The organism is Pelagimonas varians (assembly GCF_003208435.1).
Taxonomy (GTDB): domain Bacteria; phylum Pseudomonadota; class Alphaproteobacteria; order Rhodobacterales; family Rhodobacteraceae; genus Pelagimonas; species Pelagimonas varians.
In genome coordinates this window covers 280,965-336,723 of sequence record NZ_QKMF01000002.1, presented here as the reverse complement: position 1 = coordinate 336,723, position 55,759 = coordinate 280,965, and the positions used below count along the sequence as shown (strand labels likewise).

The following is a 55,759-nucleotide window of genomic DNA, read 5'->3' as shown; positions in this document are numbered from 1 at the left end:
CCTTGGAACACGCGGTCGCGGCAACCTTGGCCCGTTTGGATGGTGCAGATTTGTTGATCGTCAACAAGTTCGGCAAGCACGAAGCCGATGGCCGCGGATTTCGCGAGGTAATCGCGGCGGCAATCGACAAAGGTGTTCCGGTTCTGGTTGGCACAAACGGTTTGAACCTAGACGCGTTTTTGGAATTTACCGCCGGTGCGGCGGAGTGCCTGACACCAGATCTTGGCGATTTGGTGACTTGGGCCAAGGCGCTGAAACAAGCTGCCTAAAGCGACCTTAGGCCCGACCTTCGCCCTGGTCGATCAACCCCTGCACCCAATGCGCGGTTAGGTAGTTTGCCGGAATTCCAAGAGGGATCGCAAGAAATAACGCAGTCATGGGCGACATCGCAGTTACTCCAATCGCTTGGAACAACAAGAACAGCATAAACAGGTTAATCGCAACGGCCCCGGCAACAAAGGGATACAAGATGAGCTTGAGCTTCAAGCTTGTTTTGCGAATGCGCATCATGACACGGCCTCTTTTTGGCTGGCTTGCGTGGCCTTGAGGGCCGCAGCGATAATCTGTGCGGTTCCCGGCCAATCGATAAAGGACGCCAGCACGGGGCCAGCGAAATCTGCCTCCTCCAGCGCCTCGGGAACATCATCCAACATATGTCCGGCCACCAAGGCAAAAAACGGCAGGCAAATCGCCTGTCCCAAACCTTTTGCCGCCGGTTTCAGCCAGGGTTCTTGCTCGACGAACCCTGTTCTAATCTCTTTGAAACCAAACCGGTTTTGCAAAGTTTTGGCAAAATCACTTGCCGCATCCGCGCTGCGTTTCGACACAGCAGACCCATGGGCGGCAACCAATAACGACGTGTCTTCTGGCTGCCAGGATTGGCCTTGCAAACAGATGCGTAGCTGCGTTTCAACCAAATCCAGCAAGGCTGGATCAACCCCAAAGGGCCGCATCGGAGTCAAGCCATAAGGTTCTAGCCTTTTTGGTAAAATCCGACCCGTGAAATACCCTTGCGCCATAAAATAGGGATAAACCAATGGGCCATCCATTGCGTCCAACACCTGCTCCAGCTTTTCGGGGGCTGCCAAGGTTGCGCTGCGTACGTCCCAGCCCGGCAACAAAGTACCAACCTGCACTGCCAGCTCCGCCAGCGCGGCTTCCTGCGTTTCAGCATCAGACGGGCTGCCATGGGTCACGATCAGGGCTGATTGGGTCATTGCGGTTCTCGTCAGTAAGGGGTCTTGTGACGATATAGGCCCTCGGTCCGGCGCATCAACGCAATTTGCCGCCCCAAGGTTCCTTGAGGGCGGCATTTTTTGTTTTTTTGATACTGCACCGGTCATAGAAACTGATGTTTGGGATCGTGGCGCTTTCCGCGAAACGGCGTCACAACCACCCCGTCGCCAAAACCTTCTGCAATCCCGACCTCTTGGTTTGACATATAGCATGCGGGATCTTCGGCCCAAGGATCGCCGGTCACTTGCAGTGCGCGAATTCGGGTATTGCCCCCGCACACCTGTTTAAAGGCGCATTCTCCGCAGCGGCCTTTAAGCGGGCGTGGACGTTGGCGCAGCGTTGCCAGCATCGGATCGTCACCGGTCCACAGCTGGGTAAACGGTGTCGATTTGACATTGCCGATGGTATAATCCGACCAATAAGTATCAGGGTGTACACGGCCCAGAGGATCAATATTGGCGACGCCAAGACCCGAGGAATTGCCGCCCCATGCCTCAAGGTGGCTTTGAACATGCGCCGCCTCTGCTTCGCTGAAATTCTCTTGCACCCATTTTAGGAAATACACCGCATCGGCGTCATTGTTGCCGGTGACCAACTCAAGCGGCTTGCCGCTTTGAATCGCGTCCCATCCACGCTGGATCAGGGTGTCCATCGCCTTGCGGGTGCGCAGATGTTCGGTGTCGTCGCCGCGATGCTTGTCGCCACGGCCAGCATAGACAAGATGCGACAGATAGAATTTATCCACCCCTTCAGCGTCACACAGATCCAGCATATCGTCGAGCATATGTGCGCTGTCTTCGGTGATCGTGAAGCGCAAGCCCACCTTGATGCCGCGTTTTTTGCATTCGCGAATGCCGTTCAACGCTTCGGCATATGCGCCCTCTTGGCCGCGAAACCAATCGTTGAAATCCTGAACACCGTCGATGGAAATCCCGACGTAGTCAAAGTTGAGGTCAGCGACCTGCGCCACAGCATCCCCTGACAGTTTGGTGCCGTTCGTCGACAAGGCCAGATAGCGGAAATCCAGCTCGCGGGCGCGTTTGGCCAGATCAAAGAAATCAAAGCGCGACAGAGGCTCTCCGCCAGACATAATCAGGGCTGGAATTTTAAAGTCATTCAGATCATCCAGCACACCCATCGCCTGCTCATGGCTCAACTCACCGGGAAAGGCGACATCAGCGGATGTTGTATAGCAATGGCGGCACTTCAGATTACAGCGGCGGGTCATATTCCAGATCACCACCGGTTTGACCCCGCCAGCACCACGGCGCACACGCACCGGCGTCGGGGATTTCAGCTGATGCATATATTGAGAAAGGCGGAACATTGGTCAGCGTCCTTTGGTCAGGCGCATCCCGGTCTTCTTCAAGATGCGTGTGGAATATAGAATATCATTGGACCGGCAAGCATCGCCCAAAATGGCAACAACCTCAGCGCGGTGATCTTCGACCTCATCGCGGGTCGATCCATGCAGCATTGCAAACAGGTTATAGGGCCATTCAGGCAGCGCCCGCGGCCGTAAATAGCAATGGCTGACGAACTCAAGCGCACCAACCAGCGCGCCCAGTTCTTCGGAAACACCATCTTCGACGTCCCAGACCGACATGCCATTGGCCACCATGCCCAGCGCATAGTGGTTGGGGGCGACGGCGATCCGGCGGATCACCCCACGGTCCATCATCGCCTTGATACGGCCGACAACTTCGGCCTCGTCCAAGCCTAGCCAAACGGCGACCTCGGCATAGGGCTGCGCGGTCAGCGGCAGCCCGCCTTGCGTGGCGGTTAGGATTTTGCGGTCGATGCTGTCAATCGTCATGCCGAGACCTTAAAGCCGATGAAGAATTCTTTGAGCTTCGGAAAGCGCTTAACCTGTATGCCGGTTTCGGCCTCAATCCGGTCCGCCACTTCGTTTATGCCGCTCGGCTGGTCACAGGCCAGCACGAACCACATATTGAGGTGGTGAACACGTTCATAATTGTGCGCCACTTCTTTGTGGGCATTGACCAAAGTCATGACTTCTTCGAATCTTTCGGCCGGAACCGCCATCGCACACAGGCTAAAGGCCCCGCCCATGGCGGCAGCATCAATGAACGGTCCAAAACGGGTGATCGCACCGATTTCCCGCAAAGACGCCAGACGCTTTAAAACATCTGCCTCATCGGTTCCCAATGCTTCACCGACTTCTGCAAAGGGCCGGTTGGACAGCGGAAACCCGTCTTGCAGCAGGTTGATCAACTGGCGGTCAATGGCGTCAAGCGCATCATCGGCAAGTGGTTTACGGCGCATCAAGCAGCCCTTTCACGGTTGTTTTCAAGCACGGCACCGGTTTGTTTGAAACACCGCACCGAAAAGAGCGGTTCGTGCTCGATGCCTGCCATCTCGGGCAGCGCGGATGCAGCGTGCAAAATCTCTGCGGCTTCGCACCGCGACCGTGCATGGATCATTGAATACAGGTTGTAGTCCCAGACGCCGTCCACGGTGATCCGCTCATAGCAAAGCGTCACCCCCGGATGCTGCGCCAAGGCCTCTCCAGCGGCAAGGATTTGGTCCTGAGGAACCTTCCAAACCACCATTGCGTTGGATGACCACCCTACTGAGCGGTGCCGGACAATCACCCCGACACGGGTCAAGATACCGGCGGTAAACAGGGTCTGAATACGGTCAATAACTGTGGCCTCATCCAAACCCAGTCTTGTGCCCAGTGCCGCGTAAGGGCGGGCCACCAAGGGCATACCTTGTGACATCGCGTGCAGCAGGGGGCGATCAGCTTCGCCTAGTGCCGACAGATCAGGCTCTCCGCGCCGCGGCGTCCGTTTGCGGGCACCGGACAGGCGAAATCCAAGGTCGATGTTAAAGGGTCTGCGCAATCGTAGGTCCAGCACATCCAATCCGGTGTCGCGCCGAATATCATCCAAACTGGTCTCAAGCGCCTCCGTGTTCGGAGCCGTGGCTACAAACCAAAGGTTCCAATCGTGTTCTCGCAAATAGGAATGGTTGACCCCGCCCTCATGCCCGACACGGGCAGCAACTTCGGCAATGCGGTCCTCGGGGATCGCCATCGCCGCCAAAGTTGATGCACCCGCTGTATTTGGGCGCACCGTGGCCCCGACCCGCGAAATGCGGCCTTCGGCTTGTAAGGTTTCCAAGCGCGAAATCACGTCTGCTTCGGTCAGACGCAGCGCGTCAGCCAAAACGCAAAACGGTCGGGATACCAATGGGAAATCGCGTTGAAATTCATCCAGCAACCGCTGGTCGATCGGATCCAAGTGCGTGATCATGTCGAAACCCGCCATGCTGAAAGTGGAGAACAGGAAAAAGTGTCAGGCATAGGCCATCACCTTTTCGGTGGCTGCGGCCCCCAAGGCCGCTTCGGCGCCCAAAGACACGACATGGCCGATAACAAACAGCACCGGCGCGTCGGCCTCAAAACCCTGCGCTGATGTCGAAATCCGGCTCAGGTCGGAAAACACATGCCGTTGTCTGGGGGTTGTTGCCGCTGAAACCGCCATGACCGGCAGGGACGATGCCATGCCATGACGGATCAGCTGTGACGCGATTTTAGCGATATTCATCGCGCCCATGTAAATAACCAAGGTTGTGTCTTCATTGGCAAGGCTCGCCCAATCCAAGTCCAACGCAGCGTTTCCAGCGCGATGTCCGGTGACATAGCGCACACCAAAGGCGCATCCGCGATGGGTTAGCGGCACACCGGTCGCCGCTGCCGCCCCCTGCGCAGACGTAATGCCGGGGATATATTCAAACGAAACGCCAGCCTTGTGGAGCGCGCTGGCCTCTTCACTGCCGCGGCCAAAGATCATCGGCTCTCCGCCTTTCAGGCGGGCGACCGTCAACCCAAACCCGGCAAGCTCGACCAGCAACGTATTGATGTCTTCTTGTGGCAACTTGTGGTTGCCCGGTGCTTTACCGACATCAATGCAGCGCGTCGCCTGTGGTACCAATTCGATAATTTCCGGCGATACCAACCGATCAAAAACGACAACATCCGCAGTTTGGATGACCCGCATAGCTTTTCGCGTCAGAAATTCAGGATCCCCCGGACCGGCCCCGACCAGCAGGACTTTGCCCTTGTTCGCCGTTGCCTTCGTCAGCTGGATGTCATCTGTCATAGCTGGATCTTTCACAAACATAGCGTGGCTAAAGGGCTGCAAATGCCCGGTTGGATCAAAGGTGCTACGCTGCCAGATCAAAGGGCCGGTTGCGCAAAGGCAAATCCGGCACCGTGATCATGAATCTTGCGCATCCTCCAAGTGATTCAACTTTGCCGACATCGTGATCGCGGCTCCTTGACTTTGGTCAAAGAAAAATTCCGTCCAACAATCGAAGGTGAGGACACGCACCAAATTGCGAACACCAGATGGTGCCAACCGGCAGAGATCTTATGCAAAAACCTCACAATTCCAATAAATTAAACTCCTTCCTTTCGAAAACGCGGGCAACGTGGCGCGTTTTTGTGGATGCCACGACTGCCCAGCCAGTCCAGCAAAGACAGCTGGTTCCAGCGCGGGCACCAAGGCCACATTCAAACCGTTCTCTATGCCCTGTGAGAAGATCGAAAACATGGAAATAAGCGGTTTGAAACGGCTGCTGTCCGCCGGTTACCGAGTCTTCTTTTTGCTGGCGGGTGTCTTTGCAATGCTGGCAATTTTGGTCTGGGACATCTGGCAAGCCAGCAACGGCGGCTTTGATTTGCCAGTCGCCCAAGCCCCGCATCTTTGGCATGCACATGAGATGATATTTGGCTATGGGTCCGCAGCCGTTGCTGGATTTTTGCTGACTGCGGCCCCCAGCTGGTCCAAATCCGGCCCTGAACCTTGGACCTTTTTTGCCGCGAGCTCCGGTCTTTGGCTTGCTGGACGTCTGGTGATGTTCTGGTCAGGGGCCTTGCCCGTGGGATTGGTCGCGCTGATTGACCTGCTGTTCTTGCCCATTTTGGCCGGACGCATCTTGCAAACGTTGCTCAAGCGCCCGAAACCCCAGCAATTGATCTTATTGGTCGCGATCATGATCTTTTGGTCCGGCAATCTGTTGGTGCATCTGGAATGGACCGGTGTCACCCAAGACACGGCCAGCCAAGGTCTTCGCGGTGGATTGCTTGCCCTTTGCGGTTTGATTATGATTCTGGGTGGCCGCGTCACACCGGCGTTCACCACCAATGCCATGCGGCGAACGGGCCGCGATACTGACCTACCCCTTAACCCGCCCCTACTCGCTGCTCTCTCTATTGCTCCGGCGCTGGCAGTACCTGTCGGATTGCTGGCAGGTGCCCCGACATGGATGGTCGGGATCGCTGGCCTAGTTGCCGGGATCGCAGGTTTAGCCCGTGTCGCACAGTGGCGCGGCGGCTGGACGCTGAACCAGCCAATCTTGTGGGTCTTGCACTTGTCCTATGCGGTCAATGCTGTCGGGTTCATCTTGCTTGGCCTTGCAGGCTTCGACGTCTTTTCCGATGTTGCCGCTTTGCATGTCTTGGGAATTGGCGGCGTTGGCGGCATGACTTTGGCTGTGATGTCGCGGGCGGCTTTGGGTCACTCGGGCCGGGCGTTGATCGCCCCGAGACTGCTCGTGATTGCCTATACCATGGTGCCATTGGCGGCTTTGATCCGACTGGTCGCCACACTGGTTCCGCAGATATATGCAGTTGGCGTTTTGGCGTCGGGCGCACTTTGGGTACTGGCATTTGGGTTGTTCACCATAGCACTGTGGCCCGTTTTTTGGGGTGAACGTGTCCGAAAAACGCCAGTTGCACCGCCGCCCGCAGCGCCAAGCTAAATCGGGAAAAAATCGACGAAGGGCGGGTCCGGGATCCGCCTTTTCGCACGCCACATGGTGAATTTGATGTTTTTCAAGGGCAAATCCCGATTAACTGCAAATCCGATCAATCCGATTGACTATTGTTAAGGAACGACTCGCCCCTCCCGTCGATGGTGCAAAGACCAGAAAACTCAAGGGAAGGATAAGCGCGATGCGCGAAGTCATGACCAAGAGCATGGCCCGCAATATCTTCTACGGTGGGTCACTGTTCTTTATTCTCATATTCCTGGCCCTTTCGGCCCACTCTCATCGATATATCGTCACCACCTCCACCAATGAAGCGACGCTGACCGACAGCGTAAGGCTGGGCAAGCATGTTTGGGAAAAACACGCCTGCATCAACTGTCACACGCTTTTGGGTGAAGGAGCTTATTTCGCACCGGAATTGGTTAACGTGATGGATCGTTGGGGCGTGGAGGATGCCGAAGAAGGCTATGAAACACTACGCAACTGGATGGAGGCCATGCCCACGGGCATCGAAGGTCGCCGTCAAATGCCCAGCTTTGACCTAACCGAAGAAGAATACCGCGGTCTCGCGGATTTCTTGCTGTGGTCCCAGACAATCGACGCCCAAGACTGGCCGCCGAACGAAGCCGGGTAAGGAGACAGGGACATGAAATACAAAACTCAACGAATTGCCTTTGCCTATTTCGTCGTTGCCATGGCGTTGTTCGCCGTTCAGGTAACGATGGGTCTGGTGCTGGGCTGGATCTATGTAGACGGGAACTTCCTGTCTGAATTGATCCCATTCAACATTGGCCGCATGTTGCACACCAACTCGCTTGTCGTGTGGCTGCTGACCGGTTTCTTTGGTGCTGCTTACTTCCTTGTGCCAGAAGAATCCGAACAGGAAATCCACTCCGAAAAGCTGGCATACCTCCAGCTCGCGATCCTCGTTTTGGGAACCGCCGGCGTGGTTGTGACCTATCTGTTCAACCTCTTCGAAGGCAACTTTTTGCTGGGCAAAGAGGGCCGCGAATTCCTTGAACAGCCAAAGTGGGTCAAAGCCGGTATCGTCGTGGCTGCGCTGATCTTCCTCTACAACATCTCGATGACGGTGTTGAAAGGTAAGAAAACCGCGATCACCAACATCTTGCTATTGGGCCTGTGGGGCATTGCCTTGCTGTTCCTCTTCAGCTTCTACAACCCTGACAACCTCGCACTGGATAAAATGTACTGGTGGTATGTTGTACACCTGTGGGTCGAAGGCACTTGGGAACTTGTGATGGCGTCCATCCTTGCGTTCTTGATGTTGAAACTGACCGGTGTGGACCGTGAAGTTGTTGAAAAGTGGCTTTACGTTATCGCAGCTTTAGCCCTGTTCTCAGGTATCCTTGGCACCGGTCACCACTACTTCTGGATCGGCACCCCCGGGTATTGGCAGTGGATCGGTTCGATCTTCAGTTCGCTCGAAATCGTACCCTTCTTTGGCATGATGGCCTTCGCCTTTGTCATGGTCTGGAAAGGCCGCCGCGACCATCCGAACAAGGCAGCGCTGCTTTGGTCACTTGGATGTGCAACACTGGCGTTCTTTGGTGCCGGGGTCTGGGGCTTCTTGCATACGCTGCACGGAGTGAACTTTTACACACACGGCACGCAGATCACGGCAGCCCACGGTCACCTTGCGTTCTTTGGAGCCTATGTCGCGCTGAACCTGGCGATCATCTCCTACGCAATGCCGATTTTGCGCGGACGTGATCCATTCAACCAAGTGCTGAACATGGTTTCTTTCTGGCTGATGGCTGGCGGCATGACCTTCATGACCTTCACCCTGACCTTTGCCGGAACTGTTCAAACGCACCTACAGCGTGTGAACGGCGAAGCCTTCATGGATGTCCAGGAACAGCTTTGGATCTTCTATGTGATGCGCTTCGGATCGGGCATCGCAGTTGTTCTGGGCGCGGTTCTCTTCATCTACGCGGTGATGAAACCACGCAAGGAAATCATCGAAGCCGGTGCCGTTGGCACTCCTGCCGAATAACTTTGGCTGAAAGATTGATGGAATGACCACTATGGATGGAAATCTAAACACTCTGGAGGGGGCGGCAAATGCCCCCTTCTACCTTCCCACTGGCGATGAATGTGAAATGTTCACAGCTGCCAGTCAGAATAATTTGCCGGTCCTGCTGAAAGGTCCGACAGGCTGCGGAAAAACCCGTTTTGTGGCCCATATGGCCGCCAAGCTGAACCGCAAGCTGTATACCGTGGCCTGCCACGATGACCTGTCTGCCTCTGACCTGATTGGTCGCTACCTGCTCAAGGGCGGCGAAACGATCTGGGTGGATGGCCCCCTCACCCGCGCCGTGCGCGAAGGTGCAATCTGCTATCTCGACGAAGTCGTCGAGGCCCGTAAAGACGTAACCGTGGTTCTACACCCGCTGACCGATGACCGGCGCATTTTGCCGCTGGACCGGACCGGCGAAGAGATCGAGGCCACAGATGGCTTCATGCTCGTGGCCAGCTACAACCCCGGTTACCAAAACATCCTGAAGACGCTGAAACCTTCGACGCGGCAACGCTTCGTTTCGATGGAATTCGACTTCCCCACACCTGCCTTCGAGATCCCTGTTGTGGTTCGCGAATCCGGTCTGGACGAAGAACGCGTCAAACCCCTTGTCCGTCTGGCCAACAAGCTGCGCGATCTCAAGGGGCAGGACCTCGAGGAAGGCGTTTCAACCCGTCTGGTGATCTATGCGGCAACGCTGATCGCCCAAGGCATGCCGGTTGAACGCGCTATCTTGGCCGCAATGATCGAACCGCTGTCTGACGACGCGGACGTGAAACGTGGGCTCCTCGATCTTGTCACTGCAATTTTCGGGTGAGGCCTGTGGTGACAAAGATCGAAATTGAGCCATGGGAACCCGAAGAAACTGTCGGGAAGCTGTGGCACAATTATGCCAGTCGTTTGGACGCACCTGTTGTCCACGAAGGAGCCCGCGTCGACCTTTCTGAGGTTGGCGGGCGGCTGGCAGTCTTATTTCGTGGTTTGGGGGGCGATCCATCTGTCGAACTCAAACCCGTCGGTGATGAGGTGTCTCATCACCGGCTCTCGTTGCGCCGTAAACTGGGGACATGGGCCGAAGCCGTCCCGCGTGCCAGTTTTGACGGCATGGCGCTGCGGATGCCGGAATCACTTGCGGTGTTCCCCGCGCGCGAAGCAAACGCAGCCCTCTATTTGTGGCTGGCTGCAGCAGCGGTCGGCGCGTCCCAAGTAACGCTGCCAGCTGAGGATGATGATCCTTTGCGCGCCGATATGGCTGGCCTTCGCGCCGCCAGGCAAACTGTCGACGCGGCTCTGGAACTGGCTCCGGGATATCGGAAACTCTACCGTGACCTGTGCGATGCCACGCTGTTCTTGCGCCGCACGCCAACCTTGCCCCCCGCTGAGGCCGCAATCGAAGCCTTGATCCGGCATTTTTTGGGGACCGACGAGCCATTAAACGACCGCGCAACGGCCATGCTGGCGTCGATAGACGCGGGCGACTTTGCCGATTGGCGCGCACCGCGCGGATACCTGCCGTTTCGCCCCATCGCTCTTTGGCCTGATCTGAGGCACTCGGACAGGTCGGAATCCATGACGGTAGAAAACCCCGAAACCGACGGCGAAACCGAACAAGGCGATTCCGAAGAAGGCCGCGCCCGCAAGGCCCGCCGCCGCAAGGCTGACCAGATTGACCGGCCCGACAGCTTTATTTTGCACAAGTTCGAAGCGATCCTGAGTTTCACCGAGTTCTTGAACATCAACCGCCGCGTTGAAGATGACGACAACGACGACGCCAAAAAAGCGGCTGACGACCAAGAAGAAATCGGGCTGGGCCAAATCAAAGAGGCCCCTGCCACCCGTCTCAAATTGCATCTTGATCTGGCCCCCGAAGACGTCGACCGCGAAATGCTGTCCGCCGTCACCACCTATCCGGAATGGGATTGCCGGACCAATTCCTACATGCGCAATCATTGCCGTGTGTTGGCGTCCCCTGCCGAAGCGGGCGATGTGGATGTCTTTACCCATGATCCGCGCGCGCAGGCACGCATCCGCGCCGTGCGCCGCCAATTCGAAGCGCTGCGCCCCGGCCGCGTGTCCAGCCAAGGCCATCCTGACGGTGATGAGCTGAACACCGAACGCGCTGTGCGCGCCCATGTCGAATTCCTTGCCACCGGCGTGTCGGATGACAGAGTATGGAACCAGACCCGCGCTGAAAAACGCGATCTGGCCGTATCGATCCTGCTCGATGTGTCCCGATCAACCGAATCTTCGATCCCCGGCCACGGCCACGACGGACGGCGGGTGATTGACGTCGAACGCGAAGCCCTGGCTGCCTTTGCATGGGGGCTTGATGCCTGCGGCGACGATTTTGCAGTCAACGCCTTTTCATCGCTGAAACGCGACCGCGTCTACTTTCAAAACGCCAAGAGCTTTGACGAACAGATGACCAAACAGGTCGAAGGCCGGATCGGAGCGCTGCAACCGGGGTTCTACACCCGTCTTGGGGCTGCGATGCGTCATGCCTCCAAGGAACTTGGCAACCAGCCGCGCAAGCGTAGATTGCTACTGGTGATCACCGATGGCAAACCCAACGATCTAGACCATTACGAAGGCCGACACGGCATCGAAGACAGCCGGATGGCGGTCCAGGAAGCCCGCCGCGCCGGTCATGCCGTCTATGGTATTGCCGTGGACCGTGATGGCAAAAGCTGGTTCCCCCGCATCTTTGGAAAAGGCGGTTATTCCCTGATCCCTGAACCTGATAAACTGCTCTACGCCCTGCCCAAAATCTACCGAGAGTTGGTCGGCGCGGGATGAAGGATGCGACCAAGCAAACACCGGCAGAGGGCATTGATGCCCTGCCCGGTGATTTGATGATGTGGATTTTGATTGTGTCCGAACTGCTGGTTTTTGGCGCGGGCCTTGCTGCCTTTATGGGCGTGCGGTTAACCGATCCCGCAGGCTTTTCCGAAGCGCAAACACATCTAAACGCCACCACTGCGGGGATCAACACCGTCGTGCTGGTGACGTCTGGCTGGCTCGCTGCGCTGGCGGTGCAGGCCTCGGAAATGGGGAATATTTTACGCACCCGATTGTTCTTGGCTGCGGCCAGCATTCTGGGCGTAGTGTTTTTGGTCATCAAAGGCGCAGAATATGCCGACAAATCCGCCCAAGGCATTGATTTTGAAACCCATAGCTTCTTTTTGTTCTACTATATGCTGACCGGTTTCCATGCGATGCATGTGATCGCAGGCATTGTTATCCTTGCGCTTGTCAGCTGGAAAGTCACACCGCGCAACACCGAAGTCGGGGCCGCATTCTGGCACATGGTTGATCTGGTTTGGGTGCTGCTCTTCCCGATTATGTACCTGCTGTAAGGATCCGCGCATGTCTGTAACCAATGCATGGCTTACCCTCATTGCCCTTTCAATCGGCAGCACGATTCTGGCGCATTTTGGTGCGGCGGGCATCTTTGCCAGCCTAGCCATTTTGACTTTGGCTTGGATCAAGGCACAGGTCATCTTGCGTGTCTATCTTGGGCTGCAAAATGCCCCAAGCTGGGGACGCGGGTTTGGCATGGTTCTGGCGATCTATATGATTGGCATTATGGGACTGGCCGTCGCGGCAAGCTAACACGCAGGAGACCGTTTTGGGCTGGATCGAATTTGCGCTGGCGATGGCGCTGTTTATGGCGTCGCACCGGATACCCTCTGCTTTGGGCGTCAAAGACATTTTGATCCAAAAACTGGGAGCGCGCGGCTATACCACCGTGTTTTCTATCACCTCGACGTTTTTGCTGCTTTGGGTGATCTGGGCCGCGGGCCGTGCACCTGTTGTGCCGCTTTGGGACCAGACACAGACCGCGCGGTGGGCAGTCAATTTGGTTATGCCAGTGGTCATCGCATTAACAACGTTCGGTGTCGCCGCGCCAAATCCCTTTGCTTTTGAAGGCCGCGCCGCAGGATTTGATCCCGATCACCCCGGAATTGCGGGCGTGACCCGCCAGCCTCTGTTATGGGCGCTGGCCCTGTGGTCTGGCGTGCACCTATGGGCAAACGGAGACCTTGCGCATGTGATCTTGTTTGGCACCTTTGCGGTGTTTTCAGGTATAGGAATGAAACTGGTCGAACGGCGGCGTGCCCGCCTGATGGGGCAAGACTGGTCCGCACTTACAGCGCATACCGGACTGGTCCCATTTTCGGCATTGATTACAGGGAAATGGCAGCCCAAAGGCCTGCCTTCCCTGCCCCGACTGGCCATCGCCGTCATCGCTTGGGCTGGGATATTCTATTTGCACGAGGGGGTGATTGGGGTAATCCCCAATCCCTGACCCTTGGTCCTAGTCGCGAAACATTCCGGCAAAAGGTTCTGGCAAATCAAATTCTGCAAGCGCCCGCGCCCGGCCTTCGGCAGACATTTTCGCGGCGGTTCGTTCAACAATACGCGGCAAAGCTTCGGGTTTCAGCGAGTCCGCAAAAGGCGAGAAATACCATTTGAGGAAAACGAAACAGATCACATCCTCAAGCGCTTGTACCTCGGCGTCTTGCTTGATGCCTTCTTTGCGCAGCATCACACCAACGCGGGTCTGCGCCTCTTCGTTGTAACCGGCCTCAGCCATAAGACCAGCAACACGTTCACCGTGCCGGCGGCCTTGTTCCTTGCGCCACGCATAATATCCGGCGCGCCCTTCAGGGAAATCCTTGCGCGGCAACTTCCACCGTTCAACATGCTGGCCGCGCGCCGCTATTTTCAACACATCCGAAGCATCCGGAAACAGGCGGTCCATCTCCGCACTCATCCGTTCGCCATAAAGAAGCGCTTCGGGGCGGCCTTCTTCCATATTCGGATCGGCTTTGTTGGCACCGTCAACCAGTGCTATCGCTTTGTTCAAATCACCGTTCATTTTTGCCCCCAGGCATTGGCCGGATCTTCTTCGGCATAGGCGCGCAACGCTTCTACGTCTTCGATTTCAGCCTTGTTTTGTTTTATTTTCACGCCGTGCGCTTTCAAAGCGCCAAAGGCCCGGCTTAGGCTTTCGGGTTTCATCCCCAAACGTCCCGCTATCAGCACTTTGTCATAGGGCAGTGTCACTCCGCAAACCCCATCGTCACATTTCGCCAACTCTAACAAAAACTCTGCTACACGTTGCGCACCTGTCCGGGCCTTCAGTGCCTCGACCTGCGCCACAAGGCTGTGAAGATGCGCATAGGTTGCTGTCAAAATCGACACGGCCACATCGGGATCGGATCGTATCAGGTGCAAGAAATTATCTGCTTCAATCCGCATAAGCCTGCAATGGGTCACCGCTTCGGCCGAGACGGGATAGGTATCATGGCGAAAGGCCACTGCCTCTCCGAAGCTGCGGCCCTTGGTAAAAACCCCAACGACGGCTTCCGACCCATTGCGCGCGATGCGGTACAACTTTACCCAACCGTCCAGCACAATGTAAATTGCATTCGCGCGTTCGCCTTGTAAAAACAGCGTCGAACCGCGATCGAACTCACGGACCTGCGCCCGTTGCAACAATGTGTTTTGCGCCCCGGGTGACAAGCCTCCAATCAACAAGGAAGAGGACGCGATTGCGATGTCTTCGGGTCTCATTTCGTGTCCATCCAGATTGAAGTGTTAGCGCTTAGGTATTACTGATCCTCGCCCGACTGTCGAGCGTTTCGCTGTCTCAATTCCGGTCACATGCACGATTTCAAAACACTTGCGCAGCCGCAACCGCCCGTTTCCAAGCCGCATATTTCCGATCCCGTGTGTCGGCGCTCATATCGGCGTTAAACCGTTTTTCCAGCGCCCATGTTTGAGCAAAACCTTGCATGTCAGGATAGACATTCGCGCGCTGTCCCGCAAGCCAAGCGGCCCCCATTGCTGTGGTTTCAAGCACATTTGGACGGTCGACCGGCGCATCCAGAATATCGGACAAGAATTGCATGGCCCAATTCGACGCGCTCATCCCGCCATCGACCCGCAATGCTGTTTTGCCTGAACTACCCCAGTCGGCCTGCATGGCCTCCAGCAAATCACGCGTTTGATAGCCAACGCTTTCAAGCGCAGCGCGCGCGAACTCTTCCGGTCCTGAACCGCGGCTCAGGCCAAAAATCGCCCCGCGGCATTCGGCATTCCAATAAGGCGCGCCAAGACCGGTAAAGGCGGGCACCATCACCACATCTTGGCCCTCATCGGCCGCCTCGGCCAGCGCTTGGGTTTGCGCTGCACCTTCAATAATTTTGATCCCGTCACGCAACCACTGAACCACAGCCCCCGCGACAAAAATCGATCCTTCGAGCGCATATGTTGGCTTGCCATCAAGCTGATAGGCAATGGTGGTCAAAAGACGGTTGTTCGATGTGACGGGGCTGTCACCGGTGTTGAGCAAGGCAAAACACCCGGTGCCATAGGTCGATTTCAGCATACCCGGTTCAAAACAGGCCTGCCCGATTGTCGCCGCCTGCTGGTCACCGGCGACCCCCAAGATCGGAATATCCGCACCGAAAAACTCAGCCTTCGCCACACCGAAATCGGCGGCACAATCAAGAACTTCGGGCAGCATCGCCATCGGGACATTCAGGATGTCGCACATCTGGGGTGACCAGCAACCTTCGCGAATGTCATATAGCATTGTGCGCGCCGCATTGGTGGCATCGGTCACATGCCGTGCGCCGCCGGTCAGGTTCCAGATCAACCAGCTGTCGACGGTGCCAAAGATCAACTCACCCGCTTCGGCCCGTGCGCGCGCGCCCTTAACGGTGTCCAAGATCCACGCCAATTTGGTGCCGCTGAAATAGGGGTCAAGAAGCAAGCCTGTGCGTTCGGTCACTTCAGCTTCATGCCCATTGGCTTTGAGAGTTTGGCACATTTCGGAGGTTCGGCGATCTTGCCAGACAATCGCATTATGGATCGGTTCACCGGTGGCTCGATCCCAGACCAATGTGGTTTCACGCTGGTTGGTGATGCCGATGGCGGCGATGTCCACAGCTGAAATACCTGCCTTGGCAATCGCGGCCCGGCACGTCGACAAAGTTGTCGTCAAAAGATCGTTGCAATCATGCTCGACCCACCCAGAGGCCGGGAAGTGCTGCGCGAATTCTTCTTGGTCCGAGGCTACAATCTGCAGCTTGTCGTCAAAGATAATCCCCCGGCTGGACGTCGTCCCCTGGTCAATCGCAAGAATGAACCCCATCGGCCCCTCCACTTTCGCTTGAATTCGTTTTTTTTCGAAATCTAGCGTTTTTTGTCGAAGGTGGCTATAGAAAAGGTCAGGCTAGCCCCTTGTCCCGGGCAATCATCGCCACGTGGGTGCGGTTTCGCGCGCCCAATTTGCGGCTGAGGGTCTTTACGTGCAATTTTACCGTGACTTCTTGCAGGTCCAGATCGCGCGCGATTTCCTTGTTGGCTTTCGCTTCGCAAATACCGCGCAAAACATCCAGTTCACGGCGCGTCAAAGAGCCGGTCTGAGCGTCCGGTTTTTGCTGCATGAATTCCAATGGCGCATAGACTTCTCCAGCGATCATAAAACGGGCCGCAGTCAAAAGGGACTTGGCGCTGAGCGTTTTGGGAATAAACCCCTGCGCCCCGGCTTTCAGCGCCGCGTCGGCAACTTCACGCGTTGCGCTGCCAGAAATGATCGCCACAGGCCGGTTGTCATTCGCGGTTTTCATCCGCGCAAGCCCCTCAAGCCCGTTCATTCCAGGCATATGATAGTCAAGCAGGACCAAGTCAAAGCTACCGCTCTCGGCAGCAGCTTTTACGGCTTCATCCAAGGTGGAAACCGTCACAACGTCTTCGACATCACCTCCGGCCAAATAGGCGGCAATGGTGTCGCGGACTAGATCATGGTCATCTGCAACCAAGATACGCATTCTTACTCTTCCAATCTCGGACAATTTGACCTTGTATGGCTGTCTTAAGGCCAAAGAACAACGTGTGTCGTTTTCGCCAGCTCGCGCCTTTCAAGGTGCAAGGGCCTTTCCCACCCCCAAATTGCCATCCTATACGAATGAGAGCAATAAGTATCCTGCTGAACTTACACTTAAAGTCTGCTGACCTCCACACTTTGGCTCGATTCGATTGACGGGAATTTAATTTAGTATGATTCGCAAATTTGCGTACCTGCCCTGCGTTTGCGGTGTTTTATTCGCCGCCTTTTCTGCCAGTTCAGCCATTTCGGAACCCTTGCCGATTCCTGATGGCGACGTTGTTTTGATCGTTGAAGGAAACATCGAAAAAACCAACAAAGGCGATTTCGCAGAGTTTGACTTGGCCATGCTCAGATCTCTGGACAGCGCCGGATTTGAAACTGAAACCATCTGGACCGAAGGGCTCCAGCAATTTGCGGGCGTCGAGTTGGGAACTTTGCTGACCCATGTCGGGTCCAAGGGGGTTTCGCTTAGCGCCTATGCTGCAAACGAGTATTTGATCGACATCCCCGCCGAAGATTTCGAAAGCGGCGCGGCGCTGATCGCATACGAAAGAAACGGTGCCCCGATGTCGGTCCGCGACAAAGGCCCCCTGTGGCTTGTGTATCCATATGACAAGGCCGTACGCTTCAGATCCGAAGTATATTATGCCCGAAGCATTTGGCAGTTGGACCGGATTGAAGTTCACCGGTAACCTGCCCTTGTAAACCGGACAGGCAGACCAGAACCGTGACGACCAAAGCAGATCGAGAATCCGGCGAATCCGGCCGTATGCGGCGCGGCCTTACGGCTGTGATCGTCATATTGTTTATCAGCATTATCTTGCTGCTGGTGATGGACGTGCGCAAGCAGTTGGAAAGGCTGGCCTTCGCATCATCTGACAATGTGCAGTGGTTCCTGTCCCAAGGCGAATCCGAAGGAATGGCTTTGGAATTGGCCGCTTACAAGGCCATGCACGAGGTCATGCACGAGGTCGATCCAGACATCAAAAACCTGCGCCTTCGGTTTGATATCTTCTACAGCCGGATCGACACTTTGCGCAGCAGCCCCATTTTTGGCGAGCTGACGCGCGATCCAAACGTCAAAAATCAATTGGAGCAACTTGACCAGTTTTTCACGTATTGGATTCCGATTGTGGATGCGACGGGCAATCGTTTTGAACAATCTTTGCCTGCGTTTGCGGAGCAAAGCAGCTTGGCACAGGACGCGGCCCGCCAAATTGCCCTTAAGGGAATTGGCATTTTCTCGGAAATCAGTGATGCACAAAGAGCCAGCATTTCGCAAACCCTGACGCGCATTGCCATTTTGACCATTGCCTTGGTCACCGTGCTGATCATCGTTGTACTGGCCATGTTCCGGCTTGCGCAAATCCGCGAACAGGACGCACAAACCAATCTGGAAATCAGCGAACGGATGGAAGCCATCATCGCCACGGCCTTGGATGCCGTCATTGTCGCAGATCGCAACGGCGTGATTGTCGAATACAACGGGGCCGCCGAAAGCATGTTTGGATATCCGCGCCAAACAGCTCTGGGGGCCAATATCTCTGATTTGATCATTCCCGCAGATTTTCGTGAAATGCACCGCGAAGGGCTCAAAAAGCTCAACCGCAAGGGCGCTGACACGCTGCACGATACCCCCCGCATGATCGGTCAGGGGATTGTGCAGCTGGACGCCCTGCATCAAGACGGAACCACCTTTCCCGTAGATTTGACGCTGGCCCGTACCGACAGTCGCGAGGGTGAAATTTTTGTCAGCTTTATCCGCGACATCTCGAACAGGGTTCGAAGCGAGGAAACCATGCGCGATGCCCGTGACCGCGCCATTGCCGGCGAGAAACAAAAGGCGGATTTACTGGCGGTCATGAGCCATGAAATGCGCACGCCGCTGAATGGATTGCTTGGGACGCTTGATCTGTTTGAACCGCAAACTCTCAGCGCTGCTCACCAACATTACCTCGATGTGATGCGGCAATCGGGGCATATTTTGCTGAGCCATGTCAATGACGTCCTTGATATCTCGCGGTTGGACGCGGGCAAAATGAGTATGCAAAATCAAAGCTTTGATTTAATTGCATTGTTGCAAGAAATCATTGATGGCCAAAGGGGGCGCGCCAACGCACGTGGCAACGAACTGATTATGTCCCCAATGCCGCTGGAACTCACCGACGTCTTTAGCGATCCGGGCAGATTGCGACAAATCCTGCTTAATCTTTTGGGGAATGCGATCAAGTTCACCAAGAACGGCAAAATTTTTATCGAAGCGGAATGCCACAACGGCCTTAATGAAGTCGAAATTCGTGTGATCGATACCGGCCTTGGAATTTCACAAACGGACCTTGATCGCGTCTTTGGAGACTTTGTCACCATCGACAGTTCTTATGCCCGCAGCAATCGCGGCACAGGGCTTGGCTTGGGAATTTCCCAGCGGTTGGTCACGGCGATGGGCGGCGATATGGGGGCAGAAAGCGAATTGGGCCAAGGCAGCGTTTTCTGGGTGAGCATCCCCATGTCCCCTCCGGCGCTGGCAACCGCCTTGCCGCCGGCCCCTCCGCCAAAAGAAAGCGTCGAGCAAGAGGTCGATCCCTTGCCGCCGCAATCGGTGCTACTTGTCGAAGATAATCCGACAAACCGAATGGTTGCTGGAAAACTGCTGGAACGCGACGGTCACACTGTCACCGAGGCCGTTGATGGGTCCGAAGGGGTCAAGCTGGCGCTCGGCGGTGGATTTGACTTGATCTTGATGGATATTTCGATGCCCGGAATGGACGGGATTACAGCCACGCAACACATCCGGCAAGACGATGCGGACACCCCGATCATTGCCACAACGGCCCATGCGATGCCGTCCGAAGCCGCCCGTTTCATCGAGGCAGGAATGAATGCAGTGCTGGTTAAACCCCTGACCCGAAAGTCCCTCAGGAAAGCATTGGTACAGGCAACCCAACCCGGTGCGTGGCCAGCTCCGCCGCCCGCTGAAAACCTGCCAAGGAGTAACGTCGCAATAATCGATGAAATGGTTTTAACCGAGCTACTTGAGGAGCTGCCAAGCAATCAGTCGCGGCGGTTGCTTGCCTTGTTCCGCAGCGAGATGGAGCAATTCTTGTTGATCAATTGCTCCAATGCCACTGCTCCGCTGGCGGACATCGGTCCAGAGGCCCACCGCATGGCAGGCTCTGCCGGTGTCTTTGGTGCCAGCCATTTGAACGCAGTGCTGCGCGATATTCAAACCGCAGCACAGGACGCGCCAGAGTCCTTGCCAGCTTTGTGTCATGCCTTGTCGGAGAGCTGGGAAACAACTCTGGCGGAACTGAAACATCGCGGGTTGCTCGTTGATCCGCCGCAAGATCCATAGACACCGTCAATCCGCGTCTTTTGGGCCAACATGTACGCATCTTTCAGGCTTGATATCCAACAGCGGCGTGCCGTCCAGACAATCCAGTCCGCGCACTGTCAAAACCGGACCGTCGCGTGCAACCAAAACCACCAACGACGCCCCTATCGGATTAGGCCGCACGGGAGAGCGCAACGCAAACGTACCGCGCGTTCGCCCACTGCGCGGTGTTTGGGTCAAAAGATCTCGGCGGGCGTTGTGGAGCCAGTAAAACACATCGATCCGCGCCCCCGGTTCCAAACCTTCAAGCGCAGGTTCAAAGCGCGGAGCCACTTCGATACGGCAATCCGGCCCTTCATGATCCCCTTGGCGCGGACAATCTGCGCGGGTGGCAAAGGGCGTGCGGATCACGCCAATAAACTGCACGCAGGCATCTTCAGGGATCGGAGCATCCAATACCGTTTCACCAAGTCTGGGATCATCTTTCGGGTAGGTCGTCACAAGCTGTCCTTTGTAAATCGGTTGGGGTCCAACGATACAATTAAATCTGCCGCAATCGAAGGCGTGATACCGCGCAGCAAATCACAGCTGAGTTGCGATAGAACCGGTGCTGTTTGAATACCATAACCTCCCTGCCCCGCCAGCCAGAAGAACCCGTCTTGCTGATCGGCAAAACCGACTGCTGGCGTGTCGTCCGGGGCAAATGTACGCAGTCCAGCCCACGAATGACTGACCCGTGTGACCGGCATCGTGACGGATCGCTCAAACCTATCCAGCCCCTCGGCCAGCACCATATCGTCCGGCCATGCATCCATCGGCGCAACCGGATCGGCATCCGCAGGGGACACCATCAGCTTGCCCGACACCGGTTTGGCGTACCAACTTTCGGTGATCGGCTCCATCATCGGCCAATGGGTGATATCGTAGTCATCAGGCACGGGCAGCAAAGCGGCGCTGCGCCTCAGCGCCCGCAATCCCAGCGGGGCAACCCCCGCCATAAGCGCGACTTGATCAGCCCAAGCTCCGGCGGCATTGACAACAATTGGCGCTTCATACCGGTTGCCACCGGCCTCTACCTGCCAGTTCGAAGTGCGGTTGATGGCGGTCACTTCGGCATTATTGACCAAGACAGCGCCATGACCACGCGCTGCCCTCAAAAATCCGTTCAGCATGCGATCAACGTCAATATCTTGCGCGTCTGGCTCCAAACAGGCAGCCGCCACCGCATCCGGCCGCAAAATGGGCACCATTTTTACCGCATCGCTTGAGGAAATCCGCTCCAATCCGTCCCCCCGCGCCAACTCGCTTTCAAAAGTAGCGATGTCGCCTATGCCCGCGAAAAACAGCATGCCGCGCGGGGTCAAAAATGATCGCTCCCCCAATTCCGCTGGGTCCGCTAGAAACGAACCAGCCAGCGCATTGATCCGGCGCAGCACCGCGTTGCCATAGTTGCACACCAGCAAAGCGGCCGAACGTCCGGTTGCTTGGGTCCCCGGGCCCGGCTGCGCTTCTAGGATTGTAACCTTGGCGTGCTGCGCCAATCGTCCGGCAAGGCTCACCCCAGCCATACCAGCACCGATGACAATAACATCCGACGTCTGCACCATAATACATTCCTAACCCAGCAAAATCTAATCGAGTAAAACGCGGTGTTCCAACTGGCCCTTTGCCGACGTCTGCGCAAAGAAGGTCTGTCCGGCCTGTGGATCATCGGGCCCTGTGCCATCGGCCGCAGAAGTCGCGAACAAAGTGTTCAGATCTGATCCGCCAAAGCTTGGACAGCTGATTTGCTTGGCGGGGAACGCGACAGTTTCCCGCAAACTGCCGTCCGGCCCGTAACAGGCCACCCGCGACGCCCCCCATTGCGCATTCCAAAAATTGCCATCAGCGTCAATGACAGCCCCATCCGGACCTGCGTCGAGGTCAGTCAGGTCCAACCATGTTTCAGCATCCCCAAGCGGCCAGCCGTCGGAATCCAGTGCAACCTTTTTGATCAGCTTGGTCGGTGTGTCTGTGAAAAACCCGAAACCACCACAGGGCGAAAAGCAAATAGCGTTGGTGATCGAAATATCGCCAAACAGCTTGCGCAAGGTGCCTTTGTAAAACCGGTAGATCGATCCGGCCCCTTTTTCAGCGCTATATCCCATGGTCCCGATCCAAAACCCGCCTTGCGGATCTGCCCGGCCATCGTTTGATCGCGTGACCGCGTTGTCAGCCTCAAGATCAACAACATGGGTTTCTTGGCCGCTCTCCAGATCGAACACAAATATATTGCGTTCAGACGCGATCAGCAGCTTGTTCTCGTCGATCCAGCCTGCTGCCGAAACAGCTCTGTCAAACGCCCATTCGCGTTGGATCCCATTGCGATTCTCGAACAAACGGTGACCCAGAATATCGAACCAGAACAGGCTTTGACGCGCCGGATGCCACAGCGCTCCCTCGCCCAAAATGCAGCGGGTCTGTGACAAGATGGTTGCGCTCATGGCGAAGGCTCCGATGTAAATCCAATGGAAGGGATCGTGCCGCAGTCTATCCAGCAACCGCCAGAGGTAAAGCCCTGAACAACGTAGAAAATACAGCCTGTGGCCGGGCCACTACCCCTGCACTGCGCCAAGAGTGTCGAGCCACCCTGTTTAGCTGACGAGTTGCCAGTTGATGAGCGGCAGGCTGATCGTCACCTCAAAGCGGTAGCGGCCCAGCTCGGCCATTTCAACCGCCTCGATTTGCGGGGCCAGCCAGTCAGGCAACGACAGTGACCCCAAGGCAAACCCTTTTGGCTGAAGATGTAATTGGCGGCCTTGGATGGTGGCTTTCATTAGGACTGTTGCAGGGCCCATTTTCTCGGCCAGCAACCCGTTTTCGGTCACCCAAAGCACCGACCTCATCGCTTGCCCTTTGACATTTCGAACCCAAAGATCCTGATCCCCTTGCCGCTCAACATCAAGGGTCAGTACAGCATCCTCGGCAGGCGGGGCAAAGCCAAACATCTGCCCTAGCCTCGCCACTCCGGGAAAACGGGCATAGCTGACGCTAATCCGCCCCTTGAACCGGCCATAGTCCGAGTGAAGGGCCAAGCATTCCACGGGCAACCGCCCCAGATCATCCCCCAACAAGTCGGCATAAATTGTCATTTTGCGATCACCCGACGTTGCAGTTCTGGATCAGGAAGGGCGCAAATATCACCTTTGCCAAACAATGAGTAGCGATTGCGTGCAAGCCGCGCATAAAGCCAATCCTGCACGCCAAAGGGCAGCAATCGCAAGATCAGTAACGGTCGAAGCGACCAATGTATTTGCTGCCCAAGTGAAACAATTGCATCCAGAGATCCGTGTGCCCGCCCGTTTTTGATCATCAACCAGCTTTCAGGATCATCAGGTTTTAATCCGTAGTGCAGCAACAAACCACGCCCGAGCTGTGATTGCACCGTCGCGATCCGAATCCGATCCTCGTGATCCCAACGGGCAATGCGGCGGGCAGCGGCGGAACACAGGGCGCATTCCCCGTCCATCACCAATAACAGGCGCGTTTCATCAAAGCGGGGAACTCCGCTGTCTTCGCGATATGAGAACTCAGGACGGGCAACAGGGCGCATGGCAGTTCCTTTGACGGACCAAGAATAACAACCGTTGCACAAACCAGCCCTGTGGCAAAATGCGCGGGCGGGTTACATCAAAGCGCCCAGAGATCGCGCCTTGCACTGTGCCTGAACACCGGTTCCATTTGTTGGGGCCATCTGCAAAGCAATATAGCCAAGGCTGAACGGTCGCGACATCGGGGCCAATTGTCGAGAGGCCCGCACCCAGAGGTGTTAGCGCCGAACATTTTTGCCTAAATAATAGGCAGAGACCTTTCGGCTGACGCAAAATGCTGCGTTGCAGCTTTACTTCCGCGCGTGAAACAGGTGTCTGTGAAATCATGCCTTCGCAACTCTCCATTGTTGTGGTCGAAGCGGACCGCGACCGCGCCCTTCAGATTGTCGACAGCCTGCGCACTGCTGGCGAATATGAAATCCGCGTGATTTCAGAGCCGACCGGCCTTGCCCGCCAGATCCAGCAACACAATCCCGATATGGTGCTGATCGACATCGAAAACCCGTCTCGTGATATGCTCGAAGAACTGACCCTTGCGTCTGGTCCAAAAGAGCGCGCCGTGGCGATGTTCGTAGACCGGAGTGCAGCGGGCTTGTCCGCTGCCGCGATCGAAGCCGGTGTTTCGGCCTATGTCGTCGGCGGCATGATGCCCGAGCGGATCACGCCTGTGCTTGAGGCCGCAATCGCGCGGTTCCGCCTGTTTCAGAGAATGCGAACAGAATTAGCCGAAACCAAACGTGCGCTTGAGGACCGAAAGGTCATCGACCGCGCCAAGGGCATGATTATGAAGGCCCGCGGCGTCAATGAAGAGCAAGCCTATGCCCTGCTCCGCAAAGCCGCGATGGATCAGAACCGCCGCCTTGCCGAGGTTGCGCAGGCCTTGGTGTCCTCGGCCGGATTACTGTTATGAGAAAAACCACAATACCCGTCGGATATATACCTTTGGTCGATGCAGCCCCGCTTTTCGTCGCCCAAGACATGGGATTCGCCGCCCAAGAGGGCCTGTCACTCGATCTGAAACGCGCCCCGTCGTGGTCGTCATTGCGTGACATGTTGGCATTTGGTCAAGTCGATGCCGCCCATATGCTGGCCCCTGTGCCTGTCGCCACCGCCCTTGGCCTTGGCAGTGCGGGTGCACCTTTAGATGCGCTTATGGTGTTGTCTTTAAATGGCAATGTCATCGGCGTTGGCAGAGACCTTGCAGCGCGGCTCGCAGACAACGGACATGATTTCGACTTTGCTGACGCCCACAAAGCGGGCCGCGCCTTGATCAAGGCCGCGCAATCCCCCCTGCGCATCGGTGTCCCTTTCCCGTTTTCGATGCACGCCGAACTGCTGTATTACTGGCTGTCTGCGCTTGGTTTTCCGGCCCCACAAAATATTAACATTCGCACAGTGCCCCCCGCCCTCATGGCGGACGCGTTGCGCGCTGGCGAAGTCGACGCGTTTTGTGTCGGAGAGCCGTGGGGATCGATTTCCGTGGACCAAAGCGAGGGGTCCTTGCTTTTGCCGGGATCGGCAATCTGGAAACGCGCTCCTGAAAAAGTGCTGGCCGTGCGCCGCGATTGGGCCAACAGTGAAACGGCCCTGTCACAGCGGCTGATCCGTGCAATTTGGCGGGCGTGCCAATGGCTCTCGGACCCTGACTCGCGAATTTTGGCCGCTGATTTACTGTCTCGCAGCGGGCATCTCGACCTGCCTGCTGATATAATTGACCGCGCGCTGATCGGTCCACTGACCGTCACTCAGCAAGGTTTGCAGCGCAATGCCCCCGGATTCCTCGAATTCCACAAAGGCAGTGCCAATTTCCCCTGGCGCAGTCAGGCGCAATGGATTGCATTGCAATTGGCATCCCGGATGGGGATGGAACGGGGCGAAGCCATGCGCAGCGCCGCCGAAGTGTTCCGCTCTGACATCTACCGAAGCGCGCTACGCGGCACCGCAGCAGAATTGCCCGGTGCATCATCTAAACTAGAAGGCGCCAATGAGCGAGTCACCAGCGTTCCTGCAGAGACTGGAACACTGATTCTTCCACCAGATCGCTTTTTTGACGGCGTAATTTTTGACCCCTACGATTGCGGCTGATTAAAAAATAGGCAGCTTCGACCGGCCAACGCTGCAATGCAGCAAAAACCCCCAAAACTTTTTGCGAATTGCACGCGCTTAGCGACATAGTGAATTCAAGGCGGCAACGAAGCCATCTTACAAAATTCCCCAGAGATCTGGGATTTACCCGAGCAAAGCCGCTCGACCTGCTGCCCCTCCTCCCATTGGCAGCGTGTCGGGCGGCTTTTGCCGTTTTGGCCTCAAGGCCCACAGCCTAATGCAAAAAGGATACGACCCTGATGAATAAGCTGCTTTGCGCACTCGCGGCATGTACCGCCCTCACCTCCCCAGCCTTCGCCGAAATGCTGGAGCTGGAAAAGGACGAACTGACCTTTGGGTTTATCAAACTGACAGACATGGCCCCACTGGCCGTTGCCTATGAACAAGGCTTTTTTGACGACGAGGGCCTGTTTGTAACACTCGAAGCACAGGCCAACTGGAAGGTGCTTCTGGATGGTGTAATTGACGGCACATTGGACGGCGCACATATGCTGGCTGGTCAGCCACTGGCCGCCACGATCGGTTACGGCACCGAGGCGCATATCATCACGCCCTTTTCGATGGATCTGAACGGCAACGGTATCACTTTGTCGAACGATGTTTGGGAAATGATCAAGCCTGAACTGCCTGTCGATGCGGACGGCAAAATCATCCACCCGATTTCCGCCAGCTATCTTAAGCCAGTGATCGAAAACTATCAGGCGAAAGGCAAGCCCTTCAACATGGGTATGGTCTTTCCCGTGTCGACACATAACTACGAATTGCGCTACTGGTTGGCTGCTGGCGGTATCAACCCCGGCTATTACAGCCCCGAGAATGTGACCGGCCAAATCAACGCCGAAGCGTTCTTGTCCGTAACACCTCCCCCCCAAATGCCTGCCACTTTGGAAGCTGGCACAATCGACGGCTACTGCGTGGGCGAGCCTTGGAACCAGCAGGCTGTTTTCAAAGGCATCGGCGTTCCGGTGATCACCGACTACGAGCTGTGGAAAAACAACCCCGAGAAAGTGTTCGGCATCAACGCCAGCTTTGCCGAGGAAAACCCCAACACCACACTGGCCGTAGTCAAAGCCTTGATCCGCGCCGCTCAGTGGCTGGATGAAAACGACAACGCCAATCGCGCCGAAGCCGTGGAAATTCTGTCTCGCCCCGATTATGTCGGTGCAGATCCAGAAGTGATCGCAGCCTCGATGACTGGGACCTTTGAATACGAAAAAGGTGACAAGCGCGACGTGCCAGACTTCAACGTCTTCTTCCGTCACAACGCGACTTACCCTTTCTATTCCGACGCCATCTGGTACCTGACCCAGATGCGCCGCTGGGGTCAGATCGCCGAAGCGAAGCCTGACAGCTGGTACGACGAAGTGGCCAAATCGGTCTACAAACCAGAGATCTATCTCGAAGCCGCAAAACTGCTGGTTGAAGAAGGTCTGGTGCAAGAAGCCGACTTCCCTTGGGACAGCGATGGCTACAAAGCGCCAACCCCTGCCGCCGATATCATCGACGGCATTGGTTATGACGGAAAAGCACCAAACGCCTACCTCGACAGCCTGCCAATCGGCCTGAAAGCCGAACAGCGCGTTATCGGCTCCGAAATCGAAGGCTAACCCCAACGTTTCTGCCCAAACGCCAAATGGGACGGCGGGTGGGGCGACGTGCACAGCACAAGCGTCACCCCCGTCCACACAATACTCCCCAAGGATCTCACTCCAAGGACTGCCCCATGACTGCCATCGACCCAGACAGCCTAAACCAAGACCTCGAACGCGAAGCGCGCCGCGCCCGCCTTTTTACGCGTATCAATACAGCCGACAAATGGTTCCAGGTACTGGGCTTGGCTTGGATCACTCCGATCCTCAAAGCCGCCGCAGGTGACAACCCGCGCGCGCAATTCAAAGACATCTGGCGGCTGCTCGGCGTGCCCCTGCTTGCCATCGCGATCTTCTTGATGCTCTGGGCCACAATGGCCCCCAAAGTACAAACTTCGCTTGGTGCAATCCCCGGCCCCGGTGCGGTCTGGACCGAAACGGTTTTGTTGCACAAAGACGCACTGGCCAAGGCCGACAAAAAGGCCGCCCACGAAGAACGGGTTGATAAGCGCAACGACCGTTTCATTGCCCAAGGCAAACCCGAAAAAGTAAAAGACATCCCTTACACCGGCTCTCCCAGCTATTATGAGCAGATCTGGACCTCGATCAAAACCGTCTTCTTCGGCTTCTTGATCGCCTCGGCCATTGCCATTCCTCTGGGCATTCTTGCCGGCCTGTCCCCCACAGCCAATGCTGCGATCAACCCGCTTGTACAAATCTTCAAGCCGGTCTCGCCTTTGGCTTGGCTGCCCATTGTCACCATGGTTGTCTCGGCCCTTTATGCCACAAACGACGGCATGTTTTCCAAAAGCTTTCTGGTCTCCGCCATCACCGTGACGCTCTGTTCGCTTTGGCCAACATTGATCAATACGGCCCTTGGCGTGGCGTCGATCGACAAAGATCTGGTCAACGTTTCCAAGGTCTTGAAAATGAACACTTGGACCAAGATCACCAAACTGGTTTTGCCCTCGGCCCTACCGCTGATCTTTACCGGTTTGCGCTTGTCACTTGGTGTGGGCTGGATGGTTCTGATCGCTGCTGAAATGCTGGCGCAAAACCCCGGCCTTGGCAAATTCGTCTGGGATGAATTCCAGAACGGCTCCAGCCAGTCGCTCGCCAAAATCATCGTTGCAGTTCTGACCATCGGCGTCATCGGCTTCTTGCTTGACCGTGTCATGTTCGCCCTGCAGTCGCTCTTCACTTTCTCGAACAATCGGTAATTCCCATGAGCATTCTCAAGTTCGAAAACGCATGTAAAGGCTTCGGTGAGGGCACGCACCGCACCGAAGTTCTGAAAAATATCAACCTTGATATTCAAGAAGGCGAGTTCCTTGTGATCCTCGGCTTCTCGGGCACCGGTAAAACAACATTGGTTAATTTGATGGCCGGCCTCGACCAGCCATCAACCGGCAGCGTCACCTTCAAAGGCAAACCAATCAAAGAGCCAAGCCCGGAACGCGGCGTGATCTTCCAAAGCTATTCGCTGATGCCTTGGTTGACCGTTGCGGGTAATGTCCGCCTCGCGCTCGACTCGGTGTTTCCCAAAATGCCGAAAGCCGAGAAAGAGAAAACGGTAACCCATTACGTTGATATGGTTGGCCTGTCGCACGCCGCGCACCGCCGTCCGGCTGAATTGTCTGGCGGAATGCGCCAGCGGGTCAACGTGGCCCGCGCGCTGGCGATGGATCCGGAAATGCTGTTGCTGGACGAACCTCTGTCCGCACTTGATGCCCTGACCCGTGCCAATTTGGCCGATGAGATCGTCAACATTTGGGACAGCAGCAAAAAGACCTGCGTGCTGATCACCAATGATGTGGACGAGGCCATTCTGGTTGCTGACCGGATCATCGCGCTCAACCCCGATGGAACGCTTGGCGAAGAGTTCAAAGTCGACATCCCCCGCCCCCGCGACCGGATAGAGATGAACAACGACGAAGGCTTTAAGTCCTTGCGCGCCAAGGTCACCACTTATCTGATGGACGTTGGCATCAAGGGCAAAGTCGAAGGCACTAAAATTCTGCCCGACGTCACCCCGATCCACGGTGTTCCAGCAGCGGTGGTCGAAGCACAAAAAGGCATGATCGACGAACGTTTCCTCGACTTCAGTCAATTGCACAAGATCTATCCGACGCCCAAAGGCCCATTGACCGTGGTTGAGGATTTCAACCTCAAAATCAATCGCGGTGAATTCATTTCGCTGATCGGGCATTCGGGCTGCGGCAAATCCACCGTTCTGACCATGGCTGCCGGTCTCAATGACATCTCAAAGGGGGCGATCAAACTCGATGGTCGCCACGTCGAAGGGGCCGATCCGGAGCGTGCGGTTGTCTTCCAGTCGCCCAACCTGTTCCCATGGCTTAGTGCTCGTGAAAACTGTGCTATTGGCGTTGACAAGGTCTATCCTCGCGCCTCGCAAGCCGAACGTCAGGACGTGGTGGAATACTATCTTGAACGTGTTGGTCTTGCCGATGCAATGGACCGCCCTGCCAGCTCTATGTCGAACGGCATGAAACAACGCGTCGGCATCGCCCGCGCTTTTTCTCTTAGCCCGAAATTGCTGTTGCTGGACGAACCATTTGGCATGCTCGACAGTCTCACCCGCTGGGAACTGCAAGAGGTGCTGATGGAGGTCTGGTCACGGACCAAAGTCACCGCGATCTGCGTAACCCATGATGTGGACGAGGCAATCCTATTGGCTGACCGCGTTGTAATGATGACCAACGGCCCGCAAGCCACAATCGGCAAAATCACCAAGGTAGACCTGCCGCGCCCACGCACCCGCAAGGCCTTGCTCGAGCATCCTGATTATTACGCTTACCGGCAAGAGGTGCTCGATTTCCTTGAGGAATACGAGCACGGGGCAAAACCCAAACCCAAACCCGCACCTACAACAATCGCGGCGGAGTAAAACCATGACACAGAAACTTGTTATCATTGGTGCAGGCATGGCCGCTGGCCGCGTTTTGGATCACCTAACCGACGCGCAGGAAAATGGATCAGGCGCGGATTGGGATGTCACCCTGTTCAACGCTGAACCACGTGGCACCTACAACCGCATTATGCTGTCGCCTGTGCTGTCTGGCGACAAGACATATGGCGACATCGTCACCCACGACGATGACTGGTATAGCGCCAAGGGCGTCGATACCCGTTTTGGTGTCAAAGTCACCGAAATCGACCGGGTTGCCAAGATTATCCGCGGCGATGACGGGCGCGAAGTCAGCTACGACAAGCTGGTTTTTGCCACTGGATCAAACCCCTTTATCATCCCGATGCCCGGACATGATCTGGACGGTGTGATTGCCTACCGCGATCTGGAAGACACACAAGAAATGATGTCGCTGACAGCTGGCCAAAAGGCCGTTGTCATTGGCGGCGGTTTGCTAGGGCTTGAGGCCGCAGCAGGCATGGCCGCACGCGGCGTTGAGGTGACTGTGGTCCACTTGATGGGTCATCTGATGGAACGTCAGCTAGACGAACCTGCGGGCTATTTGCTGCGCAAGGCCTTGGTCGACAAAGGCATCACCGTCAAATGTTCAGCCAACTCCAAAGAGATCACAGGCGAGAACGGCAAAGTCAAAGCCTTGATGCTGGACGACGGCACCGAACTGCCCTGCGATCTGCTGGTGATGGCTGTCGGTATTCGTCCGAACACCGGCCTTGCGGCAGACATCGGTCTGGCCTGCGGGCGCGGCATCCATGTGGATGACCAACTGGGGACCTCTGATCAAAACATCTTTGCCATCGGCGAATGTGTTGAACACAACGGCGATATCTTTGGTCTTGTGGCACCGATCTTTGACCAAGCCAAAGTGCTGGCCAAAGTCTTGCAAGGCGAGGACGCAGAATTCGTCAATCGCGAAGTATCGACCAAGCTCAAAGTAACGGGCTGTGATCTGTTCAGCGCCGGTGATTTCGCCGAAGGCGATGACCGCGATGACATCGTGTTCCGCGATCCGGCGCGCGGCGTCTACAAACGCCTTGTTTTGCAGGACAACAAGATCATCGGTGCCGTAATGTATGGCGACACAGCCGACGGCAGCTGGTTCTACGGCATGATCAAAGACGGCACAGATGTCAGCGACATGCGCGACACGCTGATCTTTGGCCCTGCGTATCAGGGGGGCTCCTCCTCGGACCCGCTCTCAGCCGTTGCAGCCTTGCCGGATGAGGCAGAAATTTGTGGTTGTAACGGCATTTGCAAAGGTGAGATCGTAAAAGCGATCAATGACGGCGCCACCGATCTCGGCGCGATCAGAGCAACCACCAAGGCATCAGCCTCATGTGGGACCTGTTCCGGTTTGGTCGAGCAGGTTTTGGCCGTCACACTGGGCGACGAATTTGTCGTCCCGACCGAAGCCCCTATGTGTGGCTGTACTGATCTGACCCACGAAGACGTGCGCCGTTTGATCAAGTCGCAAGAGCTGAAAAGCATGCCTGCTGTGATGCAAGAGCTGGGTTGGAAGACATCTTGTGGCTGTCACGTCTGCCGCCCGCCTCTGAACTATTACCTGCTGGCAGACTGGCCCTTGGAATACTCTGACGATCCGCAAAGCCGGTTCATCAACGAACGCAAACACGCCAACATCCAAAAGGACGGCACCTATTCGGTGGTGCCACGTATGTTTGGCGGCATGACCACTCCGGATGAATTGCGCGCAATTGCGGATGCTGCTGATAAATACAGCGTCCCCACTGTGCATGTCACCGGCGGCCAGCGTATCGATCTGTTGGGCGTAAAAGGTGCTGACCTTCCTGCAATCTGGAAAGACCTGAACGACGCAGGCATGGTGTCAGGCCATGCCTATGCCAAAGGCTTGCGCACCGTAAAAACCTGTGTGGGCAAAGACCATTGCCGTTTCGGCACCCAAGACAGCACCGGTCTGGGTATCCAGCTTGAAAAGGCGCTTTGGGGGTCATGGGCACCGCACAAGGTCAAATTGGCGGTCTCTGGCTGTCCGCGCAATTGTTCAGAAGCCACCTGCAAAGACATTGGCGTCGTCTGCGTCGATTCAGGCTATCAGATCGGCGTCGCGGGTGCGGCTGGCATGGATGTGAAGGAAACTGAACGTCTGGCTGATGTCGCAACCGAGCAAGAAGTCCTCGATATGACCATCGCCTTTATGCAGCTTTACCGTGAAAACGCCAAATACTTGGACCGTGCCTATAAATGGGTCGCCAAGGTTGGTCTTGATTGGGTGAAAGAGCAGGTCGTCGAAAATGAAGACGAACGTAACGCCCTGATCGAACGCTTTAAAATTTCGCAAAGCGTATACCAAAAGGACCCATGGGCCGAAGAGATCGCCAAAGAGGCCGATCAATACGAACCCATCGCCAACCTCACATTGGAGGCAGCAGAATGACCAATTGGATCGACATTGGCCCCCTAGAGGCCGTTCGCAAACGCGGTGCGCGTATCATCAAAGCCCCCGGGCGCGATCTGGCGGTGTTTCGCACCATTGACGACGATGTCTTTGCCCTCGTCAACGCCTGCCCTTACCGCGACGGACCTTTGTCCGAAGGTATCGTTCATGGCAGAATGGTTACGGACCCGCTGTATAACTGGGTGATCTCGCTTGAAACAGGCCTTGCACAAGGGGCCGATGAGGGCAGCGTTGAAACATTTCCTGTCAAAGTCGAAAATGGCCGGATTTTGCTCGACCTTGAAACAGTGGCGCAAAGGAGCGCCGCATGACCCGAACTGTTCGCTCCACCTGCCCTTATTGTGGAACCGGTTGCGGGGTTTTGCTGACCCCGACAGACACCGGTCTCGATGTCAAAGGTGATCCTGATCATCCGGCGAATTTTGGACGGCTCTGCTCCAAGGGGTCTGCCCTTGGTGAAACAGTCGGACTTGGAAGTCGCCTGATGTCTCCACAGGTGGACGGAGCGGACAGTGACTGGGACAGCGCCTTGCAATTGGTGGCCGATAAATTCAGCGACACCCTCGCGGAACACGGTCCTGACAGCGTGGCGTTTTACCTGTCTGGTCAATTGCTGACCGAAGACTATTACGTTGCCAACAAGCTGATCAAAGGCTTTATGGGCAGTGCAAATGTCGACACAAATTCAAGGCTTTGCATGGCGTCGACCGTGGCCGGGCACAAGCGGGCTTTTGGTACGGACACCGTGCCGCAAACCTACGAAGATATCGAAGAAGCCGATCTGGTCGTGCTGGTTGGGTCCAACCTCGCATGGTGCCATCCGGTGTTGTACCAGCGTCTTTTGGCTGCACGCGAAAAGCATGGCACCAAGATTGTTGTGATTGACCCGCGCCGCACGGCAACATGCGACGCTGCGGATTTGCATCTGCCGCTGGCCTCAGGCAGCGATGTGGCCCTCTTCAATCATTTGCTGACACAGCTTTATGAGAACGGCGCATTGGATGCCGAATATCTGGCCAATGTGAACGGGTTTGACGAAGCACTGCACACTGCATTTTGCAGTGATGTATCGGTCACCGGATTAGACCCGAGGGACATCAAAACCTTTTGCGATCTGTTCACCCGCACCGAAAAAACCGTCACCTTGTTTAGTCAGGGCGTAAACCAAAGCTCGTCCGGTGCGGATAAAGTCAACGCCATCCTCAACTGTCATCTCGCCACCGGGCGGATTGGCAAGCCAGGCTGCGGGCCGCTGTCCATCACCGGTCAGCCCAATGCTATGGGGGGCCGTGAAGTGGGCGGTTTGGCCAATATGCTGGCGTGCCACCTTGATCTGGAAAACGCAGAGCACCGCGCAGCCGTGCGCGGATTTTGGAATGCCCCTGCCATGCCCGAGGCCGCTGGCCTTAAGGCCGTGGATATGTTCCGCGCCGTTGGCACCGGTCAGATCAAAGCCCTTTGGATCATCCACACCAATCCCGCCGTATCCATGCCCGACGCCGAGGCTGTGCGGGCCACCATCAAAGGCTGTGACTTTGTCGTGGTCTCGGATGTCACGGGCGCGACCGATACCGCCCGTCTTGCCGATGTGCTGCTGCCTGCGACCGCATGGGCGGAGAAAGACGGCAGTGTCACCAATACCGACCGCACCATTTCACGCCAGCGCGCTGTTCTACCAGCCCCCGGCCACGCCCGCCCCGATTGGGACCAGCTGGCAGAAGTCGGGCGGCGCATGGGCTGGAAAGACGCCTTTGACTTCATTTCACCCGCAGAGATTTTCCGCGAATATGCTGCCCTTTCGGGCATCGCTGCGGGGTTTGACCGCGACTTCGACATCTCGGGCCTCGCAGAGCTTTCGGATGAGGGATACGCAGGGCTTGAACCCGCCCGATGGCCCATTTCGGCGCGGCGGCAAGGTGGCCGGTTCTTTGCTGACGGGCAGTTTTTCCATGCAGATGGCAAGGCCAAGATGCTGGCCGTCAGCTACCGCGCACCAGAGGCCAAAACCGGACCGCGCTATCCGTTCCGCCTAAACACAGGCCGCGTGCGCGATCAGTGGCACACGATGACACGGACGGCATTGTCACCGCGCCTTTCTGCGCATTTGGCAGAGCCCTTTGTTGAAATCCATCCGACTGATGCCCGCCAGTTGGAAATCAAGTCCAATGATCTGGTGCGTCTGCGCAGCCCTCAAGGCCAGTCAATCTTGCGCGCGCGCATCACCGATGCAGTTCAGACCGGCAGCCTGTTCGCCCCCATCCATTGGACCGGAGAAACCGCTCCGGCTGCGCGGATTTGCGATACAATTGCCAGTGTGGTTGATCCCGTTTCTGGTCAACCTGAAACCAAGGCTGCGGTAGTGTCTGCTACGAAATACCAAGCCGCGTGGTACGGTTTTGCCGTATCGTCCAGCGAATTCAAACCGACGTCGGAATACTGGGCGCAAGCGCGCACAACCGCTGGTTTTCGAGCGGAGCTGGCCGGAGCCGAGGCACCGGAAGACTGGACAACAGCCGCGCGCGACATGTTTGGTTTGCCGGATGCCGAGGCCCAAGTCTTGCAAGACAAAGCCCGCGGCGTCGCCCGTATTGCGCTCTATCAAGACGGGATTTTGCTGGCAGCGTTGTTTGTTGCGCCACAACCGGTTGGCTTGATGCGCGACTATGCAGCGACCTTGCCGGGCACATCTGCGAGCGACGCCCTAACGGGCCGCGCACCGGCCGATATGCCCGATCCCGGCCCCACTTTGTGTTCATGTTTCAATGTGGGTGTGAACACCATATTGACGGCCATCGAAACCCAGGGCTTGCTGACTGTCGACGCCATTGGCGCGGCGCTACAGGCCGGTACCAATTGCGGATCCTGCAAACCCGAACTTGCTGCGCTTTTGGCGCAAACCCAGCGGCTAGAGGCCGCTGAGTGATCCCTGCGGCATGGCCTTGGTGACGACAATATCCAAGGCCTGTCCGCGCAAACCAGCAATTTACCTGTGCTGGTCGATGAGAACAGGATTGCCATCGGGATCAGTGACCACAAAGCTTGCTGGCCCCGCTTTGCCCCCCTGTTCTTGGGTGACCTCAAGCCCCTGTTCAAGCAACCGTGCCTTGATTTCCCGCACATCCTCAAACGGATCAACAGCACTGGCGGACTGATCCCAGCCGGGATTGAAGGTCAGCATCGTGCCCTCAAACATCCCTTGAAACAAGCCAATCAATGTCTCGCGGTTTTTCATAATCAGAAAGTTGTGTTCTTCGGCCCCGCCAAAGGCCTGAAATCCCAGCGCTTCATAAAACGCTTTGGACGCCGCCAAATCCTTGACGGCCAGTGAAACTGAAAACGCTCCGAGTTGCATCTACCCCTCCTGTGTCGAATGCCAATTCCATCCTAACACAGATCACATTATCCGGGGGCCGCGCCGCATTTGGGTTTCACTGACCCCACATTCCAGAGCCTAGAGCCCAGCCAAATCCTTGATCTGCTCAAGAATTTCATCGACCCCGGTCCCGTGCCGCAAAGCCGCAAAAACAAAGGGGCGCGGACCGCGCATCCGCGTGGCATCGGTTTTCATCACATCCAAAGACGCGCCAACATAGGGCGCCAGATCGGTTTTGTTGATCACCAACAAATCCGATTTGGTGATCGCCGGGCCGCCTTTGCGCGGGATTTCTTCGCCCGCCGCCACATCGATCACATAAAGCGTCAGATCCGCCAGTTCAGGGCTGAACGTGGCAGACAAATTGTCCCCTCCGCTTTCGATCAACACAATCTGCACTTCTGGGTGGCGATCTTGCATTTGCGCCACCGCTGCCAGATTGATCGAGGCATCTTCGCGGATCGCAGTATGCGGGCAGCCGCCGGTTTCCACACCGATCACCCGATCAGAGGGCAAGATTTGCATGCGCATCAGCGCTTCGGCGTCCTCTTGAGTATAGATGTCATTGGTGATCACACCGATGGAATAGCTGTCCTTCAGCCGTTCGGCCAAACGTGCCGTCAGTGTGGTTTTACCAGCGCCAACCGGGCCACCAATACCAATACGAAGCGGGCCATTAAACTGGGTCATGATTGGAACAACCTATGTTGCAGGGTTTCATGTTTCATCGCTGATATGTCGGACAAAAAGGCGTTCGACCACAGGTCATCCGGTGTCAATGGTCGCGTCGTAGCAGTCACCCGCAAGCATAGCGGCGTTAGAGCCGACAACACTTGTTGCGCCTGCGTTTGCCCGAATGGCATCAAGCGTTGTGCTGCCGACACGAGATTGCCGACAAATGCGTTGAGGTAGAGCGCAACTACGGTGTCGGCGTCCATCCGGCGCGTTTGCGCCGCAGCCCCAAGCGCAAGCGGCAACACCAAGGCGGGCAAGCTGGTGAACCAAACTGCGTTCACGGTTTTCACAAAGGCCCCGCCTTGCTTGTCCGCTTCGCGCAGGCGCTCAGCCGCAGGCGAATACGCACGCGCCAAGGCATCAAGATCGGGCCAATGTGCGCCGTCGGACATCGCCGCCCTGATCCAGATCGCATCCGTGCGCCCTGATCCATGCTCCAGAAGATCCTCAAGCCAGTCTTGCAAACTGATTGCATCGTGGACCCACCCCGCCTCGATGGCTGTTTCAAGCCCGTGCGAATAGGTAAACGCCCCTAAGGGAAAAGCCGGAGACAACCATTGCGACAAGGTGAGCAGGTTTCCGTCAATGGGCATGATCGTGCCCTGCGTGGCTGTGATGGTCGTGGGTATGATCGTGATCGTGGTCGCCTGAATGATCATGGGCGCTGTTGCCATGATCATGGCTGTGGGTGCGCCCGTGGCCATAGGCCCCGCCTTCGGGTGTGAAGGGTTCAACCGCCTCCACAACCGTCGCTCCAAGATGCGCCAGCATATGCCGGATCACCGGATCACGTTGGATCAATAGCCGGTCTTCTTCAACTTGGCATGGGGTGTGGCGGTTGCCGATATGCCATGCCAAACGGGCCAGATTTCCTTTGACTTCCAGAACATCTTGGGCAGCGGCACGGACTTCGACCAACAGGCCATCCCCCAGCTGAAGGGCATCTCCTGCGTCCAAAGACATGGTTTTTTCAAGATCGACGACAAAGCCCAAACCGCCGTCGCAGGTTAGCTTTTTGCGGCGTAAAAACCGTGCATCATAGTCCAGTGTCACGGTCTGTGTCGCACCGGACCAAGTCCCCTTGCGCAGCAAGACCTGCGCCACAGGTAGCGTGTCTACATTCATAACGCGTCCTTTGATTTCAGCAACCGAGGCGGCACATCTGGCCGCCTAAGCCGTTATATTTGTATTGCTTTGCGCCTATCCATCGGCCCAAATTGCGATTTCCTAGAACAAGAAATAGCGCTGTGCCATAGGTAGTTCGGTTGCAGGCTCGCACGTCAGAAGTTCCCCGTTCGCCCGCACTTCGTAGGTTTCGGGGTTCACTTCGACTTCTGGCAAAGCATCGTTCAATTTTAAGTCTTTCTTGCCGATCCCGCGGGTGTTTTTCACCGCCAAAGTCTGCTTGGCCAACCCCAGCTGTTTGCCAATCCCGTCGGCCTGAGCCGCCTCTGATACAAAGACCACAGCAGAGTTTTCTACGGCGCGGCCATAGGCCCCGAACATCGGGCGGCTGTAAACTGGCTGCGGTGTCGGGATCGACGCATTGGGATCCCCCATCTGCGCACAAGCAATCATCCCGCCCAGCAAAACCATCTCCGGCTTCACACCAAAGAAGGCAGGCGACCACAACACCAGATCAGCGCGTTTGCCTTCTTCGATGCTGCCAATCTCATGCGCCAATCCATGGGCAATCGCTGGATTGATGGTGTATTTGGCAATATAGCGACGGACGCGGTAATTATCGTTTTCACCGGTTTCCTCAGCCAGACGTCCGCGCTGTTTCTTCATTTTGTCGGCGGTTTGCCAAGTGCGGATCAGCACTTCGCCAACGCGCCCCATCGCCTGACTGTCGGAGGCGATGATCGAAAACGCGCCCATATCGTGCAAGATGTCTTCGGCTGCGATTGTCTCGCGGCGGATGCGACTTTCGGCAAAAGCCACGTCTTCGGGGATCGATTTATCAAGATGATGGCAGACCATCAGCATATCGAGATGTTCCTCGACGGTATTGACCGTAAAGGGCCGCGTCGGGTTGGTTGAACTGGGCAAGACATGCTCTTCGCCGCAAATTTTGATGATGTCAGGCGCGTGGCCGCCACCAGCGCCTTCTGTATGGAAGGCGTGAATGGTGCGGCCCTTCATGGCCCCGACCGTGTGTTCGACAAAACCGGATTCGTTCAGAGTATCGGTGTGGATCATCACCTGCACGTCCATTGCGTCGGCAACGGTCAGACAGCAATCAATGGCGGCGGGTGTGGTGCCCCAATCTTCGTGCAATTTGAGCGCGCAGGCACCGGCCTTGATCTGTTCCTCAAGCGCGGCAGGCAGGGACGCATTCCCCTTGCCCGCAAAGGCGAGATTCATCGGAAAGGCATCAGCCGCTTGCATCATCCGGCCAATGTGCCAAGGGCCGGGCGTGCAGGTGGTGGCCAGTGTGCCATGAGCGGGGCCGGTTCCGCCGCCTAGCATTGTGGTCAAACCGGAATGTAGCGCGTCTTCGATCTGCTGCGGGCAAATGAAATGGATGTGGCTGTCAAAACCGCCTGCGGTCAGGATGCGCCCCTCGCCAGCGATGACTTCGGTGCCGGGGCCAACGATAACATCCACGCCGGGTTGGGTGTCTGGATTGCCCGCTTTGCCGATCTTGTGAATGCGACCGGATTTCAAGCCGACGTCGGCCTTGTAGACACCGGTATGGTCAACGATCAGCGCGTTGGTGATAACGGTATCCACCGCACCTTGGGCCCGCGTGGTCTGGGCTTGACCCATGCCGTCACGGATAACCTTGCCGCCGCCGAATTTGACCTCTTCGCCGTAGGTGGTCAGGTCGCGTTCGACTTCGATAATCAGATCAGTGTCCGCAAGGCGCAGGCGGTCACCCGTGGTAGGGCCGAACATGGCGGCATAGTCGGAACGTTTTATTGTGGCTGGCATAGAGTGGCCTCCGAATGGCCCATTCGGGCAAAGATTTTAGCAAGGGCGATGGGCATACCGGTGTCACAAACCGGCGATGCCTTCATATCTGGCAGGTCAAAGATCACCCATCACTTGCCCGTTGAACCCGAACACGCGGCGCGCGCCCGAGATCGGGATCAATTGCACTTCGCGCCGCTGGCCCGGTTCAAACCGCACGGCTGTTCCGGCGGCGATATCCAGACGCAAACCCCGCGCAGCGTCACGGTCGAAATCCAAACCTGGATTTGATTCGGCGAAATGATAATGCGACCCGATCTGGATCGGCCGGTCGCCGGTGTTGGCGACCATCAGGGTAATGGCTTCTGCCCCCTCATTCAGGGTCAGGGTTCCAGAGGCTGGAAACAGCTCTCCGGGGATCATTTGCGCACCTTGAGGGCGATCAGGCCAAGACCAGCCAAAATAGCCACAACACCAAGCCAGAGCCCGCCATCGTGCGGATGCAGGTGCGCCCCTTCGTGGGCCATGGCGGGAGACGCAAGTACAACAAGGGATGGCAGTGAGAAGGCGGAAAGATACTTCATAAGATGTCTCCTGCTAAAAGTTAGCGAATAGGGTTGTGGACAGTCACCAATTTGGTGCCATCGGGAAAGGTTGCTTCGACTTGCACTTCGACGATCATCTCTGCGATGCCGTCCATACAATCTTCGCGGGTGATGACTTCGGCACCAGCCTGCATCATGTCGGCGACGGATCGGCCATCGCGGGCCCCCTCAACCACTGCATCTGTGATCAGCGCAATCGCTTCGGGGTGGTTCAGCTTGACGCCGCGCTCCAACCGTTTGCGGGCGACGATGGCGGCCATGGCCACCAGCAGTTTGTCTTTTTCGCGCGGGGTTAATTGCATGTCATAGTCTCCAAGACGTCGGGAGTGTGTCGCCACTGAGGCGATCAAGAATAGGAAGCAAGGCGCGGCGCAACTCGAAACCGTCTTCGGCCACGAGGCGCAGAGCCAATAGATCCGGATGTAAGAGAGAAGCCCCGCCAGTTTCGGGCAACATTGCCCGCACCGCGCTCAAATGCGCTTCAGCTTCAGGGGCGACAAAAACCAAACTGGCCATCGCACCGGCACCTTTAGCCAATCGTGCCATTTGCGCGACAAGATCACCGTCCAAGCGTAAGGCGTCCATATATAAGGGCAATCCGTTGCGGTAGATTTCTATACGGTCCTGGAACGACACATTGCGCAGCACCTCGCCCATTGCCGCGCGGCCAAAGACCACCGGCTCCACCATGAGCAACCGCGCATCAGACGCCAGATCAACCTTTAGCGACCGGCGCAGCGCCGCGCCTTCAAACAAGATCAACTCTTGGGGCAGCCAGTTGATCTGTGCACCGGATTGCGCTGTCAAAACACTGTCCGCCGTCGCAAAGCCCGATGCTGCACGATAGGCGCGCTCGGCCGCTTGGGTCGTCAAGCATAAAGAAGCACCCGTTTCCGCCTCGGCCCGAAGCGCCACTTTGTCACCACCGGTCAAACCGCCCGCTGTATTAATGACAATCGCCTCAAGCGCATCGCTGCTGCGCGGGAACAAAGCCTTCATACAGCCGGATGACCGAAGATGCGCAATCGCGCTGCATGTGCCGCGATTTTTCGCCCTTAGGTTTAGCGTTCCTTCAGCGCGGGGCTGTTTGGGCATCGTATGTCTTAACGTGGCGTTAATCGGTTTTTCCTCGGTCACTTGGTTTCGCCACTTTGTTCAGCACGTAGGCCTGATTCCGGCAATGTTTCCGGCGAAAAGAGAATAGAGGACAGGGCTTTGCGCCCATTTTTTAATCGAAACCCCGCAGTTGTGACTAATTTTTCACCAATTTCAAGCAAGGCCGTGCTCTTCGCACACGCAGAATTGACCCACGGCCCCTCACGGCCAATGACTAAGCCACCCGCCGGGACGCTAGGAAACGCAATTTCGGAAAACGGGTGTGTGACGACCCATATGAATTGGACCTCACGTTGGGCCGCCACACGAGATGCAACATATGTTGCGGGACCTTGCTAGCAGATGCGCTGCCCCTTGCAATAGGGACGCACCATGCAGGCACCATCCCGCAAGGAGATAACTGATGAACTGCTTCACCAAACTGCTCACCAGCACTGCCGCTCTTGCCGCCCTGTCGGCCCCTGCATTCGCGGAATGCGCCGATCCTGTCAAAGTTGGCGTTCTGCATTCGCTGTCCGGCACCATGGCGATTTCTGAAACCACGCTCAAAGACACCATGCTGCTGCTGATCGAAGAGCAAAACAAAAAAGGCGGTCTGCTGGGCTGCGAAATCGAAGCGGTTGTTGTTGACCCCGCCTCTGACTGGCCGCTTTTCGCTGAAAAAGCCCGTGAGCTGATTTCGGTGCATGACGTTGACGTCATTTTCGGCAACTGGACATCGGTTTCGCGCAAATCGGTTCTGCCCGTCATCGAAGAGCTGAACGGCCTGCTGTTCTACCCTGTTCAGTATGAAGGTGAAGAAAGCTCCAAGAACGTGTTCTACACAGGTGCTGCCCCCAACCAACAGGCGATCCCCGCCACTGATTATTTCCTGGACGAGCTGGGTGTCGAGAAATTCGCACTGCTGGGCACTGACTATGTCTATCCCCGCACAACGAACAACATCTTGGAATCCTACCTGAAATCCAAGGGTATCCCTGCCGAAGATATCTTCGTCAACTACACCCCCTTTGGTCATTCCGACTGGGCAACCATCGTTGCTGATGTTGTGAAACTGGGTGAAGACGGCAAACAGGTCGGCGTTATCTCGACCATCAACGGCGACGCAAACATCGGCTTCTACAAAGAACTGGCAGCCGCCGGCATCTCGGCTGACGACATCCCTGTCGTTGCCTTCTCGGTTGGCGAAGAAGAGCTTTCGGGCCTCGACACTGCCAACCTGACCGGTCACCTTGCTGCTTGGAACTACTTCCAGTCCGCAGAAGGCGAAGCAAACACAGCATGGATCGAAGCTTGGAAAGCCAAAATGGGCGAAGAGCGCGTGACCAATGACCCAATGGAAGCACACTTCATCGGTTTCAACATGTGGGTGAACGCTGCGACCGCCGCAGGCACCACCGATGTGGACGCTGTTCGCACCGCAATGTACGGTCAGGAGTATCCAAACCTGACTGGCGGTACCGCCGTGATGTTGCCTAACCACCACCTGTCCAAGCCGGTTCTGATCGGTGAAATTCAGGCGGATGGCCAGTTCGACATCATCAGTCAGACTTCCGAAGTACCAGGCGACGCTTGGACTGACTTCCTGCCAGAATCTGCGGTTCTGAAGTCCGATTGGAAAGACCTTGGTTGCGGGATGTACAACACGGACACCGCGTCCTGCGTTCAGATCAAATCGAACTACTAAACCAAATCGGGTGCGCGTCCATCGCGCACCCTTTCCCCTGCCCCTCCCCCCCAACAGGTAATCCCCTATGCTCCGTGCCCTTCTCACGGTCTTGACCCTGCTGTGCCTGCCTGCAGCTGTACTCGCCCAAGACCTCCAGTCACTCCTGCAAGAGCATCAGGCTCAGATCGCCAAACCATCGCGCAAGAAAATCGGCCCTGCGCTTGAGGCACTTGTTGCTTCCGGTTTGCCGCAAGCCCCCGAATTTCTTGAAAAATGGCAGGGTAAGGAACTCTACCGACGTACCAAAGATGGCCTTTTCTTCTATGCCGCCGAAACCGACGCGGGCATGGATTTGACCGATATCGACAGCGCTGTCATCACATCCGGTGTTGACGCAGCCACGCTCAAACAGATCAAACCCAACGGTGGCGTCCGCAAAGCAATCAGCGAAGCGCTCGTACAGTTCCAACTGTCTTCCCCGGATCTACAGCGTCGCCAAGATGCGGTCGATGCACTTGCCCGCAACCTAGATCCCGCGCAACTCGGAGCTCTGGAAACCTCTATTTCCAGCGAAACCGACACTGCCCTGAAGGCCCGCAAACAACAGCTGGTAACCTACATCGCCGCCCGCTTCGGTGACACCCCGGGCCAGCGCATCGCGGCCATCAATTCACTGGCCAGCGGCATCAGTGTCGAAACCCGCGCAGCGCTTTCGCAGATCCTGACAACCACAACCTTGGCCGCGCAATCTGCCCCTGATGCCAATATCGCAGGCACGGTCGAACTGCCGCGCGCCGAGGCCTATGCCCTGCTCGTCGACACAGCCGGTCTGCCCGCGCCGATCACCTCGGATGACATACGCAAGTCTCTGGAAGAAAACGTAGAAGGCGGCAAGGTAGGCACAGTGTCAACCGTTAGCCTAAACACAGACACCGCCCGTCTCGTCGCATATGATCTATTGGTTGACGCTGGAAAAGCCCCGGCGCGCGTCACCGAAGACGCGATCACCACTGCCCTCAACGACTGGCAGATCTACCACATCTATGACGAACCCAACGCCGATATCACAACAGCCGCAAAAGCCGCCCAAGACACCGTCAACACCCGCGTCAACGTCAGCCAGTCCGCAGACCTTGCACTGGATGCAATCTCGCTGGCCTCGATCTACTTTCTCGCGGCCATCGGCCTTGCCATCACCTTTGGTGTTATGGGTGTCATCAACATGGCGCATGGCGAGTTCATCATGATGGGGGCCTACACCGGTTATGTCGTCCAGCAAATCATCCCGAACTACACAGTCTCTTTGATCGTCGCCCTGCCGCTCGCCTTCATCGTGACCTTCGCCGCGGGCGTTGCAATGGAACGTCTGGTGATCCGTTGGCTCTATAACCGTCCTCTTGAAACCCTGCTGGCTACCTTTGGCGTCTCGATCGCGCTACAGCAGCTGGCTAAAAACATCTTCGGCACACAAGCACGCCCCCTCACATCGCCCGCTTGGCTCGATGGTGCGTTGGTCTTTAACGACGTTATCCAGATCAGCTACATCCGGATTGCTATCTTTGTTCTTGCGGTCATGTTCCTGACCTTGCTGCTCTTTATTCTCAAACGCACCCGCCTCGGCCTTGAAACCCGCGCGGTCACTCAAAACCCGCGGATGGCGGCGTCCATGGGCATCAATCCAGAACGGATCAAAATGCTCACCTTTGGCCTCGGCTCCGGTATTGCGGGGATCGCCGGTGTTGCCATCGGTCTATATGCCAAGGTCACCTCGGAAATGGGCTCTGACTACATCGTTCAAAGCTTCATGACAGTTGTTGTCGGCGGCGTAGGAAACATCTGGGGCACCCTCGCGGGCGCATCCATGATTGGCACCCTGCAAAAGGGCATCGAATGGCTGAACCCATCCAATACTCTGGCCGCTCAAACCTACATGATCCTCTTCATCATCCTGTTCATCCAATTCCGCCCCAAAGGCATCGTCGCCCTCAAAGGCCGCGCCGCAGGAGATTGATCCAATGACCATGCACACAGCGCCCCGATCTTCATCTTGCCACTTAAACTCCGGGGGAGCGCCGCAGGCGCGGGGGCAGCGCCCCCTCCCCCAGCGCAGGGTGCACTTCCTTCGCCAGACCTCCCCCACCGGAGCCAAAAAATGAGCCAGACCTTCATCACCCGCCACCCGTCCACGCTTTGGGTTCTGGCCTTTCTCGGCCTGTTTACCCTGCTGGTTTCGGTTTTTTCAGAAGCTGCTGGCGTAGGCCTCGTTTCAACCTCTTTCGTTAAAACCTTGGGCAAAACCCTCTGTCTATGCCTGATCGCCATCGCTATGGACGTAGTTTGGGGCTATTGCGGCATCCTGAGCCTTGGTCACTTTGCCTTCTTTGGTATCGGCGGCTACGCGATCGGTATGTGGCTTATGTATGCCCGCACCGAAGCCATCGTAGCCCAAAGCCTGTCTGCCAACATCATCCCGCCCACCGATGTGGAAATATCAACCGCCATCGGCAATCAGATCTTTGGTGTTGTCGGTTCCTCCGATTTCCCTTTGATCTGGTCCTTCGCCCATTCGCTGACGCTGCAATTGTTGATGGTATTGCTGATCCCGGGACTTTTGGCGCTCGTTTTTGGCTGGCTCGCCTTCCGCAGCCGCGTCACCGGCGTTTACCTGTCGATCCTGACCCAAGCCATGACCCTTGCCCTTGCGCTCTATCTCTTTCAAAATGACAGCGGGTTGCGCGGCAACAACGGTCTGTCAGGCCTGCAAAACATTCCCGGCTACGAAGAAACCCCGCAGGCGTTTATCTCTATCGCCTTCTTCTGGGCCTCCTCCGCCGCTCTGGCCCTTGGCTACGTGCTATTTGCCTGGGTCACCGCTGGCAAGATGGGCAGCGTCATTCGTGCGATCCGCGACGATGAACAGCGCGTGCGCTTTCTTGGCTACCATGTCGAAAGCTACAAACTCTTCGTCTTTACACTGACAGCCGTTGTGTCTGGTATCGCAGGCGCGCTTTATTATCCGCAGGCTGGCATTATCAACCCTGCCGAAGTCGCCCCGATTGCGTCGATCTATCTTGCCGTCTGGGTCGCCATTGGCGGGCGCGGCAAGCTCTATGGTGCCGTCATCGGCGCAGTGTTTGTCTCGCTTCTGTCCAGCTACTTCACAGGCGGCAGTGCACCCGATATCAACCTTGGCTTCTATATCGTCAAATGGACCGACTGGTGGCTTGTCTTGCTGGGCCTGTCCTTTGTCGCGGTCACCCTTTTGTTCCCCGGCGGCATTGCCAGCCTCTTCGATAAACTCACGAGGAAATCATGAGCACCCTTCTCGAAATGTCCGGCGTCTCGGTCTCGTTTGACGGGTTCAAGGCAATTAACAATCTTTCATTTCAGATTGCAGAACCTGAAATGAGGGCCATCATCGGTCCTAATGGCGCTGGCAAAACCACTTTTATGGATATCATCACCGGCAAAACCAAACCCGACGAAGGCCGGGTGATCTTTGGCGAAAAATCCATTTCCCTACTGGGGATGAGTGAAAGCAAGATTGCCAAGGTCGGTGTCGGCCGCAAGTTCCAAAAACCCACCGTCTTCGAAGCGCAGACAGTGCGGGAAAACTTTGCCCTCGCTCTGAAAAACCCGCGCGGCCCGTTTGATGTGCTGCGGCACCGCAAAACCAAGAACGGCGCGCAGCGGATCGAAGAGCTGGCAGAGCGGGTTGGCCTTATTGACGAACTGCCCCGCCTGTCAGGCGAGCTAAGCCACGGGCAAAAACAATGGCTGGAAATCGGTATGCTGCTGGCGCAAAGCCCGCGCCTTCTGTTGGTCGATGAACCTGCCGCTGGCATGACCCCGGCCGAGCGCGAAAAAACCACCGATATTCTGGTGAATGCCGCCAAGACCCACGCTGTTGTGGTCGTTGAACATGATATGGAATTTGTCCGGCGGTTGAACTGCAAGGTCACAGTGCTGAACGAAGGCTCGGTTCTTGCCGAAGGCACCCTTGATCATGTCACCCAAAATCCTGAAGTCATTGACGTTTATCTGGGACGCTAATCATGCTCGATATCAAAAATCTGACCCTGCACTACGGGCATTCGCAGATCCTTTATGACGTTTCCATGCAGGCCGAACTGGGCAAGACCACCTGCCTGATGGGCACCAATGGTGTCGGGAAAACCTCGCTTCTCAAGGCAATATCGGGCACGCATAAACGGTCTGGCGGCGATATGTCGATCAATGGCCAAACCGTTGGTTTGAACGCCCCTGCCCATGCTTTGGCGCATATGGGTGTTGGCTATGTTCCGCAGGGGCGCGATGTCTTTCCGTTGATGACTGTGCGAGAAAATCTGGAAACCGGATTTGCTTGCCTGCCCAAGGACGAACATTTCATTCCGGACGAGATTTTCGAACTGTTTCCGATCCTCAAAGATTTCGTCAACCGGCGGGGTGGCGATCTGTCCGGTGGCCAACAACAGCAGCTTTCCATTGCCCGCGCATTGGTGGCCAAGCCCAAGCTTTTGCTGCTGGATGAACCCACAGAAGGCATCCAGCCCAACATCATCAAGCAGATTGGCGAAGTGATCAAATACCTGCGCGATAGGGGCGACATGGCCATCCTTTTGGTCGAACAGTTCTTTGATTTCGCCTATGATCTGGGGGATCACTTTGTAGCCTTGGAACGCGGAAACGTCATCCACGACGCCAGCGCAGCTGACACCAACCGCGAAGATCTGTTGGCCAAAGTTTCGGTGTAATCGCGGCCTCCGCCCGTCAAAAAAACCGACAATTTGAAAGACCCCGCAAGCCTTAACCAACTGTAAGCTTTTTGCACCGAATGTGCAGACAGTGGGGCCAAACCAGGCCCTTTTCAGTGGGGTAAGTTGTGGGTCTTTTGCTGCGTTTCCAAATGTTATCGATGTTGTTTGGTTTGTGCCTTTTGGCGCAGACAGCCCTTGCATCGACCACGCATCTGATCGCCATTGGCGTCTGCCCCCCGTGGAAGGGGATGGATGCCCGGTTCTGTACAGATACGGTTGCGGATATGTCGCAAGCGCTATCGCAGCGTTTTGAGATCCCCGCCCAAAACACCCATACACTACTGAATGAACAGGCCACAGTCGCGGGGCTTGCGGATTTTCTGAACGGGTTGCCTGAATTCACAAAATCTGACCGCCTTGTCCTTTATACAGTTATGCACAACGGGTCGAACCACGCCGGAACAGCGGCAACGGCTGCCAACGACGTGATGGTGTTTTGGTCTGAAAAAGATCCACGCGTCACCCAGTTCGCACTCGCCGAACACAAATGGCTCAAGGCCGGTGAGTTTGCCACATGGCTCCACCAATTGGGAATGGGCGAACTGATCGCCGTGTTTGACGCCTGCCAGTCCGGCGCGATTGCGCTAGATGTGATGCACGATGTCGCGGCACCCGGCACCCAAGTCGCCACAATATCTTCTGCGAAGCCCGGCCAGCTGGCCAATCTTACCCAAGATCTGAGTAGGCCATTGTTTTCAGGGGCTCTCATTGCAGCACTTGCCACCGGTGCCAAATCCCCATTGCCTGCCTTACTTGCATCGGTTGACAGCGATGTCAGTGCCCGGGCCATCCCGATCTGCGCCCAAAGAAAAGAGCAGATGCGCAAAAACAATGGGTTTGAACCCAATTGTAACCAAACTCCTATTTTTCGTGATCCGGACGGCCTGTTGGCCCCACCGTCGCGATGACCCGAATGATGTCGCGCCGCGTGCCGACTTCATAACCCAGCCTATGCGATCCAATTCAACCGGTCATTCGACCAACAAATTAGGAAATACCATGAAATATCTAGTAGCGACTGCCTTTGTTCTATCTTCCACCCTGTCCGCACATGCTTTTGGCATTCACATCGGTGTTGATCTTGGAGCCGATGGCGAAGCGGCCGTTTTGTGCGTTGCCAATGACGTCACCGTTCTGGCCCAAAGCGCGGATGATTGCGGTAAAATCGGTGGTATGGTCTCCCATGACGTATCTGCCGTCACAAAGTAAATTTGACAACAAAGACAGGGGCCAGCAGGTCCCTGTCTTTGAAATCTTGAAACGGACCAGCTGGTTATGACGTCGGAAGCCAACCGTTATAAAGCGGGTGATCCGACCCCAAAGGCAACTTCACCGGCAAATTACTGCGCGACGACGCATAGACAGCAGTCACGAATTCCAAAGAGCGACGGCCATCTAACGCTGTAACCTCACGCCCGCCCTTCCCATCCAAAGCGTCCGCCATAGCGGCAAAAAGGCCCGGGAAACCGGTAAGCGCAGGGTCAACACTCTCCAGTACCGCATCAATCTGTTCTTGCGTTTTTGGTGACCGCGCCACAAAGCTCCAAGCCTCGGCCGCTGGCGCATAAGGCGATGTGCTACTTTCGACTGTAAACCCTTCGAACATCAATCGCATGTGGCTATAGTCAGTTGCGCAGCCCAAAGTCACCGAAGAGGTCAGCAAAGCGCCACTTTCCAACCGGATCGACAACGCGGCACAGTCTTCGACTTCGATGTCATTCACACGCGTTCCAAGATCAGCATAGACCTGCGCTACCGGTCCCAGAAAAGCTGGCAGAAAGTCGTGAATGTGGATCGCATGACCCAAGATCGCCCCGCCACGTTCACCTGCCCAAGTGCCGCGCCAATCTACGGCGTAATACTCTGCGTCACGGTTCCAATGGGTTTCGATTGAACCGGCATAGAGCTTGCCTGCCAGTCCCGCCTCTTGCAGCGCTTGGAGTTGCGCCGTACCGATCCCATAACGATATTGGAAGACAGGGAAGAGGTTTTTACCTGTCCGTTCCGCTGCCTTTAGCAACAAATCCGCATCTCGAACCGACGCCACCAGCGGCTTTTCGCAAACCACATGTTTTCCTGCCTCAAGCGCATCCATACTACTTTGGAAATGCAAATGCGGCGGCAAACAAACATCAACAATATCAATGCTGTCATCTGCCAGAACCGCTGCAAAGTCCGTCGTAAAACCGACGTCATTCGCGTCGGCCAATTCTTGACCGCGGACCGCATTCAAGTCGCAGACACAGGCGACTTCGAACCGGTCTGGCAAGGTCTTGTATCCTGCCAAATGCTCTGCGCCGATCCCTGCCCCGATGATCGCAACCCTATACATCTTCTTCGGCCTTCATTTGCGCCTTGATGCACACTTCCATCGTCAGGAACGTATGTGCCTGCGCGCAGGCGGTTTCGGTTCGGTCCTGAACATCGGCAGTCAAGCTGGGGAAATATGGCAAATCAACATCGCGGCAATCGATATGCGTGTTTTCGGTCCCGTTGACCAAATAGAGGTTATCTGTGCGATGCGGCTGGCCGATATCAGTGTATTTGCGACATTCAATCGTGCCTTCGGTCCCCAGCAGGAACAACCGCCCGTCGCCCCATGTTGGCAGGCCATCCGGCGTGAACCAATCAAGCCGCAAATAGCCGTGACCGCCATCGCCATGTAGGGTCATCTCACCATAGTCCTGAAAGCCCGGATGCGCTGGCAACGTTGTGTTTTCGACATGCGCCGCGGCAATTTTGACATCGGTTGATCCGGTGAAATGCAAAAACTGATCAACCTGGTGACTGCCGATATCCGTCAAGATACCGCCATAGCGTTCCCGTTCAAAATACCAATCGGGCCGTGTTTTGAGGTTTTGCTTGTGCGGGGCCAAGGTAACGACTTGAATAACCCGCCCAATCGCGCCCTGCGCCACCAAGGCGCTGGCCTTGGTGGTGGCGCGCACTTCAAACCGCTCCGAGAAATTTACCGACCAGATGCGTCCGGTGCGGGCCTGACATTCTTTGATCGCATCCAGTTGCGCCAGCGTGGTGCAACCCGGTTTGTCGACCATTACGTCCTTGCCGGCCTCCATCGCTTCGATCGCCAATGCGGCGCGGTCGGCAGGAACGGCAGAAATCAGCACCATGGCGATGTCTAGATCTTCCAAAATCGCGCGCTTGTCTGCAGCTTTGGTCAACTCCGGAAACGTTTGGCCGAACTTTTCTTCGGTGACGGCAGGACCGTCGGTCCAATAGCTTTCGCAGGTGCAGCCCTGCGCCTGCATATTGCTGAGCATGCCAAAGATATGGCCGTGATCAATGCCCAAAACGCCAAGTTTGAATGGCATATGTTTTCCTCTCCCGCCTGCAAATGCAGGCATAGTATTCACCAAGTGCTTCGGCGACAAAAGTGCCCCGCCACTTACTTTGATACAGAAACACGCTGCCCCGATGTCCCCGACGCTTCCAGCGCCGCAATCAACCGGTGCACCGCCAGCGCTGACCGGCCGGATATCATGGGCGGTCGGCCTTGTGACAACCCTTCGGCGAAATCCTCGATGACAAACCGGTGCCAGTCGCTGGAAAAGGCCATTGGATCGGCACCGGCACCGGAACTGGCGGCCTGACCAATCGTTTCAGATCGGCCATCGTGCCAATTGATCTGCAACTGTCCCGCCTCAAGATGGGTTGACCCTTGCGCAAAATGTAGCGTGATCGTTTCCCCTTTTCCGGGAAAGCTGGCGGTGGTTGCAAACAACTGCCCCACTGCGTCGTTTTCAAACCGCAGGCCTGCGCACATGAAATCTTCGGACTCCATATTGTGTAAGCCGGTGGTGGCGTTCATCGCCGTCACCTCGGTCACCGGACCGGTCAATGACAGCATCAAATCCATTGTGTGAATCGCCTGCGAAATCATGACGCCGCCGCCGTCCCGCGCGTAGGAACCCCGCCCCGGTTCGTCATAGTAGGCCTGCGGGCGCCACCATGGCACATTGACCTCGGCCATGCGCAGCGCGCCCAGCTGGGGCAACAACGCCCGAAGATCCTTAACCACAGGTCGCGCCCGATGCTGCAACATTATTCCCAACGGCACATCCGCCGTTTCGCAGGTTTCCACCAGCTTCACTGCAGCGTCCAGCGTCCGTTCGATAGGTTTTTCCATCAAGATCGGTTTGCCGGCTGCGACCAGTTCTTCGACGATGTCCTGCCGTGCATTGGGCGGCGTGGTAAGCAATACAAAGTCCACGTCCGAAGCGGCAATTTCAGCGATCGAAACCGCCTCGGCTGCGCCTAAATCGGGCCATTTGGCCAAAAACCGCGTGCGGCTTTCGGCGGAGCGTGCATAGACAAGCGACAAGTCCACGCCTTTGCAATTTTGGATGGCGTCGGCAAATGTGCCCGACACCATCCCAAGACCGATCATTGCAACTTTCATCTTGTCAGCTCCATCGAGGCATCGTCTTCTCCAAACAGGTGGAACGCCTCGGATGGGAAACTGACCCCCAATTCCTGCCCGCGTTGCAGCGGGATTTGATGTGCGTGCTGCACCGTCAATGTGTCGCCGTTCGGGAAGGTTGCATAAATGTACGTCACCGCGCCCAGCTGTTCGTAGTTTTGCACAGTCACAGTTTCGTCGCCGTGCCCGTCCAGATTGACGTGGATGTTTTCGGGGCGGATACCCAGCGTCACCTTGCCAGTGCCCGGCTGCGCCACCGGCACATCGCGCACCATTCCGCAATTTAGGGAAATGACGTTGCCCTCCAAAGTCCCCTCAAGAAAGTTCATTTGCGGAGCCCCCAAAAAGCCCGCAACAAATTTATTCTTGGGGTGATTGTACAAATCCAGCGGGCGTCCAATCTGTTCGATATTGCCGCCACGCAAAACCACAATCCGGTCGGCCATGGTCATGGCTTCGATCTGGTCGTGGGTCACATAGATCATGGTGTTTTTAAGCTTGGAATGCAGGTCCGAAATCTCGACTCTCATTTGCAAGCGCAGCTCGGCATCCAAATTCGACAAAGGTTCGTCAAACAAGAATATCACCGGTTCGCGCACAATCGCGCGGCCGATGGCAACCCGCTGGCGTTGACCACCAGACAGTTGACCGGGGCGGCGCCCGAGCAGGTGATCAATCTGCAAAAGCGTGGCGGCGTCATTGATGCGGCGCTCAATCTCCGCCCGCTCCATCCGCAGATTTTCAAGGCCAAAAGACAGGTTTTGCCCGACTGTCATATGCGGATATAGCGCGTAGCTTTGGAAGACCATCGACAGGCCGCGTTCGGATGCGGGCACGGTGTTGACGCGTTTGCCATTCAGGTTGATGTCCCCCGAGGTTGGGTCATCAAGCCCGGCGATCAGGCGCAGCAATGTGGACTTTCCGCAGCCCGACGGGCCCACGAAAACGATGAACTCGCCCTCTTGGATTTCCAAGTCGATACCGTGAATAACATCCACGGTGCCAAAGCTTTTGCGAATATCCGAGAGCTGCAGAGCCGGTGCTTTTGCGGCGTGTGATGTATCGTTCATTTCAGACCTGTCGTAGCGATGCCGGTGGTGATGAAGCGCTGGAGCCAAACGAACACAAGCGTGATCGGGATCAGCGTCACCACAGTCATGGCGAGGATATAATGGAAGTTGGTGTCAAACTCGCCCGCGAATTGCGTCAGGCCCAATTGCAGCGTGTGCGACGCGGGATCAGAGATCAACACGATCAGAGGCCAGAGGAAATCGTTCCAGCGCCAAATCACGGACAAGATTGCCAGAACTGACAAAGCCGGTAGCGAAAGCGGAATGATGATCCGCCAGAAAATCCGCCATTCAGATGCCGCATCCATGCGCGCTGCCTCAAGCAGTTCATCAGGGATGGTCAGCATATACTGGCGAAGCAAAAACACCCCTGTAGGCGTTGCGGCCGCCGGAATAATCACCCCCCAGAGAGAGCCGAACAAACCAAAGGACCAAACCACAAAGAACAGCGACACAAGAATGATCGAGCTGGGAATCAACAGCGTTGCCACAATCAAGATCGTAAAAGTCAGCCGCCCGCGAAAACGGTATTTTGACAGCGCAAAGGCCGCCATTGCGTTGATCAACAGCGTGACCATAGTCGCGATCACCGTCACAAACACAGAGTTATAGAGATAGGTGAAGAAGTGGAAATTGTCCTGTCCGTTCCGTTTCAGAATCGGGTCAAGATAGTTTTCAACCGCGACCCGCATTTCTTCGTGCGGGGCCAAACTTGTGCGCGGCACTTTGAAGACAGCACCGGGGTCATCCACGGGCGCGACATCGGTTACTTTGCGGGTTGGACCCGCCTTATAGACCAGCTGGGTGCTGCCATCTTCGGCCGTGTAGATCCAGACGTCCTTTTCGCCAACGTCTTCGATCATTTCACTGATCTGGTCCATCGGGGCCAGCCGCGTGTCAAAGCTTTCGACCGCAGTGTCCGATTTGATCGAACTGAAAAATGTCCAGAGCACGGGCACAAGGATGATCAGCACTCCAAAAAACAGATAGCTGTAGGCTAGTACATCGGTGATGCCGATACGCTCCGCACGGTCCGGCCCATTGCCGGCGGTGCGTGAGAGGAAGGTTGTTAAACGGCTCATAGGTCAGATTGCCTCCGTGTCAGCCACAGCTGGAAGAAGGTGAACACAGCGATCACAATCGCCATCAGGATCGACCCCGCTGCGGCCTGCCCGTAGTCAGGATGATCATTGGCAAACGCCACTTCATAGATATTTTGCACAACCATAAACGTCTCGCGGCCCGGACCGCCACCGGTCAGCAAATAGACCTCATCGAAGATTTGGAAACTGCGGATCAGCGAAAGCACCAAGACAACGGTCAGCGTTGGCATGATCAACGGCAAGGTGATGCGGTAAAAGGCACGGAACGGTTTTGTCGCGTCCATTTTCGCGGCTTCATACAGATCGCTCGGGATCGCCTGAAGGCCCGCCAAAAGGATCAGCATGTAGAACCCCATATGGCTCCAACAGAAGACAAACACCAACCAGAAGAACGGCCAACCGGTGTTGGGTGTGACAAGCCAGTTGATCGGACGATAGCGGCCAAAACTGAAGACGGCGTCAAATTGGATCATCAGCAACATGATCACGGCCAAGATACCCGCGCCGATGATCGCCATGCGGGCAAAGCTTTGCCCCGTTGAGACCGACCAATACAGCCCCCCTGCCAGTGCTAGACCAAGCCAGCCGGAACCGGGCAAGCCAATCAGGCTCAGTGGCTGCGACCAGTAGACCAGCATTGCGATAAGCACACCAAACACAGCGGTCCAAGACCCTGAAGGACCATCGTTTGACCGCAAGCTGCGTTCGCTGACAACCAGCAAGATCACGGCGAAAATCACTGTGGCCACCATGTCGAAGCCGCTTAGGCCCGCAAGTCCTGTCATGGCGTCGCGTGCCTCGCCGACGCTGGCGTTCAGCGCGCCTTTGCGGTGCAAAACCCAGTTCCAGATGTTGGCAATCACAACCGGCGACAGCATGACGGGGTAAAAGAACATCGCCCGCCAAAACCCACGCCCACGAATATTTTGGTTCACCAC

58 protein-coding genes (2 of these 58 only partly in view) are annotated in these 55,759 nt (G+C 56.3%); 26 read left to right on the top strand and 32 right to left on the bottom strand.

Annotated elements, in window-relative coordinates:
* A protein-coding gene (locus tag C8N36_RS04110) for a DUF2478 domain-containing protein (RefSeq protein WP_097803340.1) crosses the window boundary here: on the top strand, positions 1-269 show its 3' portion. It extends 238 nt beyond the left edge of the window; only the last 269 of its 507 coding nucleotides appear in the window; its start codon lies beyond the left edge, outside the window; it ends in the stop codon at positions 267-269.
* A 7-nt stretch (positions 270-276) separates the two neighbouring features.
* Here the strand turns inward: C8N36_RS04110 and C8N36_RS04105 are convergent, their stop codons facing one another.
* The 7 genes from C8N36_RS04105 to cobA form a co-directional block, all read right to left on the bottom strand.
* Entirely contained in the window at positions 277-510 is a 234-nt protein-coding gene (locus C8N36_RS04105) for a hypothetical protein (protein WP_245910717.1), read from the bottom strand.
* Positions 507-1,217 (bottom strand): CbiX/SirB N-terminal domain-containing protein, encoded by a 711-nt coding sequence (locus C8N36_RS04100; protein ID WP_097803338.1) that lies wholly within the window; start codon positions 1,215-1,217, stop codon positions 507-509. Before C8N36_RS04100 ends, C8N36_RS04105 begins: the two co-directional genes overlap by 4 nt.
* Positions 1,218-1,339: 122 nt before the next feature.
* The gene (gene nirJ, locus C8N36_RS04095; protein WP_097803337.1) at positions 1,340-2,563 is read right to left on the bottom strand and encodes a heme d1 biosynthesis radical SAM protein NirJ; all 1,224 of its coding nucleotides are present in this window, start codon (positions 2,561-2,563) and stop codon (positions 1,340-1,342) included.
* A 3-nt stretch (positions 2,564-2,566) separates the two neighbouring features.
* The gene (gene ahbB / locus C8N36_RS04090; protein ID WP_097803336.1) at positions 2,567-3,052 is read right to left on the bottom strand and encodes a siroheme decarboxylase subunit beta; all 486 of its coding nucleotides are present in this window, start codon (positions 3,050-3,052) and stop codon (positions 2,567-2,569) included.
* The gene (locus tag C8N36_RS04085; protein WP_097803335.1) at positions 3,049-3,522 is read right to left on the bottom strand and encodes an Lrp/AsnC family transcriptional regulator; all 474 of its coding nucleotides are present in this window, start codon (positions 3,520-3,522) and stop codon (positions 3,049-3,051) included. Before C8N36_RS04085 ends, ahbB (C8N36_RS04090) begins: the two co-directional genes overlap by 4 nt.
* On the bottom strand, positions 3,522-4,514 hold the full coding sequence (ahbB, locus tag C8N36_RS04080) for a siroheme decarboxylase subunit beta (protein WP_097803417.1): 993 nt from the start codon (positions 4,512-4,514) through the stop codon (positions 3,522-3,524). Before ahbB (C8N36_RS04080) ends, C8N36_RS04085 begins: the two co-directional genes overlap by 1 nt.
* A gap of 42 nt (positions 4,515-4,556) precedes the next feature.
* The gene (gene cobA / locus C8N36_RS04075) at positions 4,557-5,363 is read right to left on the bottom strand and encodes a uroporphyrinogen-III C-methyltransferase (RefSeq protein WP_176527065.1); all 807 of its coding nucleotides are present in this window, start codon (positions 5,361-5,363) and stop codon (positions 4,557-4,559) included.
* A gap of 451 nt (positions 5,364-5,814) precedes the next feature.
* Between cobA and C8N36_RS04065 the strand changes: the two genes are divergently transcribed.
* The 8 genes from C8N36_RS04065 (at position 5,815) to C8N36_RS04030 (ending at position 13,382) form a co-directional block, all read left to right on the top strand.
* Positions 5,815-7,026: an NnrS family protein gene (locus tag C8N36_RS04065; RefSeq protein WP_097803416.1), complete on the top strand. Its 1,212-nt coding sequence runs from the start codon at positions 5,815-5,817 to the stop codon at positions 7,024-7,026.
* A 193-nt stretch (positions 7,027-7,219) separates the two neighbouring features.
* The gene (locus tag C8N36_RS04060; protein ID WP_097803333.1) at positions 7,220-7,669 is read left to right on the top strand and encodes a c-type cytochrome; all 450 of its coding nucleotides are present in this window, start codon (positions 7,220-7,222) and stop codon (positions 7,667-7,669) included.
* A 12-nt stretch (positions 7,670-7,681) separates the two neighbouring features.
* A complete protein-coding gene (locus tag C8N36_RS04055; RefSeq protein WP_097803332.1) occupies positions 7,682-9,049 on the top strand; it encodes a cbb3-type cytochrome c oxidase subunit I in 1,368 nt (455 codons plus the stop codon).
* Positions 9,050-9,080: 31 nt separating this feature from the next.
* Positions 9,081-9,890 carry a CbbQ/NirQ/NorQ/GpvN family protein gene (locus tag C8N36_RS04050; protein ID WP_097803331.1) on the top strand — a complete coding sequence of 270 codons (810 nt, stop codon included), beginning with the start codon at positions 9,081-9,083 and terminating at the stop codon, positions 9,888-9,890.
* 8 nt (positions 9,891-9,898) lie between these two features.
* Positions 9,899-11,869 (top strand): nitric oxide reductase activation protein NorD, encoded by a 1,971-nt coding sequence (locus tag C8N36_RS04045; protein ID WP_097803415.1) that lies wholly within the window; start codon positions 9,899-9,901, stop codon positions 11,867-11,869.
* Positions 11,866-12,429: a cytochrome c oxidase subunit 3 gene (locus tag C8N36_RS04040; RefSeq protein WP_245910716.1), complete on the top strand. Its 564-nt coding sequence runs from the start codon at positions 11,866-11,868 to the stop codon at positions 12,427-12,429. Before C8N36_RS04045 ends, C8N36_RS04040 begins: the two co-directional genes overlap by 4 nt.
* Positions 12,430-12,439: 10 nt before the next feature.
* Complete coding sequence (locus C8N36_RS04035) at positions 12,440-12,685, top strand: cytochrome C oxidase subunit IV family protein (protein ID WP_097803330.1); 246 nt, start codon at positions 12,440-12,442, stop codon at positions 12,683-12,685.
* 16 nt (positions 12,686-12,701) lie between these two features.
* The gene (locus C8N36_RS04030) at positions 12,702-13,382 is read left to right on the top strand and encodes an NnrU family protein (protein ID WP_097803329.1); all 681 of its coding nucleotides are present in this window, start codon (positions 12,702-12,704) and stop codon (positions 13,380-13,382) included.
* A gap of 9 nt (positions 13,383-13,391) precedes the next feature.
* Here the strand turns inward: C8N36_RS04030 and C8N36_RS04025 are convergent, their stop codons facing one another.
* The 4 genes from C8N36_RS04025 to C8N36_RS04010 all read right to left on the bottom strand — a co-directional run bounded on the left by C8N36_RS04025 (position 13,392) and on the right by C8N36_RS04010 (position 16,917).
* Entirely contained in the window at positions 13,392-13,955 is a 564-nt protein-coding gene (locus tag C8N36_RS04025) for a DUF4202 domain-containing protein (protein WP_097803328.1), read from the bottom strand.
* On the bottom strand, positions 13,952-14,653 hold the full coding sequence (locus C8N36_RS04020) for a Crp/Fnr family transcriptional regulator (protein WP_097803327.1): 702 nt from the start codon (positions 14,651-14,653) through the stop codon (positions 13,952-13,954). Before C8N36_RS04020 ends, C8N36_RS04025 begins: the two co-directional genes overlap by 4 nt.
* 100 nt (positions 14,654-14,753) lie before the next feature.
* The gene (glpK, locus tag C8N36_RS04015; RefSeq protein ID WP_097803326.1) at positions 14,754-16,238 is read right to left on the bottom strand and encodes a glycerol kinase GlpK; all 1,485 of its coding nucleotides are present in this window, start codon (positions 16,236-16,238) and stop codon (positions 14,754-14,756) included.
* A gap of 76 nt (positions 16,239-16,314) precedes the next feature.
* The gene (locus C8N36_RS04010; RefSeq protein WP_097803325.1) at positions 16,315-16,917 is read right to left on the bottom strand and encodes a response regulator transcription factor; all 603 of its coding nucleotides are present in this window, start codon (positions 16,915-16,917) and stop codon (positions 16,315-16,317) included.
* A gap of 229 nt (positions 16,918-17,146) precedes the next feature.
* Here C8N36_RS04010 and C8N36_RS04005 point away from each other — a divergent pair, with 229 nt between their 5' ends.
* A complete protein-coding gene (locus C8N36_RS04005; protein ID WP_097803324.1) occupies positions 17,147-17,668 on the top strand; it encodes a putative pterin-binding protein in 522 nt (173 codons plus the stop codon).
* 35 nt (positions 17,669-17,703) lie between these two features.
* A complete protein-coding gene (locus tag C8N36_RS04000; protein ID WP_097803323.1) occupies positions 17,704-20,328 on the top strand; it encodes a hybrid sensor histidine kinase/response regulator in 2,625 nt (874 codons plus the stop codon).
* A 6-nt stretch (positions 20,329-20,334) separates the two neighbouring features.
* Here the strand turns inward: C8N36_RS04000 and tsaA are convergent, their stop codons facing one another.
* From tsaA to C8N36_RS03975, 5 genes are all read right to left on the bottom strand, one after another.
* Positions 20,335-20,808: a tRNA (N6-threonylcarbamoyladenosine(37)-N6)-methyltransferase TrmO gene (tsaA, locus tag C8N36_RS03995; RefSeq protein WP_097803322.1), complete on the bottom strand. Its 474-nt coding sequence runs from the start codon at positions 20,806-20,808 to the stop codon at positions 20,335-20,337.
* Complete coding sequence (locus C8N36_RS03990; protein ID WP_097803321.1) at positions 20,805-21,914, bottom strand: NAD(P)/FAD-dependent oxidoreductase; 1,110 nt, start codon at positions 21,912-21,914, stop codon at positions 20,805-20,807. Before C8N36_RS03990 ends, tsaA begins: the two co-directional genes overlap by 4 nt.
* Positions 21,915-21,938: 24 nt before the next feature.
* Positions 21,939-22,790, bottom strand: a complete 852-nt coding sequence (locus C8N36_RS03985) for an SMP-30/gluconolactonase/LRE family protein (RefSeq protein ID WP_097803320.1) — start codon at positions 22,788-22,790, stop codon at positions 21,939-21,941.
* Between the two features lie 150 nt (positions 22,791-22,940).
* The gene (locus tag C8N36_RS03980) at positions 22,941-23,438 is read right to left on the bottom strand and encodes a DUF4166 domain-containing protein (protein ID WP_097803319.1); all 498 of its coding nucleotides are present in this window, start codon (positions 23,436-23,438) and stop codon (positions 22,941-22,943) included.
* Complete coding sequence (locus C8N36_RS03975; protein WP_097803318.1) at positions 23,435-23,899, bottom strand: thiol-disulfide oxidoreductase DCC family protein; 465 nt, start codon at positions 23,897-23,899, stop codon at positions 23,435-23,437. The genes C8N36_RS03980 and C8N36_RS03975 overlap by 4 nt, the downstream gene beginning before the upstream one ends.
* Before the next feature lie 323 nt (positions 23,900-24,222).
* Here C8N36_RS03975 and C8N36_RS03970 point away from each other — a divergent pair, with 323 nt between their 5' ends.
* The 8 genes from C8N36_RS03970 to C8N36_RS03935 all read left to right on the top strand — a co-directional run bounded on the left by C8N36_RS03970 (position 24,223) and on the right by C8N36_RS03935 (position 35,899).
* Positions 24,223-24,807 carry an ANTAR domain-containing response regulator gene (locus tag C8N36_RS03970; RefSeq protein ID WP_097803413.1) on the top strand — a complete coding sequence of 195 codons (585 nt, stop codon included), beginning with the start codon at positions 24,223-24,225 and terminating at the stop codon, positions 24,805-24,807.
* Positions 24,804-25,982, top strand: coding sequence for a CmpA/NrtA family ABC transporter substrate-binding protein (locus tag C8N36_RS03965; RefSeq protein WP_097803317.1), 1,179 nt, complete (start codon positions 24,804-24,806; stop codon positions 25,980-25,982). Before C8N36_RS03970 ends, C8N36_RS03965 begins: the two co-directional genes overlap by 4 nt.
* 260 nt (positions 25,983-26,242) lie before the next feature.
* Positions 26,243-27,610 carry a CmpA/NrtA family ABC transporter substrate-binding protein gene (locus C8N36_RS03960; RefSeq protein ID WP_097803316.1) on the top strand — a complete coding sequence of 456 codons (1,368 nt, stop codon included), beginning with the start codon at positions 26,243-26,245 and terminating at the stop codon, positions 27,608-27,610.
* Positions 27,611-27,726: 116 nt separating this feature from the next.
* Positions 27,727-28,812, top strand: coding sequence for an ABC transporter permease (locus C8N36_RS03955; protein WP_097803315.1), 1,086 nt, complete (start codon positions 27,727-27,729; stop codon positions 28,810-28,812).
* A 5-nt stretch (positions 28,813-28,817) separates the two neighbouring features.
* Positions 28,818-30,500, top strand: coding sequence for an ABC transporter ATP-binding protein (locus tag C8N36_RS03950; protein ID WP_097803314.1), 1,683 nt, complete (start codon positions 28,818-28,820; stop codon positions 30,498-30,500).
* A gap of 4 nt (positions 30,501-30,504) precedes the next feature.
* Entirely contained in the window at positions 30,505-32,955 is a 2,451-nt protein-coding gene (gene nirB, locus C8N36_RS03945) for a nitrite reductase large subunit NirB (protein ID WP_097803313.1), read from the top strand.
* Positions 32,952-33,287, top strand: a complete 336-nt coding sequence (gene nirD / locus C8N36_RS03940; RefSeq protein WP_097803312.1) for a nitrite reductase small subunit NirD — start codon at positions 32,952-32,954, stop codon at positions 33,285-33,287. The genes nirB and nirD overlap by 4 nt, the downstream gene beginning before the upstream one ends.
* Positions 33,284-35,899 (top strand): nitrate reductase, encoded by a 2,616-nt coding sequence (locus tag C8N36_RS03935; protein ID WP_097803311.1) that lies wholly within the window; start codon positions 33,284-33,286, stop codon positions 35,897-35,899. Before nirD ends, C8N36_RS03935 begins: the two co-directional genes overlap by 4 nt.
* A 60-nt stretch (positions 35,900-35,959) precedes the next feature.
* Here C8N36_RS03935 and C8N36_RS03930 read toward each other — a convergent pair whose 3' ends face one another.
* The 10 genes from C8N36_RS03930 to C8N36_RS24350 all read right to left on the bottom strand — a co-directional run bounded on the left by C8N36_RS03930 (position 35,960) and on the right by C8N36_RS24350 (position 41,882).
* Complete coding sequence (locus C8N36_RS03930; protein WP_097803310.1) at positions 35,960-36,328, bottom strand: VOC family protein; 369 nt, start codon at positions 36,326-36,328, stop codon at positions 35,960-35,962.
* 99 nt (positions 36,329-36,427) lie between these two features.
* The gene (gene ureG / locus C8N36_RS03925) at positions 36,428-37,039 is read right to left on the bottom strand and encodes an urease accessory protein UreG (RefSeq protein ID WP_097803309.1); all 612 of its coding nucleotides are present in this window, start codon (positions 37,037-37,039) and stop codon (positions 36,428-36,430) included.
* Positions 37,036-37,677, bottom strand: coding sequence for an urease accessory protein UreF (locus C8N36_RS03920; protein ID WP_097803308.1), 642 nt, complete (start codon positions 37,675-37,677; stop codon positions 37,036-37,038). The genes ureG and C8N36_RS03920 overlap by 4 nt, the downstream gene beginning before the upstream one ends.
* Positions 37,667-38,209 (bottom strand): urease accessory protein UreE, encoded by a 543-nt coding sequence (gene ureE, locus C8N36_RS03915; RefSeq protein WP_097803307.1) that lies wholly within the window; start codon positions 38,207-38,209, stop codon positions 37,667-37,669. Before ureE ends, C8N36_RS03920 begins: the two co-directional genes overlap by 11 nt.
* Before the next feature lie 102 nt (positions 38,210-38,311).
* A complete protein-coding gene (gene ureC / locus C8N36_RS03910; RefSeq protein ID WP_097803306.1) occupies positions 38,312-40,021 on the bottom strand; it encodes an urease subunit alpha in 1,710 nt (569 codons plus the stop codon).
* Positions 40,022-40,117: 96 nt separating this feature from the next.
* On the bottom strand, positions 40,118-40,423 hold the full coding sequence (locus tag C8N36_RS03905; protein ID WP_097803305.1) for an urease subunit beta: 306 nt from the start codon (positions 40,421-40,423) through the stop codon (positions 40,118-40,120).
* A complete protein-coding gene (locus C8N36_RS24090; RefSeq protein WP_170125793.1) occupies positions 40,420-40,584 on the bottom strand; it encodes a hypothetical protein in 165 nt (54 codons plus the stop codon). The genes C8N36_RS03905 and C8N36_RS24090 overlap by 4 nt, the downstream gene beginning before the upstream one ends.
* A gap of 20 nt (positions 40,585-40,604) precedes the next feature.
* Positions 40,605-40,907 (bottom strand): urease subunit gamma, encoded by a 303-nt coding sequence (locus C8N36_RS03900; protein ID WP_097803304.1) that lies wholly within the window; start codon positions 40,905-40,907, stop codon positions 40,605-40,607.
* A gap of 1 nt (position 40,908) precedes the next feature.
* Positions 40,909-41,700, bottom strand: coding sequence for an urease accessory protein UreD (locus C8N36_RS03895; RefSeq protein ID WP_097803303.1), 792 nt, complete (start codon positions 41,698-41,700; stop codon positions 40,909-40,911).
* Positions 41,701-41,738: 38 nt separating this feature from the next.
* Entirely contained in the window at positions 41,739-41,882 is a 144-nt protein-coding gene (locus tag C8N36_RS24350) for a hypothetical protein (RefSeq protein ID WP_176527064.1), read from the bottom strand.
* A gap of 242 nt (positions 41,883-42,124) precedes the next feature.
* On the opposite strand from C8N36_RS24350, the gene urtA reads away from it, so the two are divergent.
* From urtA to C8N36_RS03860, 7 genes are all read left to right on the top strand, one after another.
* Entirely contained in the window at positions 42,125-43,408 is a 1,284-nt protein-coding gene (gene urtA / locus C8N36_RS03890) for an urea ABC transporter substrate-binding protein (RefSeq protein ID WP_097803302.1), read from the top strand.
* 67 nt (positions 43,409-43,475) lie between these two features.
* On the top strand, positions 43,476-45,401 hold the full coding sequence (urtB, locus tag C8N36_RS03885) for an urea ABC transporter permease subunit UrtB (protein WP_097803301.1): 1,926 nt from the start codon (positions 43,476-43,478) through the stop codon (positions 45,399-45,401).
* Positions 45,402-45,542: 141 nt separating this feature from the next.
* Entirely contained in the window at positions 45,543-46,706 is a 1,164-nt protein-coding gene (gene urtC / locus C8N36_RS03880) for an urea ABC transporter permease subunit UrtC (protein ID WP_097803300.1), read from the top strand.
* Positions 46,703-47,443, top strand: a complete 741-nt coding sequence (gene urtD, locus C8N36_RS03875) for an urea ABC transporter ATP-binding protein UrtD (RefSeq protein WP_097803299.1) — start codon at positions 46,703-46,705, stop codon at positions 47,441-47,443. The genes urtC and urtD overlap by 4 nt, the downstream gene beginning before the upstream one ends.
* Before the next feature lie 2 nt (positions 47,444-47,445).
* Entirely contained in the window at positions 47,446-48,144 is a 699-nt protein-coding gene (gene urtE / locus C8N36_RS03870) for an urea ABC transporter ATP-binding subunit UrtE (protein WP_097803298.1), read from the top strand.
* Positions 48,145-48,296: 152 nt separating this feature from the next.
* Positions 48,297-49,115 (top strand): hypothetical protein, encoded by an 819-nt coding sequence (locus C8N36_RS03865; RefSeq protein ID WP_141467963.1) that lies wholly within the window; start codon positions 48,297-48,299, stop codon positions 49,113-49,115.
* 91 nt (positions 49,116-49,206) lie between these two features.
* Positions 49,207-49,416: a hypothetical protein gene (locus C8N36_RS03860; RefSeq protein WP_097803296.1), complete on the top strand. Its 210-nt coding sequence runs from the start codon at positions 49,207-49,209 to the stop codon at positions 49,414-49,416.
* Positions 49,417-49,480: 64 nt separating this feature from the next.
* Here the strand turns inward: C8N36_RS03860 and C8N36_RS03855 are convergent, their stop codons facing one another.
* The 6 genes from C8N36_RS03855 to C8N36_RS24455 all read right to left on the bottom strand — a co-directional run.
* Positions 49,481-50,539: a Gfo/Idh/MocA family protein gene (locus tag C8N36_RS03855; protein WP_097803295.1), complete on the bottom strand. Its 1,059-nt coding sequence runs from the start codon at positions 50,537-50,539 to the stop codon at positions 49,481-49,483.
* A complete protein-coding gene (locus C8N36_RS03850) occupies positions 50,532-51,539 on the bottom strand; it encodes a Gfo/Idh/MocA family protein (RefSeq protein ID WP_097803294.1) in 1,008 nt (335 codons plus the stop codon). The genes C8N36_RS03855 and C8N36_RS03850 overlap by 8 nt, the downstream gene beginning before the upstream one ends.
* A gap of 74 nt (positions 51,540-51,613) precedes the next feature.
* Complete coding sequence (locus tag C8N36_RS03845) at positions 51,614-52,627, bottom strand: Gfo/Idh/MocA family protein (RefSeq protein WP_097803293.1); 1,014 nt, start codon at positions 52,625-52,627, stop codon at positions 51,614-51,616.
* The gene (locus C8N36_RS03840) at positions 52,624-53,718 is read right to left on the bottom strand and encodes an ABC transporter ATP-binding protein (protein WP_097803292.1); all 1,095 of its coding nucleotides are present in this window, start codon (positions 53,716-53,718) and stop codon (positions 52,624-52,626) included. The genes C8N36_RS03845 and C8N36_RS03840 overlap by 4 nt, the downstream gene beginning before the upstream one ends.
* Complete coding sequence (locus C8N36_RS03835) at positions 53,715-54,800, bottom strand: carbohydrate ABC transporter permease (protein ID WP_097803291.1); 1,086 nt, start codon at positions 54,798-54,800, stop codon at positions 53,715-53,717. Before C8N36_RS03835 ends, C8N36_RS03840 begins: the two co-directional genes overlap by 4 nt.
* A protein-coding gene (locus tag C8N36_RS24455) for a carbohydrate ABC transporter permease (RefSeq protein WP_245910715.1) crosses the window boundary here: on the bottom strand, positions 54,797-55,759 show its 3' portion. The gene runs 462 nt beyond the window's last position; only the last 963 of its 1,425 coding nucleotides appear in the window; its start codon lies beyond the right edge, outside the window — the gene reads right to left on this strand; it ends in the stop codon at positions 54,797-54,799. Before C8N36_RS24455 ends, C8N36_RS03835 begins: the two co-directional genes overlap by 4 nt.

Excerpts from the sequence above, each read along its gene's own strand:
- nirB (WP_097803313.1), top strand. The coding sequence starts at position 30,505 with ATGACACAGAAACTTGTTATCATTGGTGCAGGCATGGCCGCTGGCCGC.
- ureG (WP_097803309.1), bottom strand. The coding sequence starts at position 37,039 with ATGACCCAGTTTAATGGCCCGCTTCGTATTGGTATTGGTGGCCCGGTT.
- ureC (WP_097803306.1), bottom strand. The coding sequence starts at position 40,021 with ATGCCAGCCACAATAAAACGTTCCGACTATGCCGCCATGTTCGGCCCT.
- C8N36_RS04025 (WP_097803328.1), bottom strand. The coding sequence starts at position 13,955 with ATGAACGGTGATTTGAACAAAGCGATAGCACTGGTTGACGGTGCCAAC.
- C8N36_RS03985 (WP_097803320.1), bottom strand. The coding sequence starts at position 22,790 with ATGAGCGCAACCATCTTGTCACAGACCCGCTGCATTTTGGGCGAGGGA.
- urtC (WP_097803300.1), top strand. The coding sequence starts at position 45,543 with ATGAGCCAGACCTTCATCACCCGCCACCCGTCCACGCTTTGGGTTCTG.
- C8N36_RS04055 (WP_097803332.1), top strand. The coding sequence starts at position 7,682 with ATGAAATACAAAACTCAACGAATTGCCTTTGCCTATTTCGTCGTTGCC.
- ahbB (WP_097803417.1), bottom strand. The coding sequence starts at position 4,514 with ATGATCACGCACTTGGATCCGATCGACCAGCGGTTGCTGGATGAATTT.
- urtA (WP_097803302.1), top strand. The coding sequence starts at position 42,125 with ATGAACTGCTTCACCAAACTGCTCACCAGCACTGCCGCTCTTGCCGCC.
- C8N36_RS03935 (WP_097803311.1), top strand. The coding sequence starts at position 33,284 with ATGACCCGAACTGTTCGCTCCACCTGCCCTTATTGTGGAACCGGTTGC.
- nirD (WP_097803312.1), top strand. The coding sequence starts at position 32,952 with ATGACCAATTGGATCGACATTGGCCCCCTAGAGGCCGTTCGCAAACGC.
- nirJ (WP_097803337.1), bottom strand. The coding sequence starts at position 2,563 with ATGTTCCGCCTTTCTCAATATATGCATCAGCTGAAATCCCCGACGCCG.
- C8N36_RS03990 (WP_097803321.1), bottom strand. The coding sequence starts at position 21,914 with ATGGTGCAGACGTCGGATGTTATTGTCATCGGTGCTGGTATGGCTGGG.
- C8N36_RS04005 (WP_097803324.1), top strand. The coding sequence starts at position 17,147 with ATGATTCGCAAATTTGCGTACCTGCCCTGCGTTTGCGGTGTTTTATTC.
- C8N36_RS04085 (WP_097803335.1), bottom strand. The coding sequence starts at position 3,522 with ATGCGCCGTAAACCACTTGCCGATGATGCGCTTGACGCCATTGACCGC.
- ureE (WP_097803307.1), bottom strand. The coding sequence starts at position 38,209 with ATGAATGTAGACACGCTACCTGTGGCGCAGGTCTTGCTGCGCAAGGGG.
- C8N36_RS03845 (WP_097803293.1), bottom strand. The coding sequence starts at position 52,627 with ATGAAAGTTGCAATGATCGGTCTTGGGATGGTGTCGGGCACATTTGCC.
- C8N36_RS03965 (WP_097803317.1), top strand. The coding sequence starts at position 24,804 with ATGAGAAAAACCACAATACCCGTCGGATATATACCTTTGGTCGATGCA.
- C8N36_RS03835 (WP_097803291.1), bottom strand. The coding sequence starts at position 54,800 with ATGAGCCGTTTAACAACCTTCCTCTCACGCACCGCCGGCAATGGGCCG.
- C8N36_RS04050 (WP_097803331.1), top strand. The coding sequence starts at position 9,081 with ATGGATGGAAATCTAAACACTCTGGAGGGGGCGGCAAATGCCCCCTTC.
- C8N36_RS04020 (WP_097803327.1), bottom strand. The coding sequence starts at position 14,653 with ATGAGACCCGAAGACATCGCAATCGCGTCCTCTTCCTTGTTGATTGGA.
- C8N36_RS03865 (WP_141467963.1), top strand. The coding sequence starts at position 48,297 with ATGTTATCGATGTTGTTTGGTTTGTGCCTTTTGGCGCAGACAGCCCTT.
- C8N36_RS03900 (WP_097803304.1), bottom strand. The coding sequence starts at position 40,907 with ATGCAATTAACCCCGCGCGAAAAAGACAAACTGCTGGTGGCCATGGCC.
- C8N36_RS04010 (WP_097803325.1), bottom strand. The coding sequence starts at position 16,917 with ATGCGTATCTTGGTTGCAGATGACCATGATCTAGTCCGCGACACCATT.
- C8N36_RS04100 (WP_097803338.1), bottom strand. The coding sequence starts at position 1,217 with ATGACCCAATCAGCCCTGATCGTGACCCATGGCAGCCCGTCTGATGCT.
- C8N36_RS04035 (WP_097803330.1), top strand. The coding sequence starts at position 12,440 with ATGTCTGTAACCAATGCATGGCTTACCCTCATTGCCCTTTCAATCGGC.
- C8N36_RS03920 (WP_097803308.1), bottom strand. The coding sequence starts at position 37,677 with ATGCCCATTGACGGAAACCTGCTCACCTTGTCGCAATGGTTGTCTCCG.
- C8N36_RS03860 (WP_097803296.1), top strand. The coding sequence starts at position 49,207 with ATGAAATATCTAGTAGCGACTGCCTTTGTTCTATCTTCCACCCTGTCC.
- C8N36_RS03895 (WP_097803303.1), bottom strand. The coding sequence starts at position 41,700 with ATGCCCAAACAGCCCCGCGCTGAAGGAACGCTAAACCTAAGGGCGAAA.
- ahbB (WP_097803336.1), bottom strand. The coding sequence starts at position 3,052 with ATGACGATTGACAGCATCGACCGCAAAATCCTAACCGCCACGCAAGGC.
- C8N36_RS03930 (WP_097803310.1), bottom strand. The coding sequence starts at position 36,328 with ATGCAACTCGGAGCGTTTTCAGTTTCACTGGCCGTCAAGGATTTGGCG.
- C8N36_RS04065 (WP_097803416.1), top strand. The coding sequence starts at position 5,815 with ATGGAAATAAGCGGTTTGAAACGGCTGCTGTCCGCCGGTTACCGAGTC.
- C8N36_RS04060 (WP_097803333.1), top strand. The coding sequence starts at position 7,220 with ATGCGCGAAGTCATGACCAAGAGCATGGCCCGCAATATCTTCTACGGT.
- C8N36_RS03955 (WP_097803315.1), top strand. The coding sequence starts at position 27,727 with ATGACTGCCATCGACCCAGACAGCCTAAACCAAGACCTCGAACGCGAA.
- C8N36_RS24090 (WP_170125793.1), bottom strand. The coding sequence starts at position 40,584 with ATGAAGTATCTTTCCGCCTTCTCACTGCCATCCCTTGTTGTACTTGCG.
- C8N36_RS03850 (WP_097803294.1), bottom strand. The coding sequence starts at position 51,539 with ATGCCATTCAAACTTGGCGTTTTGGGCATTGATCACGGCCATATCTTT.
- C8N36_RS04040 (WP_245910716.1), top strand. The coding sequence starts at position 11,866 with ATGAAGGATGCGACCAAGCAAACACCGGCAGAGGGCATTGATGCCCTG.
- C8N36_RS03950 (WP_097803314.1), top strand. The coding sequence starts at position 28,818 with ATGAGCATTCTCAAGTTCGAAAACGCATGTAAAGGCTTCGGTGAGGGC.
- urtB (WP_097803301.1), top strand. The coding sequence starts at position 43,476 with ATGCTCCGTGCCCTTCTCACGGTCTTGACCCTGCTGTGCCTGCCTGCA.
- C8N36_RS04105 (WP_245910717.1), bottom strand. The coding sequence starts at position 510 with ATGATGCGCATTCGCAAAACAAGCTTGAAGCTCAAGCTCATCTTGTAT.
- C8N36_RS03980 (WP_097803319.1), bottom strand. The coding sequence starts at position 23,438 with ATGACAATTTATGCCGACTTGTTGGGGGATGATCTGGGGCGGTTGCCC.
- C8N36_RS03840 (WP_097803292.1), bottom strand. The coding sequence starts at position 53,718 with ATGAACGATACATCACACGCCGCAAAAGCACCGGCTCTGCAGCTCTCG.
- C8N36_RS03960 (WP_097803316.1), top strand. The coding sequence starts at position 26,243 with ATGAATAAGCTGCTTTGCGCACTCGCGGCATGTACCGCCCTCACCTCC.
- C8N36_RS03975 (WP_097803318.1), bottom strand. The coding sequence starts at position 23,899 with ATGCGCCCTGTTGCCCGTCCTGAGTTCTCATATCGCGAAGACAGCGGA.
- urtE (WP_097803298.1), top strand. The coding sequence starts at position 47,446 with ATGCTCGATATCAAAAATCTGACCCTGCACTACGGGCATTCGCAGATC.
- cobA (WP_176527065.1), bottom strand. The coding sequence starts at position 5,363 with ATGACAGATGACATCCAGCTGACGAAGGCAACGGCGAACAAGGGCAAA.
- C8N36_RS03905 (WP_097803305.1), bottom strand. The coding sequence starts at position 40,423 with ATGATCCCCGGAGAGCTGTTTCCAGCCTCTGGAACCCTGACCCTGAAT.
- urtD (WP_097803299.1), top strand. The coding sequence starts at position 46,703 with ATGAGCACCCTTCTCGAAATGTCCGGCGTCTCGGTCTCGTTTGACGGG.
- C8N36_RS03855 (WP_097803295.1), bottom strand. The coding sequence starts at position 50,539 with ATGTATAGGGTTGCGATCATCGGGGCAGGGATCGGCGCAGAGCATTTG.
- C8N36_RS03970 (WP_097803413.1), top strand. The coding sequence starts at position 24,223 with ATGCCTTCGCAACTCTCCATTGTTGTGGTCGAAGCGGACCGCGACCGC.
- glpK (WP_097803326.1), bottom strand. The coding sequence starts at position 16,238 with ATGGGGTTCATTCTTGCGATTGACCAGGGGACGACGTCCAGCCGGGGG.